At 43.9% G+C, this 57,671-nt stretch carries 49 protein-coding genes (1 of these 49 running past the window's edge); 25 read left to right on the forward strand and 24 right to left on the reverse strand.

Annotated features, from left to right (window positions below):
* Nucleotides 1-4,838 (reverse strand): HYR-like domain-containing protein (locus ABHV44_RS08295; protein ID WP_459074210.1); only part of this gene is annotated, 4,838 nt, incomplete at its 3' end.
* Nucleotides 4,839-5,073: 235 nt separating this feature from the next.
* Between ABHV44_RS08295 and ABHV44_RS08300 the strand changes: the two genes are divergently transcribed.
* Together ABHV44_RS08300 and ABHV44_RS08305 are read left to right on the forward strand one after the other, a co-directional pair.
* Nucleotides 5,074-5,847: a C40 family peptidase gene (locus tag ABHV44_RS08300; RefSeq protein ID WP_459074211.1), complete on the forward strand. Its 774-nt coding sequence runs from the start codon at nucleotides 5,074-5,076 to the stop codon at nucleotides 5,845-5,847.
* 32 nt (nucleotides 5,848-5,879) lie between these two features.
* Nucleotides 5,880-7,685: a sodium:solute symporter family protein gene (locus ABHV44_RS08305; RefSeq protein WP_459074212.1), complete on the forward strand. Its 1,806-nt coding sequence runs from the start codon at nucleotides 5,880-5,882 to the stop codon at nucleotides 7,683-7,685.
* A gap of 331 nt (nucleotides 7,686-8,016) precedes the next feature.
* Here the strand turns inward: ABHV44_RS08305 and ABHV44_RS08310 are convergent, their stop codons facing one another.
* Complete coding sequence (locus ABHV44_RS08310) at nucleotides 8,017-9,171, reverse strand: 3-hydroxyacyl-CoA dehydrogenase NAD-binding domain-containing protein (protein ID WP_459074405.1); 1,155 nt, start codon at nucleotides 9,169-9,171, stop codon at nucleotides 8,017-8,019.
* 172 nt (nucleotides 9,172-9,343) lie between these two features.
* Between ABHV44_RS08310 and ABHV44_RS08315 the strand changes: the two genes are divergently transcribed.
* The 8 genes from ABHV44_RS08315 (at nucleotide 9,344) to ABHV44_RS08350 (ending at nucleotide 16,249) form a co-directional block, all read left to right on the forward strand.
* Complete coding sequence (locus ABHV44_RS08315) at nucleotides 9,344-10,072, forward strand: DUF547 domain-containing protein (RefSeq protein WP_459074213.1); 729 nt, start codon at nucleotides 9,344-9,346, stop codon at nucleotides 10,070-10,072.
* 34 nt (nucleotides 10,073-10,106) lie between these two features.
* Entirely contained in the window at nucleotides 10,107-10,604 is a 498-nt protein-coding gene (locus ABHV44_RS08320) for a rhodanese-like domain-containing protein (protein WP_459074214.1), read from the forward strand.
* On the forward strand, nucleotides 10,597-11,208 hold the full coding sequence (locus ABHV44_RS08325; RefSeq protein ID WP_459074215.1) for a TIGR04282 family arsenosugar biosynthesis glycosyltransferase: 612 nt from the start codon (nucleotides 10,597-10,599) through the stop codon (nucleotides 11,206-11,208). Before ABHV44_RS08320 ends, ABHV44_RS08325 begins: the two co-directional genes overlap by 8 nt.
* 77 nt (nucleotides 11,209-11,285) lie before the next feature.
* Complete coding sequence (locus ABHV44_RS08330) at nucleotides 11,286-12,098, forward strand: purine-nucleoside phosphorylase (protein ID WP_459074406.1); 813 nt, start codon at nucleotides 11,286-11,288, stop codon at nucleotides 12,096-12,098.
* 509 nt (nucleotides 12,099-12,607) lie between these two features.
* Entirely contained in the window at nucleotides 12,608-13,333 is a 726-nt protein-coding gene (locus ABHV44_RS08335) for a glycosyltransferase (RefSeq protein ID WP_459074216.1), read from the forward strand.
* A gap of 60 nt (nucleotides 13,334-13,393) precedes the next feature.
* The gene (locus ABHV44_RS08340) at nucleotides 13,394-14,611 is read left to right on the forward strand and encodes an MFS transporter (RefSeq protein WP_459074217.1); all 1,218 of its coding nucleotides are present in this window, start codon (nucleotides 13,394-13,396) and stop codon (nucleotides 14,609-14,611) included.
* Between the two features lie 99 nt (nucleotides 14,612-14,710).
* Complete coding sequence (locus ABHV44_RS08345; protein WP_459074218.1) at nucleotides 14,711-15,502, forward strand: hypothetical protein; 792 nt, start codon at nucleotides 14,711-14,713, stop codon at nucleotides 15,500-15,502.
* 384 nt (nucleotides 15,503-15,886) lie between these two features.
* A complete protein-coding gene (locus ABHV44_RS08350; protein WP_459074219.1) occupies nucleotides 15,887-16,249 on the forward strand; it encodes a hypothetical protein in 363 nt (120 codons plus the stop codon).
* A gap of 3 nt (nucleotides 16,250-16,252) precedes the next feature.
* Here ABHV44_RS08350 and ABHV44_RS08355 read toward each other — a convergent pair whose 3' ends face one another.
* A complete protein-coding gene (locus ABHV44_RS08355) occupies nucleotides 16,253-17,554 on the reverse strand; it encodes a DEAD/DEAH box helicase (RefSeq protein WP_459074220.1) in 1,302 nt (433 codons plus the stop codon).
* Between the two features lie 120 nt (nucleotides 17,555-17,674).
* Here ABHV44_RS08355 and ABHV44_RS08360 point away from each other — a divergent pair, with 120 nt between their 5' ends.
* Nucleotides 17,675-18,868, forward strand: a complete 1,194-nt coding sequence (locus tag ABHV44_RS08360; protein ID WP_459074221.1) for a 1-acyl-sn-glycerol-3-phosphate acyltransferase — start codon at nucleotides 17,675-17,677, stop codon at nucleotides 18,866-18,868.
* Here ABHV44_RS08360 and ABHV44_RS08365 read toward each other — a convergent pair.
* Nucleotides 18,865-19,617 carry a TrmH family RNA methyltransferase gene (locus tag ABHV44_RS08365; RefSeq protein WP_459074222.1) on the reverse strand — a complete coding sequence of 251 codons (753 nt, stop codon included), beginning with the start codon at nucleotides 19,615-19,617 and terminating at the stop codon, nucleotides 18,865-18,867. The genes ABHV44_RS08360 and ABHV44_RS08365 overlap by 4 nt on opposite strands.
* A 99-nt stretch (nucleotides 19,618-19,716) precedes the next feature.
* Here ABHV44_RS08365 and tamL point away from each other — a divergent pair, with 99 nt between their 5' ends.
* Nucleotides 19,717-22,209 carry a translocation and assembly module lipoprotein TamL gene (gene tamL / locus ABHV44_RS08370; RefSeq protein WP_459074223.1) on the forward strand — a complete coding sequence of 831 codons (2,493 nt, stop codon included), beginning with the start codon at nucleotides 19,717-19,719 and terminating at the stop codon, nucleotides 22,207-22,209.
* On the opposite strand, the gene ABHV44_RS08375 is transcribed toward tamL, so the two are convergent.
* Nucleotides 22,206-23,480: an endonuclease/exonuclease/phosphatase family protein gene (locus tag ABHV44_RS08375; RefSeq protein WP_459074224.1), complete on the reverse strand. Its 1,275-nt coding sequence runs from the start codon at nucleotides 23,478-23,480 to the stop codon at nucleotides 22,206-22,208. The two genes, tamL and ABHV44_RS08375, sit on opposite strands and share 4 nt — an antisense overlap.
* Nucleotides 23,481-23,553: 73 nt before the next feature.
* Complete coding sequence (locus tag ABHV44_RS08380) at nucleotides 23,554-24,798, reverse strand: bifunctional alpha/beta hydrolase/OsmC family protein (RefSeq protein WP_459074225.1); 1,245 nt, start codon at nucleotides 24,796-24,798, stop codon at nucleotides 23,554-23,556.
* Between the two features lie 164 nt (nucleotides 24,799-24,962).
* On the opposite strand from ABHV44_RS08380, the gene ABHV44_RS08385 reads away from it, so the two are divergent.
* The 6 genes from ABHV44_RS08385 (at nucleotide 24,963) to ABHV44_RS08410 (ending at nucleotide 29,995) form a co-directional block, all read left to right on the forward strand.
* Nucleotides 24,963-25,457, forward strand: a complete 495-nt coding sequence (locus ABHV44_RS08385) for a MarR family winged helix-turn-helix transcriptional regulator (protein ID WP_459074226.1) — start codon at nucleotides 24,963-24,965, stop codon at nucleotides 25,455-25,457.
* 250 nt (nucleotides 25,458-25,707) lie between these two features.
* Nucleotides 25,708-26,094 carry a hypothetical protein gene (locus ABHV44_RS08390; RefSeq protein WP_459074227.1) on the forward strand — a complete coding sequence of 129 codons (387 nt, stop codon included), beginning with the start codon at nucleotides 25,708-25,710 and terminating at the stop codon, nucleotides 26,092-26,094.
* 89 nt (nucleotides 26,095-26,183) lie between these two features.
* Nucleotides 26,184-26,633 (forward strand): GNAT family N-acetyltransferase, encoded by a 450-nt coding sequence (locus ABHV44_RS08395; protein ID WP_459074228.1) that lies wholly within the window; start codon nucleotides 26,184-26,186, stop codon nucleotides 26,631-26,633.
* 3 nt (nucleotides 26,634-26,636) lie between these two features.
* Entirely contained in the window at nucleotides 26,637-27,767 is a 1,131-nt protein-coding gene (locus ABHV44_RS08400; protein WP_459074229.1) for an amidohydrolase, read from the forward strand.
* Nucleotides 27,764-28,918, forward strand: coding sequence for an alanine racemase (gene alr / locus ABHV44_RS08405; protein WP_459074230.1), 1,155 nt, complete (start codon nucleotides 27,764-27,766; stop codon nucleotides 28,916-28,918). Before ABHV44_RS08400 ends, alr begins: the two co-directional genes overlap by 4 nt.
* Nucleotides 28,919-28,921: 3 nt before the next feature.
* Nucleotides 28,922-29,995, forward strand: coding sequence for an alanine racemase (locus tag ABHV44_RS08410; RefSeq protein WP_459074231.1), 1,074 nt, complete (start codon nucleotides 28,922-28,924; stop codon nucleotides 29,993-29,995).
* Here the strand turns inward: ABHV44_RS08410 and xerD are convergent.
* The 3 genes from xerD to ABHV44_RS08425 all read right to left on the reverse strand — a co-directional run bounded on the left by xerD (nucleotide 29,985) and on the right by ABHV44_RS08425 (nucleotide 32,618).
* Nucleotides 29,985-30,899, reverse strand: a complete 915-nt coding sequence (gene xerD / locus ABHV44_RS08415; RefSeq protein ID WP_459074232.1) for a site-specific tyrosine recombinase XerD — start codon at nucleotides 30,897-30,899, stop codon at nucleotides 29,985-29,987. The genes ABHV44_RS08410 and xerD overlap by 11 nt on opposite strands.
* A gap of 77 nt (nucleotides 30,900-30,976) precedes the next feature.
* Nucleotides 30,977-32,242, reverse strand: a complete 1,266-nt coding sequence (locus ABHV44_RS08420; protein ID WP_459074233.1) for a hypothetical protein — start codon at nucleotides 32,240-32,242, stop codon at nucleotides 30,977-30,979.
* A 139-nt stretch (nucleotides 32,243-32,381) separates the two neighbouring features.
* Nucleotides 32,382-32,618 (reverse strand): hypothetical protein, encoded by a 237-nt coding sequence (locus tag ABHV44_RS08425; RefSeq protein ID WP_459074234.1) that lies wholly within the window; start codon nucleotides 32,616-32,618, stop codon nucleotides 32,382-32,384.
* Between the two features lie 238 nt (nucleotides 32,619-32,856).
* Here ABHV44_RS08425 and ABHV44_RS08430 point away from each other — a divergent pair, with 238 nt between their 5' ends.
* On the forward strand, nucleotides 32,857-33,132 hold the full coding sequence (locus ABHV44_RS08430; protein ID WP_459074235.1) for a type B 50S ribosomal protein L31: 276 nt from the start codon (nucleotides 32,857-32,859) through the stop codon (nucleotides 33,130-33,132).
* Nucleotides 33,133-33,251: 119 nt separating this feature from the next.
* Here ABHV44_RS08430 and ribB read toward each other — a convergent pair whose 3' ends face one another.
* Entirely contained in the window at nucleotides 33,252-34,418 is a 1,167-nt protein-coding gene (gene ribB, locus ABHV44_RS08435) for a 3,4-dihydroxy-2-butanone-4-phosphate synthase (protein ID WP_459074236.1), read from the reverse strand.
* A 195-nt stretch (nucleotides 34,419-34,613) separates the two neighbouring features.
* On the opposite strand from ribB, the gene def reads away from it, so the two are divergent.
* From def to ABHV44_RS08455, 4 genes are all read left to right on the forward strand, one after another.
* Complete coding sequence (gene def, locus ABHV44_RS08440; protein ID WP_459074237.1) at nucleotides 34,614-35,186, forward strand: peptide deformylase; 573 nt, start codon at nucleotides 34,614-34,616, stop codon at nucleotides 35,184-35,186.
* Nucleotides 35,183-35,767: a tetratricopeptide repeat protein gene (locus ABHV44_RS08445; RefSeq protein WP_459074238.1), complete on the forward strand. Its 585-nt coding sequence runs from the start codon at nucleotides 35,183-35,185 to the stop codon at nucleotides 35,765-35,767. Before def ends, ABHV44_RS08445 begins: the two co-directional genes overlap by 4 nt.
* Nucleotides 35,768-35,875: 108 nt before the next feature.
* Nucleotides 35,876-36,946: a class II fructose-bisphosphate aldolase gene (gene fbaA / locus ABHV44_RS08450; RefSeq protein ID WP_459074239.1), complete on the forward strand. Its 1,071-nt coding sequence runs from the start codon at nucleotides 35,876-35,878 to the stop codon at nucleotides 36,944-36,946.
* A gap of 145 nt (nucleotides 36,947-37,091) precedes the next feature.
* A complete protein-coding gene (locus tag ABHV44_RS08455) occupies nucleotides 37,092-37,451 on the forward strand; it encodes a hypothetical protein (RefSeq protein ID WP_459074240.1) in 360 nt (119 codons plus the stop codon).
* A gap of 41 nt (nucleotides 37,452-37,492) precedes the next feature.
* Here the strand turns inward: ABHV44_RS08455 and ABHV44_RS08460 are convergent, their stop codons facing one another.
* Nucleotides 37,493-40,420: a GEVED domain-containing protein gene (locus ABHV44_RS08460; protein ID WP_459074241.1), complete on the reverse strand. Its 2,928-nt coding sequence runs from the start codon at nucleotides 40,418-40,420 to the stop codon at nucleotides 37,493-37,495.
* A 430-nt stretch (nucleotides 40,421-40,850) separates the two neighbouring features.
* Here ABHV44_RS08460 and ABHV44_RS08465 point away from each other — a divergent pair, with 430 nt between their 5' ends.
* Together ABHV44_RS08465 and ABHV44_RS08470 are read left to right on the forward strand one after the other, a co-directional pair.
* Nucleotides 40,851-44,519 (forward strand): choice-of-anchor J domain-containing protein, encoded by a 3,669-nt coding sequence (locus tag ABHV44_RS08465; RefSeq protein WP_459074242.1) that lies wholly within the window; start codon nucleotides 40,851-40,853, stop codon nucleotides 44,517-44,519.
* Between the two features lie 558 nt (nucleotides 44,520-45,077).
* Nucleotides 45,078-49,910: a fibronectin type III domain-containing protein gene (locus tag ABHV44_RS08470; RefSeq protein WP_459074243.1), complete on the forward strand. Its 4,833-nt coding sequence runs from the start codon at nucleotides 45,078-45,080 to the stop codon at nucleotides 49,908-49,910.
* Nucleotides 49,911-49,987: 77 nt separating this feature from the next.
* On the opposite strand, the gene yecR is transcribed toward ABHV44_RS08470, so the two are convergent.
* From yecR to ABHV44_RS08535, 13 genes are all read right to left on the reverse strand, one after another.
* Nucleotides 49,988-50,995 carry a YecR family lipoprotein gene (yecR, locus tag ABHV44_RS08475; protein ID WP_459074244.1) on the reverse strand — a complete coding sequence of 336 codons (1,008 nt, stop codon included), beginning with the start codon at nucleotides 50,993-50,995 and terminating at the stop codon, nucleotides 49,988-49,990.
* Complete coding sequence (locus tag ABHV44_RS08480) at nucleotides 50,992-51,399, reverse strand: hypothetical protein (RefSeq protein ID WP_459074245.1); 408 nt, start codon at nucleotides 51,397-51,399, stop codon at nucleotides 50,992-50,994. Before ABHV44_RS08480 ends, yecR begins: the two co-directional genes overlap by 4 nt.
* 132 nt (nucleotides 51,400-51,531) lie before the next feature.
* On the reverse strand, nucleotides 51,532-51,972 hold the full coding sequence (locus ABHV44_RS08485; RefSeq protein ID WP_459074246.1) for an HAD family acid phosphatase: 441 nt from the start codon (nucleotides 51,970-51,972) through the stop codon (nucleotides 51,532-51,534).
* 103 nt (nucleotides 51,973-52,075) lie between these two features.
* Complete coding sequence (locus ABHV44_RS08490) at nucleotides 52,076-52,441, reverse strand: nuclear transport factor 2-like protein (RefSeq protein ID WP_459074247.1); 366 nt, start codon at nucleotides 52,439-52,441, stop codon at nucleotides 52,076-52,078.
* Nucleotides 52,442-52,480: 39 nt separating this feature from the next.
* Nucleotides 52,481-52,687 (reverse strand): hypothetical protein, encoded by a 207-nt coding sequence (locus ABHV44_RS08495; protein ID WP_459074248.1) that lies wholly within the window; start codon nucleotides 52,685-52,687, stop codon nucleotides 52,481-52,483.
* A gap of 2 nt (nucleotides 52,688-52,689) precedes the next feature.
* Nucleotides 52,690-53,448, reverse strand: a complete 759-nt coding sequence (locus ABHV44_RS08500; RefSeq protein WP_459074249.1) for a putative signal transducing protein — start codon at nucleotides 53,446-53,448, stop codon at nucleotides 52,690-52,692.
* Between the two features lie 9 nt (nucleotides 53,449-53,457).
* Complete coding sequence (locus ABHV44_RS08505) at nucleotides 53,458-54,531, reverse strand: DNA polymerase beta superfamily protein (RefSeq protein WP_459074250.1); 1,074 nt, start codon at nucleotides 54,529-54,531, stop codon at nucleotides 53,458-53,460.
* Complete coding sequence (locus ABHV44_RS08510; protein ID WP_459074251.1) at nucleotides 54,516-55,277, reverse strand: nucleotidyltransferase domain-containing protein; 762 nt, start codon at nucleotides 55,275-55,277, stop codon at nucleotides 54,516-54,518. The genes ABHV44_RS08505 and ABHV44_RS08510 overlap by 16 nt, the downstream gene beginning before the upstream one ends.
* A 143-nt stretch (nucleotides 55,278-55,420) precedes the next feature.
* A complete protein-coding gene (locus ABHV44_RS08515) occupies nucleotides 55,421-55,825 on the reverse strand; it encodes an RDD family protein (RefSeq protein ID WP_459074252.1) in 405 nt (134 codons plus the stop codon).
* 16 nt (nucleotides 55,826-55,841) lie between these two features.
* The gene (locus ABHV44_RS08520; RefSeq protein ID WP_459074253.1) at nucleotides 55,842-56,192 is read right to left on the reverse strand and encodes a hypothetical protein; all 351 of its coding nucleotides are present in this window, start codon (nucleotides 56,190-56,192) and stop codon (nucleotides 55,842-55,844) included.
* A gap of 15 nt (nucleotides 56,193-56,207) precedes the next feature.
* A complete protein-coding gene (locus ABHV44_RS08525; RefSeq protein WP_459074254.1) occupies nucleotides 56,208-56,729 on the reverse strand; it encodes a hypothetical protein in 522 nt (173 codons plus the stop codon).
* Nucleotides 56,730-56,793: 64 nt separating this feature from the next.
* On the reverse strand, nucleotides 56,794-57,252 hold the full coding sequence (locus ABHV44_RS08530; RefSeq protein ID WP_459074255.1) for a hypothetical protein: 459 nt from the start codon (nucleotides 57,250-57,252) through the stop codon (nucleotides 56,794-56,796).
* 123 nt (nucleotides 57,253-57,375) lie between these two features.
* A protein-coding gene (locus tag ABHV44_RS08535; RefSeq protein WP_459074256.1) for a T9SS type A sorting domain-containing protein crosses the window boundary here: on the reverse strand, nucleotides 57,376-57,671 show its final stretch. Its footprint extends 955 nt past the window's final position; only the last 296 of its 1,251 coding nucleotides appear in the window; its start codon lies beyond the right edge, outside the window; it ends in the stop codon at nucleotides 57,376-57,378.

A 57,671-nucleotide genomic window follows, 5' to 3' on the forward strand; every position in this document is an offset into this window, starting at 1 on the left:
GAATCAACAGTGCTGTTACCGCAAGCATCAGTAGCAGTGAAAGTGCGAACGATAGTGAAGTTTTGCGCGCAGTCACCAGCGATGGTGTCTACAGCAACTTCTAGCGTTACATCAGAGCAGTTGTCAGAGTATTCAGCACCTGCGTAGTTGATGTCCTCATCGCAGCTATAAGCAGCGTCAGCAGGAACAAACAACTCAGGAGCAGTAGTATCGATCACGTTGATGGTTTGCGTTTGGCTAGTAGCGTTAGCGCAAGCATCAGTGATTGTCCATGTGCGTTCGATTGTGTACTCACCAGCGCAGTCACCTTCGATGATAGTTTCACCATCGTAAGAAAGAGTCACGTCAGTGCAGTTATCGTCAAATCCGATTTGAACTCCATCAACAGAAGGAACTTCGCTGCATTCTACAGTGAGGTCTTCTGGGAAAGAAGTGAATACCGGAGCAACTTCATCGATAAGTGTGATGATTTGCTGGAACTCAGATGAGTTACCGCAAGCATCAGTAGCAACGTAGTCACGGATGATACGACCAGCGCATCCACCAGAAACACCTGTCTCGGTGTAAGTGATAGTTACATCGTTACAGTTGTCAGTAGCTTCGATCATGATGCTGTCATCAATATTGTCGCAAGCCATGTCAACTTCAATTTCACCTTCAATTACAGGAGCGGTAGTGTCCACTACAGTGATGATTTGCTGAGCCGTAGCTTCATTTCCGCAGTCATCAACAGCAGTGAAAGTTCTCACGATTACTGTCTCGCAAGTTGATTCGTCAACTGAATCTTCGAAAGAAACAGAAACAGAACCGCAGTTGTCAGTTGCTGTAGCCATATCTGATGGCAGCTCAGCATCGCACTCTACAGTTACGTTTTCTGGAACGAAATCAAATTCTGGAGCAGTTTCATCGTAGATAGAGATTTCCTGGCTAGCAGAAGATTCGTTTCCGCATCCGTCTACAGCAGTGAAAGTTCTAACGATTGTGTAGTTACCTGGGCAGTCACCAGCAAGTGTGTCAGCTTCTACTGAAACAGTAGCACCTGAACAAACGTCAACAGCTTCTGCATCTTCGTAAACTACTTCCTCATCGCAGCTGTAAGAAGCAGCTTCAGGAACGAAAGTGAACTCTGGAGCAGTGTTGTCAACGATAGTCACTGTGAAAGTGTGCACTACGGTGTTTCCACAGTTATCGGTCGCTGTGAAAGTTTTTCCGCACTCAGCAACTACAGGGCACTCAAGACCTTCTGTTACGAGGAATGGCTCGTAAGTGAATTCTACATTCGCAGAATCTGTACAGTTGTCAAGAGCGTAAGGGAATGAAGTATCAATTTCATCGAGGTAAACAAGAATGTCTTCCAAACCTTCGAAATCAACACACTCGATTGTGAAGTCTTCTGGCATGTCGAAGAACTCTGGTGCAGTTTCATCAACAAGTGTGATGATTTGCTCTGCACTTGCTTCGTTACCACACTCGTCAACCGCTACAAAAGTACGGATGATACGACCTGTGCATCCACCAGAAACCGGCTCGTCATTGTAAGAAACTGAAACTTCACCGCAGTTGTCAGAAACTGGGATTTCAGTAGCTACGATGTTATCGCAAGCCATGTCGATTTCGATTTCGTACTCTCCAAATACTGGAGCAGTAGTGTCTTCAACGAAGATGGTGTGTGAGATTGAAGATTCGTTTCCGCAAGCGTCAACAGCAGTGTAAGTTCTTACAAAGCTATAAGCCTGTGGGCACTCTTCGTTCATCACTTCTTCGCTATCAGAGTAAGATACCTCCACGTCAGAGCAGTTGTCTGAAGCAGCAGGAAGTACTACTGGAATATCATCGCTGCACTCGAAAGTTTCGTTTGACAACTCTACTTCGAATACAGGAGCAGTCGTGTCTACTACCTCGATTGTTTGAGTAGCAATTACTTCGTTTCCGCACTCATCAAATCCGCGGAAGATTCTGTTGAGGGTGTATTCGCTTTCGCACTCACCATCAACGATTTCTTCAGTCATTTCGATATTTACTTCACCGCAGTTGTCTTCAGCAGTTGGGTAAACTACTTCTGGTAGTTCATCGCTGCACTCAACAACTTCGTTTTCTGGGAAAGAAGTAAATACTGGAGAAGTAGTGTCTTCAACAACAATAGTTGCAGAAGCTTCACTTACGTTTTCGCAGTAGTCAGTAGCAACCCAGTTCCACACGATAGTGTAGTTCTGTGGGCAGTCACCTTCAATGATTTCTTCTGTAAACTCAAGCTCTACATCGTATCCGCAAGCATCAGTAGCCGTAACTTCTGGAGTTGGGATCTCATCGCACTCTACAGTACCGCTTTCTGGTACACCCACAATTTCTGGGGCAGTAGTGTCGGTAATAGTGATGTACTGAGTTGCAGTTGATGTGTTTCCGCATCCGTCATCGGCAGTGTAGGTACGAACCAATACACCGAGGCATCCACCTGATTGAAGTTGATCTTCGTAAGTGATATCAACATCCTGGCAGTTGTCCTGAGCAGAAACAAAAATTTGATCCGTTTCATCGCATTCAACAAAAAGCTGAACATCGAAAGGATCGAAAACTGGAGCAGTAGTGTCTACTACAGTGATGATTTGAGTTGCAGTAGCTACGTTTTCGCAACCATCGTTCGCGTAGAAAGTACGCTCGATGATAGTTTCGCAAGAATCTCCCGAAACTGCGTCTTCGTAAGTTACTTCAACATCCTGGCAGTTGTCTTCGGCTTCAGCCAAAACAACAGCTACATCTTCATCACATTCGTAAGTAATATCTTCAGGAACGAAAGTGAATTCCGGTGCAGTAGTGTCTACTACAGTGATCACTTGTTCGTGAATTGCGGTGTTTCCGCAAATATCTTCGGCAATCCATGTGCGAGTAAGAGTGTACTCACATCCTTCACCGTTTTGTTCTTCACCAACGTATTCGATAGAAACGTCTCCAACGCAGTTATCTTCCGCTTCAACTCCTTCGAAGAGTTCAACAGGAAGCTCATCGCATTCTACTGTGAAGTCCTCAGGAACTACAGTGAATACTGGAGCAGTTTCATCATTCACAGTGATAGTCTGTGTTTCAACTACCTGGTTACCGCAATCGTCAGATGCGCGGTAGAGGTAAGTGAACTCAGTGTTGTTAGGGCAGTCAGATTCTTGCTGCTCTTCACACTCAGCATCAACGTTCACGTCACCGTGACCTTCTACGTATTGTCCGTCAACAGTTCCTGTGTAAGTAAACCATCCTGAAAGACCGTAGTTGGTGTTTTTGTTGTTGGCAGCTTCACCAATTTGGAAACCGAACGTGTAGTCAGATGGCATGTGGTAGAAGTTCAAAACATCACCAGCAAAGTCACCCAATCCTGTGAGGGTTGAGAAACCGTCAGCCATTTCGTAGTAAGTCCAGTCTTCGTAGTTAGTTCCGGCAATTCCGAGGTCATCTTTGTAAAGACGTCCCATACCTGACCAGGTATCCCAGTCGCTAGCATTTTGGAACCAAAAATCAACATAGAAAGATTCGCTTGGGTTCATGTCATTAACTACTGTACCGTAGAGGTGAGCAGTACCGTCAGCGAACTGATCGAAAGTTCCACCGTTAGCATCCCATACGAAGTGATCGCTGGAAGCGTAAGAGAAATCATCCAACCAAACACTCCAATCGGCACCTGGTCCGAAAGCAGTTGAAAGATCGCAAGTAGAAATAAGCTCTCCGGTGTTAGACTCGAAGGCTTCAACTTCAACAGATTCTTCGCTGCATGCATCAGTAGCAGAAAGCTGCTCTGGAGCTGGCACTTCTTCGAGGCAGCTAACAGTCAGTTCAGCAACAAACTCATCGAGTTCTGGAGCATCGAGGTCGAAAATTTCAATTGTCTGTGTGCAAGACTCAGAAAGGTCTCCAACAGAAACAGTGAAAGTACGCTCGAGGATTGCCGGGCAACCTTCAGTGTACACTTCAGAAACTTCAACAACGGCTTCGCCATCGCAAGAGCTTTCAAAAGAAACGTCTCCTAGAGACTCAACAGAAATGTCGTCACCACACTCTACAACTGCATCCTCTGGGCAAGTCAGAGCGATAGAGCAAGTGTTGGCGCCTTCAGCGGCATATCCAACGAGGTTGTTTACAAAATTCACAGCGTCTGGTTGTGGAGTCCAGCTTCCGAAATAAGGAATTGTTGCACCACCAGCTACTACCAATCCATTGCCATAAGGCATTTCAGCAAAAACAATCTTGGTGTCGTCAGCTGAGTCCTTTGTGATTCCGGTCATACCAGCCGGGCAAATAATTGCGTGGCCAAACCAGCTTCCATCGATCACAGAAGCCACACCATCATAAGCTGGGTGGTTTGTGTCAACAGCTTCACCCATATCAACGAATGATGGATAGTTAAGTGAAATACCAAACCCGAAATCCATACCATCACCTTCATTAGGAGCGGCATTGATTAAAAGGTGGCCTCCACTAGAAACCCAGCTTTCCATAGCAGCCTGATTGGCCTGAATAAAAGCTTCCATTTCATTGGCGCCTGCATCTCCACCTTCCATATAAATGAAGTCGTGGTTGGCAAAAAGGTCGCCAGCGTTTACTGTCTCGAAACGGAGATCATCCCAGTTTCCGCTACCGAAGACAGCGTCCATAGCATTAGAAGAAGCTCCTGAACTGAATCCCCATAGATTTTGCTGGGAACGCAAAAAGGCAGCTTGAGCACTAAGTTCATTAGTGCTTAGTAACACAAAAAGGAAACTTACCAGCATCACAGCCAGGTTTCCTCGAGAAAATTTTCTAACGGGCGTAGTGCAACAATTGTCACTTGCACCGAAAGAAGTTGTAGAATACCTCATACTTTAAGTTTTTGTTAATAAAGTTGATTTTTGAGGTAAGCCCTACAAGAAGAGATGTGTAGATAGATAAGACTGTTTTCAGTAGTCGACTGCAAAGATAAGTCAATTTCGATGAATCTACCAAATCAATAGACGAAAAAAATTAAATAAAGGACCAATACGCTGTTTTAGAAGATTAAAATCTGACCATCAATACGTTGTAAAAAGTGTATTTTCGAGCAGTGAAATGAAAGTTATGAATGGATTCGGAATTGTAGACCTGGCGGTGATTCCAGGCAGAAAGGAACCACGTGATTCTTCAGAAATGGTTACCCAGTTACTCCTTGGTGAAGTGTACTCCATTGAGGACGAAAAAGAAAAGTGGGTCCAGGTGAAGAATAATTTCGATGAATACGTCTGTTGGATCGATAAAAAGCAATTTGTGGAGATTACTCATGCTGAATTCGATGAGTATAGGCTCAATGAATTTCCGAGAGTAACCAGCTTCAGCTCATCAGGCGGCTTCGAAACCGGAGACCTACTATTACCAGTGGGAGCTGTTCTGCCTTTTTATGGAAAAGGTCATTTTAAAATTCGCAACCAGAAATTTCAATCGGATTGTAAAGTTTCACCTATTTCAAAGGAAAAAATCCCTGAAGTGGCGAAAGGCTATTTGAATACACCTTACCTGTGGGGAGGAAAAACGCAGTGGGGCATCGATTGCAGCGGACTTGTGCAGGTTGTTTTTTCACTTGCGGGAATCAATTTGAAGCGCGATGCCTGGCAACAGGCCGAGCAAGGTGAAACTGTGGCGTTTATAGAAGAGGCCGAAACTGGAGATCTCGCTTTTTTTGATAATTCCGAGGGAAGAATCACGCACGTGGGAATTGTTTTAGACGGTGTAAACGGTGGAAAGGAAATAATTCACGCTTCAGGTCGGGTGCGAATTAATCAGCTCGATCATCAGGGTATTTACGATCGGAACAAGAAGCGCTACACGCATCAGCTCAGAATTATTAAACGGTACTAAACAGTCATCCTCAATTCTATCAACGTTAGCTTATGAATCTTACCGCCCTTGACTGGTCGATCGTTGCCGTCTTTTTTGTCATCACTCTGACAATTGGAATTATCACGTCCAGAAAAGCAGGCAAAAGCAGCAAGGAGTTTTTCCTTTCAGGAAGGAACATGCCGTGGTGGTTGCTGGGTGTTTCAATGGTTGCAACAACTTTCTCTGCTGATACGCCCAATCTGGTTACAGACATTGTTCGCCAACAAGGAGTTTCGGGAAACTGGCAGTGGTGGGCTTTTCTCCTGACTGGAATGCTCACGGTTTTTATTTACGCCAAGCTCTGGCGAAGATCGGGCGTACTCACCGACCTCGAGTTTTACGAATTGCGCTACAGCGGAAAAGAAGCTGCCATTCTGCGGGGATTTCGAGCGCTTTACCTTGGAGTGTTTTTTAATGTGGTGATAATGGCGAGCGTCACTCTTGCAGCCATCAAAATTGGCGGTGTGTTGCTCGGCCTCAATCCCTATGAAACTGTTGTGATCGCTTCCATTGTAACTGTTGCCTACTCAGCTCTAGGTGGATTGCGAGGCGTGATTCTAACGGATTTCTTCCAATTCTTCATCGCAATTATTGGAGCCATTTGGGCAGCGAACGTGATTCTAGATTTGCCTCAGATTGGCGGCCTAACAGGGCTTATGGAAAATGAGCTGGTTATTGATCACACTAATTTTCTTCCAGATTTCAACAATCCCAAAGAACTGATACCTCTGTTTATCATTCCACTCGCAGTGCAATGGTGGAGCGTTTGGTATCCGGGAGCAGAGCCTGGCGGTGGAGGCTACATTGCTCAACGTATGCTCTCGGCAAAGAATGAAAGTCACGCCATTGGAGCTACACTATTTTTCAACATTGCTCACTACGCTTTGCGTCCGTGGCCCTGGATTATCATCGCACTTGCTTCGCTGATTGTTTTTCCGATGACCTCGATAGAAGGAGAGGGGTTGGCTTCTCTTCAAAAGGCTTTTCCCGATGTGCCTTTGAATAAGCTTGGTCACGACATGGCTTACCCAGCTATGTTGACGTACCTTCCTGCGGGGTTGCTCGGACTGGTAGTGGCCTCGCTAATCGCAGCTTTTATGAGCACTATTTCTACTCACCTGAACTGGGGAAGTAGTTACGTAGTCAATGATTTTTTCGTGCGATTTGTCAATCCAGACGCTTCAGAAAAAGATCAGGTTTGGGTTGGTCGGATATCGACCGTGGTGTTGATGATGCTTGCAGCTGTGCTGGCACTTTTTTTAGAGTCAGCGATGGATGTTTTTCAAATTATGTTGCAGATCGGAGCGGGCACCGGATTGATTTTTATCCTGCGTTGGTTTTGGTGGAGAATTAATGCGTACAGCGAGATTTCAGGAATGGTGATTTCATTCATCGTAGCCTTGGTTTTGGTCGGAAGCGATACGGGTCTCGAAAGTTGGCAAGAGCTTCTAATTGGTCTCGGAGTTACAACAGTAGGTTGGGTGCTGGCCACGCTACTCACACCACCAACTGACACAGATAAGCTCCTAAGTTTTTACAAGCTCATCAGACCATACGGAAGCGGCTGGAAGAAACTCTTTAGAAACAACAGTGGTCAGCTCGATTCCGATTTGAATATTGAAGATTTGCCGTCAAGTGGCAGCAGTCTACCGGCCGAAATTTTAGGCATGGTCATCGGCTGTGCTACGGTTTATTCTGCCCTTTTTGCCACCGGAAGCTTTCTTTACAGTAACTACCTTCTGGCCTGGATTCTAACAGTAATTGCTGCTACAGGTGCTGTGGGTATTGTTTTGCTTTGGAAGAAGATTAGGGCGTAGCTAGGTAATGGGCAATCGGCAATAAGCAAATTGCAACGGGTAATTTGCATTTATGGACGTGGCGACTTTGTGCGAAATAACTCTTAGACCATAATGTCGTCCCTCTGGGACTTAGCACATAATTCCAACAAACCGATTATCTACCAAAGTGTCGTCCCGCTGGGACTTTAATAGCATAAATTCAAAATGCCCGGTAAACAACTTTATCTCAAACACCACGGGCACTGCACCTCCGAACACGAGCGTCAAGCTGCTGCAATGATCAATTTCTACTTTATCTCCAATAGACCAATGGTTAACCTTAATTAGGGATGATCATTAATTCGTAATTCTAATAGAACGTCTTCCCGTCCTTTTGCATTTTTCTCAACATCGGGCTGCAGCGATAGCGATCTTCGTGGTACTCGTCATACAGGCGATCCATCGTTTCCACGCAGTGATCAATACCTTTTTCATCTGCCCACTTCAGGAGACCTTTAGGATAGTTCACCCCTTTGGTCATGGCCAGGTCGATGTCATCTCTGGAGGCGATATTCATATAAAGCGCATCCGCTGCTTCATTGATAAGCATCACGAGAATTCTCCAAACAATGTTTTCTCCCAGTTCCTTGTCCTTGTTTGGCTCTGCTTCTTTTGCATCGGCAGAATAGTCGTAATAGCCCCTGTTTGTTTTTCTTCCCAGCCAGCCTGCTTCTGCATGGCGCTTTTGAGTGAATGATGGCTTGTAGCGTGGGTCGTTGTAGAAAGCCTGGAAAACTGATTCAGTCACTGCGTAATTCACATCGTTTCCGATGAAATCCATCAGTTCGAACGGGCCCATGCGGAAACCGCCAATTTCTTTCATGGCCCAGTCGATAGTGGCGAAATCGGCAAAACCTTCATCGTAGATTCGAAGTGCTTCTCCGTAAAAAGGACGAGCAACGCGGTTGACGATAAATCCGGGTGTGTCTTTGGCGAGCACTGTTTTCTTCTTCCAGGAATCAATGAGTACACGCGATTTTTTGGTTGTTTCGTCAGAAGTTTGAACAGCTGGAATAATTTCCACAAGAGGCATCAACGGAGCAGGATTGAAAAAGTGAATTCCAATTACTCGCTCCGGCATTTTGCAAGCTGCAGCTATTGAAGCAATGGACAGCGATGAGGTGTTCGATGCCAGCACAGCTTCATCATCAACGATTTCCTCCAGGTTTTCAAAAACCGCTTTCTTCACATCGATTTTTTCTACGATCGCTTCAATTACCAACTGGCACTCCGAAAAGTCAACGAGATTTTCAGTGTAGGAAATGTTGCCTTCAATTTCTTTTTTCCGCTTGTCATCGATTTTACCTTTTTCGACCAGACGGCTCATGATTTTTGAAAGCTTCTCCTGCGATGTTTTCAGTGCATCGGTGTTTTTGTCAGAAAGCACAACCTTGTGACCTGCCTGCGAGGCCACTTGTGCAATTCCACTTCCCATAGCACCTGCACCTAATATTCCTACTTTAATCATTGTTTTCTATTTCGGTTCGCTGCGAAATTCATTGAAAAATGATGAACTTGCAAGGAGCTGGGGTATTTCTCCAGTGAAATTTGGCCTGCAATGTGATGTAGCGTCCTTGATTTCGTGATCGATTCGTGACGAATCTCCACTACTTTTGATCAAACAAAAATTTGATAACATGTTGAAAACCAAAATGATTTTAGCAGCACTTTTCATCAGTGCATTTTCTTTTATGAATTTGGCCAGAGCTGAAGATGACTCCAATCAAATGCATCAGGTTTGGGATGAGCTTCTCCAAAAATATGTGAGCAATGACGGAATGGTGGATTACTCGGGGTTTAAAAATGATCCGCGATTTAGCCGTTACATTACCGTTCTTCAAAAAATGACTCCCCAATCAGACTGGAGTGATGAAGAAAAGATGGCTTATTGGATTAACGCTTACAACGCCTTTGCCATCAAGCTGGTGACAGAGAATCATCCGTTGAAATCAATTATGGACCTCGAAAAGCCTTTCGAGAAGAAGTTCATCAAAATTGGCAGTCGCACTTTTTCATTGAACGAGATAGAGAATGAAATGCTGAGAAAGCCTTTTGGCGATCCGCGAATTCACTTCGGTGTGAACTGCGCCTCCATCTCTTGTCCGAAGTTGAGTAACCGCGCTTTTACAGCAGAGAATATTGATCAGCAACTCGAAAAGCTCACAACAGAATTTGTCAATAATTCTGAGAAAAACAGAATAACTTCCAACGCAGTTGCCGTTTCTAAGATTTTCGAATGGTACAAGGAGGACTTTACTAAAAATGGCAGTTTGATCGACTGGCTCAATAAATACAGCAAAACTGAAATCAGTGCTGATGCTAGCGTGAGCTACAAAGAGTACGACTGGAACTTAAATGGAAAGTGATGATTTTCAAATTTGAAGTGTTACCTTTTCCGCAATGAAAAATCGGATTAAAAACCTGGCTACGGCCGCAATGATATTTGGTTTCTCCGCTATGGGCTGTTCTCAACACGAAACTTTTGATGCGATGGCCTCGAGCATGGCGGACAAAAATGTGCCTACTGTAAAGCCATCTGAGTTTGATGCCGACACCGTTGTTTTTCTCGACTCGAGAGCGAGAGAAGAATACGAGGTGTCTCACATCAAAAATGCCCGATACGTGGGCTACAAAGATTTCGACCTGAGTAGTGTTTCTGATATTCCAAAGGATCAACCAATTGTGATATACTGCTCGGTGGGTTATCGAAGCGGCAAGATTGGAGAGCAACTTCAGAAAGCAGGATATACGAACGTTCAAAATTTGTACGGAGGCATTTTTTACTGGATGAATCAGGAACTGCCGGTTTATCAGGGCGACACGACTACCAACAAAATTCATCCCTACAACGACAAGTGGGGCAAGTGGCTGACTAATGGCGTCAAAACTTATGAGTGAAAGTCGTCAATCCAGAGCCATTCTAATCATGGCGAAACCACCCGAGCTGGGAAAAGTGAAAACACGACTGGCAAAGGCTGTTGGCAATCAAAAGGCGCTCGATCTCTATAAAATTCTTTTGCGAAATACATTTCTCCGAGCCGGTGAAACCGGGGAACGAGTAGTAGTGTTTTACACCGATGACTTTGATATTTCTCTGGCAGATAATTTTGGTTTTGAGGTTCAGTATCAGGCGGGTAAAGATCTGGGCGAGAAAATGATGAATGTGTTCTGGTGGGCTTTTAAAAATGGAATTGATCAAGCCGTACTAATCGGGACAGACTGCTTTGATATCAACTCTCAAATTCTCGACAAAGCTTTTTCATTGCTTCGATTGAACGATCTGGTTTTCGGACCGGCAAACGATGGAGGTTACTACCTGATCGGGATGAACGAACTTCATGAGAGCCTTTTTAAGAACATTCCCTGGAGCACAGAACACGTGTTGAGGTTTAGCCTGAAAGATGCAGACCAACACAACCTCTCTTACGCTCTGGTAGATGAATTGGTAGATGTAGACACCATTGAGGACTTGCAGAAAACCCAATTGAAAGAACATCTCTAGCGGTTTCAAGGGCGGTTCGATTCGATTTGCTATTTTTCCAACTTTTTGACAGTTAAAAAGAAAGAATACTTATGAGCATGATGGTCCAATTGCAACAGACGGTTGAATATTTGAAATCTAAAGGAGTTGACGCTCCCGAAATTGGAATAGTGCTTGGCACTGGGCTTGGCAAGTTAGTAGACAAGATCGATGTAGAGCATGAAATAAGCTACACCAACATTCCGCATTTCGCAATCGCTACGGTCGAGTACCATTTTGGAAAGCTCATTTACGGAACGCTGGGTGGCAAAAAGGTTGTTGCACTTCAGGGCCGCTACCACTACTACGAAGGCTACTCAATGGATCAAATTGTTTTTCCCGTGCGAGTGATGAAAGTATTGGGAGTAAAGTCTATCCTGCTTTCTAACGCTGCAGGAGCAGTTAACCTCGAATATCAAAAAGGTGACTTGATGCTCGTTGACGATCACATCAATCTTCAGCCGGAGAATCCACTTCGAGGTCCAAACCTCGATGACCTCGGGCCGCGTTTCCCAGACATGAGCCAGCCCTATTCAAAAGAACTCAACGAAAAGCTGAAAAAGCACGCCAAAGGTTGTGGAATCAATCTGCGCGAAGGTGTTTACGTCTCAGTGCAGGGACCCAACCTTGAAACCAGAGCAGAGTATCGCTGGCTGCGAAATATTGGGGCTGATGCTGTAGGCATGAGCACAGTTCCTGAAGTGATTGCCTGCAACCACATGGGCGTTCCCTGCGCTTGCATTTCAGTAATCACAGACATCGGAGACCCCGACAACCTGGAGCCGGTGAATGTCGAAGAAATCATTGCCGTGGCCAGCAAGGCAGAGGTGAAGCTGACGGAGTTGTTGACAGAGTTGGTTACCGCCCTGTAACCTGAGTCAAACCAAGTATTTCGGCCTGCAATTGTACTTGTCGTATCGTGTAGTCTTGGGAAATGTCTATTTTCGATTTTAATAAATTGACATTTCACTAGCGATTATTTTCTATGGATGCCTCCGGATGTATACACATCTATTTTTTCTCGAGCTTCAATCCCACAAGTGTAAGCGCTCGTTGTCGTGGGCTCTATCCGCTTGAGTTTCTAAAACAGAATCGAGGCATAACATTCGATTTCGTTTATCCAGGATATCGGATCAATGAACTGAGCTACTTTCTCCTAGTGTTTTTCAAGGTGCTCCTTTTCCGGAAGAAAAGATCTGTAGTTGTATTCCATAAATTACACAACAACGGTCTGTATACCAGACTTCTGAAACTGTTACTGCGATTTAGGAGTACGAACACGCTTTACGATACAGATGATGCGGATTACATCAGATACGAAGGGAAGAATATTTATCACTTTGCCTCTAAATGCACGGCCTGCACTGTCGGGAGTGACTTTTTGAAAAATCATTTTCACCAGTTTAACAGCAATATTTTTAAACTCACATCACCAGTTCTCGACCATAGAAAAAGAACAATCGAAAAAAGCTCTTCAGTTCTGCATCTTGGATGGGTCGGTGATTTTGGTGTGAATAAAGGACCGTTGTCCGCCTATTGTCATAAAAGGAGCTTTACAGAATTACTTCTTCCTGCTCTTAAGGCTTCAAGCTATCCATTAAAACTGACCATTTTGGGGATCAGAAACCCAATGGATGCCGAAGAAATCAGGTCGGCTTTGAAAGATCGTGAAAATATTGAATTGGAGTTTCCAGGTAATATTGACTGGATAAACGAGGATGAAGTTTATGAGCGAATTTCGGCTTTAGATGTTGGTCTTTCTCCATTGTTAAATCACGATTTCAACAAAGCTAAGTCTGCTTTTAAAGTGAAGCAGTATTTATCCTGCGGGGTGCCTGTGCTGGCAAGTCCTGTTGGTGAAAATTGCTTGTTTGTAACGCCATGTGAAAACGGATTCTTTTGCAATAATTCCAATGATTTTTGTGAAGGTATTGAGAGGTTTCATACAATGGATAGTGAATTGTATGGTAAGTATTCGATGAATGCCCTAAGAACGAAGGAAGAATATTCAGTAAAACAATTTGGCCAAGGGCTGAATGATATCCTCGATCAACTATTATTGAAAAAGTTAAGTGATGAGGAATGTGGTGTTCCTGTCAATTCGTAACACTCGTAACTGCTCCACAGAATGATTAATCTTAATTTTGCCTCCTCTAAACAGTAAATAGTGTCGAAGGAAGTAAATCTCGGTCTAAAGGAGAATTGGCTCCAATTTACTCTTCTGGTCATCGTCAACGCATTCGTAGGTGGCATGGTGGGGATGGAGAGGACGATCATTCCTCAGTTTGCCGAGATGGAATTTGGAGTGGCATCCAAAACTGCAATCCTTTCATTTATCATCGCCTTCGGAATAGCAAAGGCACTCGCCAATTACTACACTGGTAAGCTCGCCAACCGTTATGGCCGAAAAACGATGTTGGTCATCGGTTGGGTTGTTGCTCTGCCAATACCTTTCATTTTGATTTATGCTCCGAGCTGGAACTGGGTGATTTTCGCGAACGTGCTTCTGGGAGTCAGTCAGGGTTTTGCCTGGAGCAGCACAGTAGTGATGAAAATCGATTTGGTGGGAGAAAAGAACAGAGGCCTGGCCATGGGACTCAACGAATTTTCAGGATATCTAGCCGTGGGGATTGTAGCTTTTTTCACGGGATGGATTGCCGATCGTTATGGTGTTACACCGTATCCCTTTTACCTTGGGATTGTACTTTCTGTAGTCGGCTTGTTGCTTTCTATAATATGGGTGCGAGACACCCGAAAGTTTGTGGAAAAGGAAAGCTCCAGTAATAAAACCGTTGATCTCAAAAGTGTTTTTTGGGACACTACCTTAAAGGATAAGACGCTCAGTTCGATTACTCAGGCCGGACTGGTGAATAACCTGAATGACGGAATGATTTGGGGACTGCTTCCAATCCTTCTCGTGTCTTTGAGTTTCGACAACGAAAGCGTGGGAATCATCACAGCTATTTACCCTGCCGTTTGGGGAATTGGGCAGCTTTTCACAGGAAGAATGTCTGACGTATACTCCAAAAAGAAAATGCTCTTCTGGGGAATGCTCGCGCAGGGAATTGCGATTTTTTTCATTCCTCTCAGCAGTCAGTTTTATGTGCTTGCAGGCCTGTGCGTGATTCTCGGTCTTGGCACTGCAATGGTCTATCCCACGTTTTTATCGGCAATTGCACAGGCTACGAGTCCCAATCAAAGAGCTGAGAGCATCGGTACTTTTCGCCTCTGGCGCGATTTGGGTTACGCGTTTGGAGCCATTATTTCTGGAATTACGGCAGATGCTTTTGGAGTGGAATATGCGATTTACCTGATTGCAGGTCTTACTATCACTTCCTCCATAATCATCAGGTTCAGAATGCGAGAAGAGGTGAAGAGCAGGTAGTTTTTTCGCTTTGAAAAGTGTCCAAAGCTTAGTCCTGGTGGGCTAGGTGGCCAGAGGCATAATCATTGATGTTTTTGGGTACACCAAAAAAAGAATACTATGCTTCGCATTCTACTATTACTTCTATTTCCGGTTGTTACACTTTCGAGTTGCACTAATTATCAGTACGTCTCCCTGACAAGCGATGTACCCGCTGAAGAAGGAACCGACCATTATCTGATTCAGGAGAATGATGTCAAGGTGACCATTGAAATTGGTGGGCGAGATATGCTGGTGACTACGAGAATCTACAACCAGTCAAGTCAAGATTTATTTGTCGACCTGTCGTCATCCGTTTTTACCCAAAACAATAAGGTTAAAGGTAACTTACATGGAGATGCAAAAATCGATCTGGTAACAAACTCTTCTTCAATAGATTTTGACGACTTTGAGTCTTCAACTGGTCGGGCTAGAGGCAGGATCACACGGGATCCATCGATAGCTTACATACCACCAGGTGCGTATCTGGAGGTACGAAGACGACCATTCACAGTTTGGTTTCGGTCAGAGAAGTTCACCTACCATGGGAAAAGAAGAGTTTGGGGTGAAGGAGGCGTGATGTACAATGCCGTAGTAGAGCCGCTTGGTTATGAAGCGATGACATTCGGAGTGCATCTGAGAATTGCCAGAAGTCAGGACTTTTCAGATGTATGGGGTATTGAAGCAAATTTTAAAGAATATGAGCTTTACAGTTCTGTTAGCGCATTGCCTTACTTACCAGAAGAATCTCCAGGCTCTTATGTGACTATTGAGAAAACGGGAAAGGGCTTGCCGGCTGTACTGTTACTTACAGGTTTGACAGTTTTGATTATTTCGGCAGACGGAGATGATGACTCAGATGACGGCCAATAAAAAAAGGAGGTAATCCTTTGCGGTTTACCTCCTTGCTAGGTTAGACAGGACAAGCCTGATTTTTTCCAGGACTTCCCTTAAGGGTGGTTTCAAACGTCTTTATATCTTGATTTTCTGATTGTCTTCTAAAAAAAAGAAACCCCTGTGGCACGTTTGACACAGGGGTTCCACATACTTAACACCTTAACCAAAAATACTAACTATGAAAACATTACTCTGAACGTTATCTCTGAGGATAACTCGCTTTGTTTCCGTGGATTGGTTAAATCCAGTACAAATATAGAGTGACACTTTTCCCTATTTTTATGTACTTTACTGAAATTGAAAAAATAGGTGATTCCCTTAGACTGGGATTAGCCTATGCCTGAACAAAATTGGCCCACCATGGAAACAGCTACTTGCCTGCATTGCGGTGAACCTTTGAAAGGAAGATCCGACAAAAAGTTTTGTGACGATCACTGCCGGAATACCTACCACTACGAGAATAACAGAGAGCTTTCAAACTTTACCAGAAAAGTGAATCTTCGATTGAGAAAAAACAGGAATATACTCGCCCGGCTTAATAAGCATGAAAAGACAAAAGTTCATCGAGAGCAGATGCTCGAAGCTGGTTTCAAGTTCAATTACCTGACTAACACTTTCACATCACGCAGAGGATCCACTTATTTCTTCTGCTACGACCAGGGCTACATGGAGCTCGGTAATGATTTCTACATGCTCGTGGTGAAGAAAAAATACGTTGATTAGCTGTTAGCGCTTTTTTCTCGAACGAGGTGGGCGCTTGCCTTTTCGTTTGTTTTCGCGAGCGGCAATCTTGCCTTTCTTTTCGTGGAATGCCCCTTTAAAAGTAGGGTCTTCGCGTCTTTTCAGGTGATCGATTTCACGGAGCTGATCCTGTCTTTCGCCAGTAGGCGTTCGTATTAATTCTACTTCAGCAGGTACTTCAAGTCGCTCAATTTGTTGTTTGATGAGATCCTCGATTTTTTCGATGTGCCACAGCTCGGCCATGTCAGCAAAAGTGATGGCCGTGCCAGCCTGAAGTGCTCTTCCAGTGCGACCAATCCGGTGAATATAATCCTGATAATCTCTCGGAACGCTGAAGTTGATCACGTGACTGACGTTTTGAACGTCTATTCCACGTGCAGAAACATCGGTCGAAACCAAGACTCTGACGTCTCCCTTTCGAAAGTCGTTCAGTGCATTGATTCGGGAATTTTGAGCCTTGTTGGAATGAATAATTCTCGTCCCACCTTCAATTTTCCTTTCCAAAAACTTGCCGGTGTTCTGCGCCATTTCTTTGGTGCGTGTAAAAATCAAAACTCTCGAAAATTCCTTTTCATCTAGCAAGAGGTGAAGCAGCAAGTTTAGCTTCGACTTGATATTGGGAACTTCGTAAAGCTGTTGTTTGACCGTTTCCACCGGAGTAGATGGAGGTGATACTTCGATCCGATCGGGGAAGTCCAGAAACTCCTCTGCAAAGCGCTCTACTTTTTCTGGGAAAGTAGCCGAAAAAAGCAAGTTTTGACGTTTGCTCGGAATCACTTCCTGAATTTTGCGGACCTGTGGCATAAAGCCCATGTCGAGCATGCGATCGGCTTCATCGAGCACTACGAAACGAATTTTTTTGGTGACCAGTCCACCTTTAAGATAAATGTCCATCAATCGGCCAGGCGTAGCCACTACGATGTCGGTTCCCTTTTCCAGCTCTTCGATTTGACTCTTTGGGCCAACGCCACCGTAAAGTGCTACAGACCTGATGTCGGTGTAAGTCGTGAGCATTTTTATGTGGTCGTTAACCTGAAGAACGAGCTCTTTGGTTGGTACCAAAATCAGGCATCTCGGTTCGGTGCCCTGGGCAAACTTCACTTCCTGAAGTAGAGGTAGGAGGTATGCAGCAGTTTTTCCCGTTCCTGTTTGAGCAATACCAATCAAGTCGCGGCCTGAGCGAACTCTTGGAATCGCTTTTTTCTGCACCGGAGTGGGGTCACCAAAACCGGCATCATCGAGCGCGTTCAAAAACTCACGCGTAACTTTGAGGTCTTTAAAATCCATTTCGCTGCAAATGTAGTGACTTAAACTACTTGGAGGCCGGAATAAATCTGCTCTGGAAACGAACGTGAATTGTGGTTTTCGAATTTGTGTAATTTAGCTCCAATTTCAGAAAGATTTGTGATGATTGATGTAAACGATTTCAGCGACATTCGCCCATACACTGATGAAGAGGTTCCTGAGGTAGTCGAGAGGTTGCTCAAAGAACCACTGCTCTACAAGGTGATGGATTGGTTGTATCCCGACCTGAGCGAAGAGGACACGCGGCAGATGCTCAGCGAGGTGAAAAGTGTAGACGACTTCCAGGAAAATATTTCCGGTCCTGCATTTAAGGTGATCACCAGAATGACAACCAGTGGACTCACCTTCACAAACATGGACAACCTCAAGAAAGATGAATCTTATCTCTTTCTTTCGAATCATCGTGACATTATTTTGGACAGTGCACTTTTGAATGTCAGCCTGCTCGAAAAAGGATACAAAACCACTCAAATCGCCATTGGTGACAATCTTCTTCAAAACCCGTTGATTTACGATGTGGTTCGGCTCAACAAGAATTTTATCGTCAATAGAAACGTGAATCCGAAGGAGATGCTTCTTCACTCTAAGCGACTTTCCGCTTACATCCGCAAAACCATAGTCGAAGAAAATACATCGATCTGGATTGCGCACAAAGAAGGGCGCTCGAAGGACAACGATGATCGCACAGCCAGTGGATTGCTCAAAATGCTGACGATGTCTGGCGAAGGAACGATTGAAGACAAACTTCACTCATTGAATATTTTGCCTACGGTAGTGAGCTATGAGTACGATCCGTGCGATTTGTTTAAGGTTCACGAATTGCTCTCGATAAAGCAAACAGGCGAGTACAAGAAGCAAGAGGGAGAAGATTTCAAGAGCATGATGAAGGGACTCACTGGACACAAAGGTGGAGTCAACATCGCGGTAGGTACTGTCTTGAAACGCAGAATCGAAGCGCTAAAAGACATCGACAACAAAAACGACAAGATAAAATCTCTGGCTGCTGCAATCGATCGTCAAATGCACGATATCTACAAGCTTTGGCCATCGAACTACATAGCTTACGATGTACTTCATGGCACTCGCAAGTACAAGGAGCACTACACCAATTTGCAGCGCATTGCCTTCAGAAACTACATCCGAAGCAAGGTGATTCAGATGTCGATTTTCCAGAAAAAGCTTCCAATTCGTGAAGGTTTTAACAAAATGGTGAAAGAGCTTTTGCTCCAGATGTACGCCAACCCCGTTATCAACAAGCTTGAGTCTTCAAAAGACGAACCAGTAAAGCTGAGCTAGGCGTTTCCTTTTTTTCGAAACCATTCAGAGCAAACGATTCCTGCAGCCATGGCCGCGTTGAGAGATTCGGCTCCAATTGCTCCGGGGATGGCAATCATTTCGTCTGCAGCTTGCATGGTTTGCTCACTCATGCCGTGAGATTCGCTACCGATAACTACTGCCGTTCTCTCTGAAAAATCTGTTTCGTAAAGGCTTTGGCCGTGCATGGTCGTGCCATAGCATTTACCGCCAGACTTGCGAAAGCTTTGAATGAACTCCGGCAGGCTTGTGTAGAAAACCTCGGTACGAAAGATCGATCCCATGGTGCTTTGAACCGTTTTTGGATTGTAGAGGTCCACTGTTTCTTCAGAACAAACGATGTGACGAATTCCAAACCACTCTGCTGTCCGGATGATGGTACCAAAATTTCCAGGGTCTTTAATGCCGTCTAAAACTATGCAGTTGTTTTCCAAAAATGAACCTGCCTGTGTTTCTTTTTTCTTCACCACAACAATCATTTCTGGGGCTGTTTTCATCCCGCTCATGCGTTCCATATCTTTCTTCGAAGCAGTCAGAAATTGAATGTCCTCAAGCCAATCATGAACCGGATAATCTTCTCTTACAATGATTTCTTCGGCTTGCCAGTCAAATTCATTCTTAAGAAGTTCCTCAACCATTTTCACACCCTCCACCACGAAGAGTCCCATTTCTTTGCGAAATTTCTTCTGCTGGAGAGATTTTATTTTTTTTATGAGACTTTTAGAGATCACCTGGTTCGAAGCTTGTGTAGTAAATCGCGAATTTAGCCGTTCACGTAAGATTGACGAATTCTTAGCTTTGCGAAATTAACAAATTCAAGTCCCTGCCCTTTGCGGAAACAAGGCCTTTACATATTTCTGATTTTCTCTCTGGCAGTATTTTGCGCTTGTAATCCAACTCGCAGACTTGCCGATGATCAGATTTTTCTAAAGAAACAGGATATCAAAGTGAGCCAATCTGAAGGTGAATTTGATGTTTCTAAAGATGAGATGGAGCCTGTTTTGAAAACCAGGCCAAATCGCAGGATTCTTCTTTTTTTCAAGTTTCACTTGTGGGCCTACAATCTTTTTAGTGAGGACTTTGTAGAGCGCAAGCACCAAAAGAAAGCCGAGCGTAGAGAGCGCAGAAATGAAAGACGCGAACGTAAAGGCAAGGAGCCACTAGACAGCGATTTTACAACCGGGTGGGGCAGATTTAAGTACGATGTGGGCGAACCTCCCGCGGTGTTCGATACAGCAAAAGCTGAAAAATCGATTGAACAACTGAATATTTTTCTCACCAAAGAGGGATACTTTAACAACGAAGTTGACTACAGCTTAAAATATTCTAAAGACAGCTCCAGGGCTGAACTGACTTACCGTGTTGTCCCAAAGCGACCTTATCGACTTCGCAATCTGGAGTACGTCATTAAAGACGAAAATATTCAGCGTGTTGAAGACCTGATCGTACGACAGTCGATTCTTGATAGCAACGAGATTTTTAAGGTGAGTCGATTTGACGATGAACGCGAGCGAATCGCGAACTACCTTAACAATCGCGGTTATTATCGATTCTCGAAGGATTACATTATTTATCAGGCCGACAGTGCTGTGGGCGATCATCAGGTGGATGTGGAGTTGATTTTGAGGACTCCACAAGTGCGCGATGTTGCCGATAGTCTTTCCGCCCAGGAACATAAACGATATTACATTGGAAAGGTCTTCGTCCACACCGATTACAATCCGATTGATCCAGGTTACGGTGCAACGGACACCACTGAGCACCGTGGGGTGAAATTTCTGTACAACAAAACGCTTGGAATAAAGCCCGAGCAGCTTTACTACAACATCTTCATTTTTGAGGGTGACATGTATCAAAAGGATGATGTGTCTGCCACTTACAGAAGGCTCAATCAACTCGGGGTTTTTCGCTCTGTTAACATTCAGTTCGAAGTGGTGGATGAATTTGCCGACAGACAGATTTTGGAAAGTCATATTTATCTGAGTCCTGCCGAGAAGCAAACCTTGAGCGTGGAAACTCGGGGAACCAACCGCGAAGGAATTCTGGGAATTCAGGCCAATTTAGGATATCAACACAGAAATATTTTTCGAGGTGGTGAGGAATTGAGCATTCGCCTGAACACGGGTTTTGAGGCTCAGCAACTGCTCACGGAAACGGATGACGAGCAAGAGCTGAACACGTCTTCTGTACAAGACAACCTGAGTCTGAATACTTTTGAGATCGGTCCAGAGGTTTCTCTAAAGGTGAATCGACTTTTTCCGTTGAGTCTGCGGCAAATCTCGAGAACGAATAACCCGACAACCACTTTTTCTACTGAATTTAATTATCAGACACGCCCCGACTACGAGCGCACTGTATCGCAGTTTCGTATGAGTTACAAGTTCACCGAAAGTGAAGGTTCAAACATTTTTATTGATCCGTTGAGTTTGAGTGTCATTAAAATTCAAAAGAGCGACCTTTTCCAGCAGCGACTCGAAGAAATTAACGACCAGTTTTTGCTCACTAGTTATCAGGATCACCTGATTGCAAGCTCCGGAATTAGTTGGGTGAACAACACCCAGCGAAGAGCTAACCAACGAACTTATTCGTACAACAAGATCAGTGGAGAATTTGCCGGAAATACGTTAAGAGGAATTCTCAGTGCTAGTGATGTGCAGCCAGATGAGGCCGGGTCTTATCGCTTACTAAACATTCAGTTTGCACAGTACTGGAAGTTGGAAAACGACTTCAGATACTACAAAAACTACAACGAGAAAAACACCGTGGTTTATAGGATAGCAGGTGGTTATGGCCAGCCACTGGCAAACCTCGGTCGATTGCCATTCGAGAAAGCATTTTTTGCCGGAGGTGCCAATGGGATTAGAGCGTGGCAAGCCCGAACTTTGGGGCCAGGATCATTTCGTGACTCTACTGCGCTCACGACTTACAACAACATTGGAGAAATTAAGATTTCTGCTAACGTTGAGTATCGTTTTGGCCTCACTAACACCATCGAAGGAGCTCTTTTTGTAGATGCCGGAAATATTTGGCTCATTGAGGAGGAAGAGCTTCGTCCGGGTAGTGGTTTCTCTGAAGATTTCCTCGGAGAAATTGCGATTGGAACAGGCCTCGGAATTCGGCTCGATTTCGACTTTTTCCTGATTCGATTCGACTTTGGTGTTCAACTGAAGGACCCAGCCAAGGTGCCTGGTGAACGATGGGCCTGGGAGCCAAAAACTGAGTACAACGATTACAAAAGAACCATCGCGGAGATGAACGACAATGAGTTCACACCTTATCGCCCGCGAGTCAATCTAAACCTCGGAATTGGTTACCCGTTCTAGCGGACAATTCTTTTGGTCGCATGCATTCCGCTGCCCGAAATCCTGACAATGTAAAACCCAGAATCGCTGTTTTTCAATTTCACGCTCTGCGATTTACCCTTTGGAATGAAATCTATCTCGCGACTTTCTATCAGCCGCCCGCTCAGATCGTAAACATGAAGACTTGGCTGTTTGATGTTTTCGCTGCTTTGGATGGTGAGTGAATTCAGTTCGCGGTTAAAGTTGAGGTCGATTGACTGCCCGGCCTGCAGTTGCTCTTCAATTCCAATAGTTACTTCAGTAGTTAACTCAAGAACTACGGGCAAATGGTCGCTCATGTAATAAAGTGCGCGAATCACAGATTCAGGAACTTCATTGCCGCTCATGCAATCGAGCAAGTCACTGTTATAACACTCTCCGTTGTTGCCCAGCGCGAGGTAAGTTCCCGCGGAGTAGTGAAGACTTGAGGATGGATTCATCAGCGACTCTGAGAGCAAAACAAAATCGAATCTGTCATCCATTCCACCTCCGGCACCATCACCATAAATTTGACTGGATCGAGTTGACTGTGTGAGAATATCCTTGTTAGGGTAAGCACTGCTGTGCCAATTTCCAGGGCTGTCAATGGGGTCTTCCAACACAATATTGTTGCTTTCATCAAGCAAAATTTGATAAGCTTCTTCGGTACTTGTGTAGAGGTTGAAATCTCCACCCAAAAGAACGTGCGTATTGGATGGGAGCTCGTTGAGGTGGTCTACAAAATACTGAGCCATCGAAGCACGAGCTTCTTCGTTTTCATTTCCCTGACTACTTTTTAGGTGAGCCACATAAACGTTGATAAAAGTAGTGTCGGCTCCGTTTTCGAGCTCTTCATCGTTTAGGTAAAGCACAAACTCATTGATGTCTCTTACAAATGTTTGTATGAAATCCTGGCTCTTTAGAGTGAACATCTCTGAGTTGTAAACAAGGTTTTGCTGCAAAGGCCATGAAGTCCCGGGATTTGACTGCTGAGGCAAAAACTCACCTTGAAGGTAGTTCGCATCGAGCATTTCGTTGCAGGCTAGAGTTGCTTGATCGAGGCCACTTTCGGCTTTTAATTCTTGTACCAAAAGCAAGTCTGGTTCGTAGTAATCAACAATTTTTTTGAGCGTGTCTACCCGGTTAGGCATGTCTCCCTGGGGAAAGTTGAGCAGATTGTAGCTCATCACTTTGATGTCAGTTTGAGCTAGCGAAATGCTCGATGAGAGAACCATCGCTCCAAGTAGGAGAGCAAAAGAGTTGAATAATTTCATGCTGGATTATTTTGCGGGCCCAAAGGTAGGGAAGGAGTTGTTTTGGCTTACATCTTATTCGTGAGTGATTCACCTATTTTTCTTCTTCGCTGTTCAGTTTCATCACAGTGTCCACAAAATTTTCGGTCTCAAGAGTTTTGTGTACCGGACATTTGTTAGCGATTTCCAAAATTCGAGAGCATTGCTCATCGGTGAGGTCACCATCAACCTCGATCGTCCGCATAAAGTGATCAATCCTGGCTTCTTTTTTCTCGCAGCTTTCGCAATCCGCTTTATGCGATTTTTTATGGTCGACATGCACATTTACCTGTTCAAGAGGCCATTCTTTTCTGTCGGCATACATTTTAATGGTCATGGCAGTGCAGGTGGCCAATGCTGAGGCGAGTAGATCGTAAGGATTCGGACCCAGGTCATCACCGCCAACCGATTCTGGTTCGTCTGCCAAGAAGCTGTGGTTTCTTGCTTTTACCGTTGTAGTGTATTTGTTTTCACTGGTCAATTGGGCAACCACGAGGTGGTCTGTATTCAGTGCTTCGTCTTCTTCTTTCTCAAATCTCACATATCGCGAGCTCCAACTGGCGATTACCTGGCCCACGTAGAGCGAGTCCTTCTTTTTGCTGAGCAAATGGTTTGCACCGTTCAGGGAGACAAAGCTTTTTGGGTGCCAGGCCATGTCGTACAATTCAGCTGCGTTTTTAACCTCTACAATTTCATCCTGAGGTGAATGCATGATCAGGATTGGCTTTCGAAAATCAGACATCACCTGCTTCAGGTTCTTGCTTTTGATGTCTTCCAAAAATTGCTTTTTGATCGTGAACTTCCTACCGCTGATTTTCACGTCAGCTTCTCCTTCGTCCTCAATTTCATCAACTTTTCCCTCGATCAGATGGGTTACGTGGTCCACACTCGAAGGCGCGCCAACAGTTGCCACCGCGCGGATGCTGTCGAGCTTGCTGGCTGCATAGATTACAGCAGCTCCTCCCAGAGAGTGGCCGATGATAATTTGAGGAGCTTCGAATTCCTTCTCCAGAAACTCCGCGGCTGAAATTAAGTCGGACACATTCGATGAAAAGTTGGAATCCTCGAAATTTCCTTTGCTCTCCCCAAGGCCTGTAAAGTCAAATCGCAGAACGGCAATGCCTTCTTGAGCCATGGACCGCGTTACATTTTTTGCCGCAAGCAGGTTTTTGCTACAGGTAAAACAGTGTGCAAAAATGGCAAATGCAGCTGGTTTGCTGTCTGCCGGAAATTCCAGGTGAGCAGAAAGCTCAATCCCGTTTTTGTTGGTGAATGTGATGTCGCGCGATTTCTGGTGCATATCCTTTGTTTATCTGGCGTATTCAACTTTTCTACAAGTGATTCAAGTGAGAAATGTTTCAAATGTAGAATAATCGTATTTGAGAAAATTCACGGCAAAATTGCAATTAGACCGACAAGCTAAATGAATTCTTCAGTAATTTTGTTTCTGCAGAAACAAAAAAAATGGAATACACAGAAATTCTCATCAACATCAGGAAGATCGTAAGGTCTATAAACCTTGAAAGCAAACGTATCGAAAAGGAGTATGGTATTAGCATTCCTCAGCTCTTGTGTTTGAATTATCTCAACGACAAGGAAGACTATCGATCCACTTCTACGGAAATAAAAAAGTTTCTGAACCTAAATGCGAGCACGGTCACTGGAATAATTTCCAGGCTCGAAGCAAAGAACCTCGTTGCAAGACTGCCCAACCGAAAAGACAAACGAATGTCTTTTATTACAATAACTTCAAAGGGCGTTGATTGTGTGAATAATGTCCCGCCATTGATGCATGAGAAGCTTTCTGCCAAATTGCAAAGTTTGCCTGGAAACAAACTTGACGAGCTCAAAGACGCCATTCTACTGCTTTTGGAGTATATGGATATTTCAGAGGTGGATGCGGCTCCTCTAATTGCGCCCGAACTGTCGGAAAAACAATCACATAGGTCGATTGAATGACTGCAGGTTCAGAGAACTCCTACAAAACGTGTTTTTATTTAAGGTTAGAATTGTTTAAGTTTGTTTCGACAGAAATTAATTTTCTTAAAATAACAACATGAATCCTTTAAAATCTGGAAAAGCCTTAGCTGGCGGGCCAAAAGCTAGCAAGCAAACATCAAAATCTAACAAATCGACCAAGTGGAGTAGATACTCCAATTTGAAAGAGCAAAAGCTCTGGTCACTCACTCAATCAGGCATTATTTAAAATATGACAACAGCCAATGCTCCTTTTAATAAACAACAACAGCTTAAATCCGTCATCAACTTCCTCAAAGAACAGGGCTTTAATGTTCTAAATTCTTTGGCTGGAGGCTATGAGGATCCTAAGAAGATTGTTTTTAAAGGTTCAGAGCTAGGCTTTACTCCCGATGTCATTGCCGAAACAAAAGGATGCCACTACATCTTTTCCCTGGAAGAATACGCTGATGATCTCAGCACTGATGAAACGCATAAAAAATGGCTTCTGTTTGATGCATACGCCAAGCAAAAAAAGGGCTTGCATTATCTTGTTGTGCCTGACAAGAATGTAAAAGAGTTCAAGAAACTCATTGCCGATTGGAATCTCGATTCGCGCATACTGGCCCTGGAATGGTAGAAATTTGTCACTGTTCTTTTCGGTGGTGACTTTGGGAATTTTTAAATTTACTTGAATATCAACATTCTTAAATCTTCAAAGCCCTTCAAATGGAATTGAACATTGAATTTTTATCGGCTATCGACACAGTTACCACGCTGGAAAAACAAAAGATCGTGGATTTCCTCTATGAACATCTCGATAAATACGGAGATAGCAAAGAGGATATAATGAAGGCTTTGGAGTACGCCCTGAGCGACAGACCTGGAAGAGGTGGCCTGGTGCTGGTTGGAAAAGATGACGACAAAATTGTAACTTGTGTGGTGATCAACAAAACCGGAATGAGTGGATACATTCCCGAAAATATTCTCGTCTACATTGCTACACATTCTGATTATCGCGGTAAGGGAATCGGCAAGAAAATCATGAAAGAAACCATAGAGCGCACCAAAGGGGATATTGCGCTACATGTAGAAGCTGACAATCCCGCAAAGTTTCTCTACGAAAAAGTTGGTTTCACGAATCCATATCTCGAGATGAGATTGAAGAAAAACCAGTGAGGAATGGAGGAAGAGTTGACGCGCATCAGACGCGAATTTCATGCTCACCCCGAACTTTCTGAAAATGAATTCGAAACTCAGAAACGAATTTTAAAGTTTCTGAAAGACTTTGGTGTTGATGATGTTCAAAATGTTGCAAACACTGGAGTCCTGGCCCATTTTAACTTTAAGGAAGAGGGCCCGCATGTTTTGATCAGGGCCGATATCGATGCCCTGCCCATTGAAGAAAACATGGATATCGAGCACGGCTCCAAAAACTCTGGTGTCGCTCATAAATGTGGCCACGATGGTCATCTCACAATTTTATTGGGTCTGGCAAAAAAGCTCAACGAATTTCCGCTGGATAGAGGAAGAGTTTCGCTTGTGTTTCAGCCCGCAGAAGAAACGGGTATCGGGGCTAGAAAGGTCATTGAAGATCCTGATTTTAAATCGCTTCAGCCCGACCTTGTTTTTGCTCTGCACAATTTGCCTGGCTACGATAAAGGACAGATAATGGTGAGAGAAGGATCCTTCACCGCTGCTGCCACCAGTATGATTTTTAAGCTGAAAGGCAGAACGTCCCACGCTGCAGAACCAGAGAAGGGTGTGAATCCGGCAATGGCTATAGCTCACATCATCGTAAAGGCAGATGAACTCTCCAACAACCATGTCGATTCTAAAGATTTTTCTCTGGTAACTCCGGTGTATGCGACTCTTGGAGAAAAAGCCTATGGAACTTCAGCGGGTTATGGCGAGGTTCACCTCACGCTCCGCGCATGGAACAACCAGAAAATGGAAGAGCTGAAGGACAAGGTGAATAAAATTGTAGATGATTGCTGCGCTGGAATGGATCTGCAAATTGATCGTGATTGTGTTGAAACTTTTTACGCCAATCGAAATGTTCCAGAGGCTGTTGAGATCATAAAAAATGCAGCAAAGGATAATAATCTTAAATTAGAGGAAACCAGGTATCCGTTCAAATGGGGAGAAGATTTTGGATTGTTTACTGAAAAATTTCCGGGAGCTATGTTCGGTCTGGGAGCAGGTGAAGACTGTCCCTCGCTTCATCACCCGGAGTACGACTTTCCAGACAATGTGCTGATGGATGGAGTTAATATGTTCTACTCAATTGTTCAACTAGCCTCGGCCAAATGACAATTCACTCTTCAGAAATCTTGCTCGACAAGAGTGCCTTGCAAAACAATATTATGTTTTTGCGTGAATTCCTGAATGAAGGCGTGATCTTTTCATCGGTAGTAAAAGGAAACGCCTATGGTCATGGAATCGAGTCCTTTATTCCGCTGGCTGAAGAATGCGGAGTGAATCACTTTTCTGTATACAGTGCAGATGAAGCCGTCCGGGTAAAAATGGTCGCCAGTACTCCCACTACTGTTTTGGTGATGGGTTACGTAGATCCACATCAACTGCGCTGGTGCATAGAAAACAAAGTTGAATTCTTTGTTTTTGATTTTGAAAGGCTTCACAAGGCCCTAGAGGTGGCCCGTGAAATCGACAAAAAAGCCATCCTCCATATCGAGCTTGAAACGGGTATGAATCGCACCGGTTTTGAACGTGAAGACCTGGAAGAAGTAGCGCGTATTTTGAACGAAAACCGGGATCACCTGTTTTTTAAAGGTCTGTGCACGCATTATGCCGGAGCAGAGAGCATCGCCAACTATGTGCGCTATACCAGACAAAAGGAAATTTATCTCGAGATGCTCAGCTTTTTTGAGTCAAATGGTTTGACGCCCGAACAACGTCATACATGTTGTTCTGCAGCAGCCATCAGAATGCCCGAGATGCAGATGGATATGGTGAGAATTGGAATTTTGCAATACGGTTTTTGGCCTTCGAGAGAAGTCTTTATAGAATACATAAAGGATAAGTTCGAGAAAGGTGGGCCACTGAAGAGAATCATTACCTGGAAGAGCAAGGTAATGAGCTTGAAAAATGTGTCTCATGGTGAGTTTATTGGTTACGGAACAACCTTTTTGGCCCAAAGCGACATGACCATAGCCTTGCTTCCAATAGGATATGCCCACGGTTTCACGCGTGGGTTGAGCAACACCGGACGAGCTTTAATCAACGGAAAACGCGTACCTGTAGTGGGTATGGTCAACATGAATTGCATTGCTATTAACGTTACGGATGTCGACAATGTGAAACCTGGAGATGAGGTAATACTCATTGGAAAACAAAAGAATGTTGAAATAAGTGTCTCTGCATTTGGAGAGTTAAGTACTCAACTGAATTATGAATTATTGACAAGACTTCCACACGACATCCCCAGGAATATTAAAATTTAGCCCATGGCTTTTATAAAACTTTACAAAGAGAAACTACAACATAACTACAATTTTCTTGATGATCTTTTCAAGCAATACGGCATTCAGTGGGCTATTGTGTCCAAGATGCTTTGCGGAAATCGCAATTACATTAAGTTGTTGATTGAATTGGGAATTAATGAAATCTGTGATGCGCGGATTAGTAATCTGAAGCTCGTGAAAGAGCTAGCGCCCGACAACATTGACACCGTTTACATAAAGCCACCAGCAAAGAGAAGTATTCCTGATGTGGTGAAATATGCAGATGCGAGTTTCAATACGGAATTTCAGACCATCAAATGGTTGAGTGAAGAAGCCGTGAGACAAGATAAATTGCACAAGGTCATTATTATGATTGAGATGGGCGATTTGCGTGAAGGTGTTCTCGGAGATAATCTGATCGATTTTTACGGTTCGATTTTCAAGCTTCCCAACATTAAGGTTACAGGAATTGGAACCAACCTGAATTGCATGCATGGAGTTATGCCTTCACCTGATAAACTCGTACAGCTGAGCCTTTATAAACAATTGATTGAGGCCAAATTCGATCGAAAAATCCCTTGGGTAACCGGAGGTACTTCAGTTGTGATTCCGTTGCTTTACAGAAAGCAAGTGCCTAAAGGGATTAATCACTTTCGCGTAGGAGAGACCCTTTATTTTGGAAATAATCTTTTTGAGAATGAGCCAATTGAAGGAATGAAACAAGATGTGTTTAGGCTTTACGCAGAGATTATTGAAATCACTAAAAAGCCGGTGGTTCCTGTTGGTGAGTTGGAAGCCAACCCAAGCGGTGAATTTTATGAAGTGGATGAAGCTGATTACGGGAAGACCTCTTATCGCGCAATTCTCGATATTGGTCTCCTGGATATTTCTACAGACTACCTCATGCCTGATGACGATCGGATTACAATCACCGGAGCCAGCTCGGATATGTTGATCATCGATCTGGGAGATAGCAGTAGGAATTACAAGGTTGGTGACCTTGTAACTTTCAGACTTAAATATATGGGGGCTCTCCGCTTGTTAAACTCTGATTACATCGACAAGATTATCGATTAAGAGCAAGACTTCTAGGGTGATGGGATAGGATTTCAGACTTGAGATAATCTCTATCCAGGTGCGTGTAAATTTCTGTTGTAGTTATTGAACTATGCCCGAGCATTTCCTGAACTGCTCTAAGGTCTGCACCACCTTGCACCATGTGCGTTGCAAAGGAGTGTCTTAAGGTGTGCGGGCTAATATTCTTGTCGATTCCTGCAGCCGCTGCCAGGTTTTTCAAAATTGTGAAGATCATTACCCGGGTTAGTTTGCTTCCTCGTCTGTTCAAAAAAAGGAAATCTTCATGGCCGTCTTTTGGCTCTATGTGGTTGCGGTCTTGTTCGAAGTAATGGTTGATATACTTAATGGCCGACTGACCGATGGGCACGAGCCTTTCCTTGTCCCCTTTTCCAGTAACTCGTATGAAACCATCGTCAAAATAAAGGTTCGAAATTTCGAGATTTACAAGTTCCGAAACTCGCAGCCCACAGCTATAAAGAGTTTCGATTATTGCTTTATTCCTGGTTCCTTGTGGGTGAGATAAGTCTAACGCAGAAATCAGTTCTTCAACTTCTTCAAATTCTAGCGTGTCGGGCAGTTTTCTCCCAATCTTTGGAGATTCCAGCAGCTCAACCGGACTTTTCGAGATCAAATCCTCCAGAAGCAAGTATTTAAAAAAGGCTCTCAAACCAGATAGCATTCTGGCCTGGGTAGAAGCGCTAAGGCCAATTTCGTAGAGTGATTTCAGAAACTTTTTGATATCACTCATTTCAACCTTGAGCGGACTGGGAGAGTGGGGCAGCGTGTCTGAAAACTCCTGAAAGGTTTTTACATCGCGGATGTAAGCCTCGATGGAGTTTTTGGACAGCGATTTTTCAAGACGCAAATAACTTTTAAATCCGTTTGAAGCCGAGGTCCAGTCCATCACTTAGAGTATTGTAATGTTTATGCGATAGAAACGAAGAGAAACAGAGAGTCGTCTGTTGGCGATTGAGTTCTCTTTTACTTGTACCACCTTTGATTGGTAATCATGAGGGCTTCCTGAACCGTAATGCGCACACCATCGTTGTAGGCGGTAACGAACGGTCCGCGAAAGTTATAGCGCGCTTTGATTCTTTCCCGATCGTCCCTGCATTGTTTGTAGACAGGCCAGGAGCCGGTTGTGTACTTGTAAAGGCTCCCGTACTGCTCGATATTGAAAGGCTCTGTGAAGTTATGTGCTTTTTTGAAATGGACTTTCCCCACTTCATTGGGTCCGGCTGCTATCTGAACCCGGTAGGCGATGCCCTCTTCAGGTTCCGGTATTTCATAAGGCTTGTCGGTTGGTTTCTGATCGGTGTCTTTCGTGTCCGTGTCTTTTTGGCCCTTGTCACCATCTGCAGCTGTTTTATCTTTCCCAGAGTCATTAGCAGTCAGGTCGCCATCTTCATCATCAGATTCATCGTCTGTGTCGTCAGCTAAAGGCTCTACAACTTCACCTTGCACGCCAATTGGAATTTCTTTCGGGATGTTATTCTCCACATAAGCCATAGTGCCGTTGATCTTAATTGGATCGGCAAGAGTGCTGGTTTTGTTCACCATGTACGAAACAGAAAAACTCTCTGATGAAGGAGCTTCAAACCAAACAAATTTGATCGATCGGTTGTCAATCGTTACCGAAGCCCCGTTATTTTTATCCTGATCAATTCTGTATCCGGTAGGCAGTTCCTCAAGGATTTTCGTGAATCCTTTGAGGTTAGAGTTAGAAACCTGAATAGTGACAAGATACTGGTCATCCGAAATCTGATTGATTTCTCTGGTTGCGGTTAATTTTCCCGAATCGCTAACACCCTGATTTTCGCCTTCACCGACAGTCACAATTTTGCTTTGCATGTCGTAGTCCTGGCGTTGGTTATCCTTTATGTAGGAGAAAACACCGGTTATTACCTTGTTTCCGGATGCGTTATTCTTTGCGGTAAGTGTATAGGTAACGCTGAACTCCTGTTCTTTGGGGAGCGACATCCAAATGAATTTTGCCTTCTGATTGCTAAAAGTGAACGAGGCACCCCTGGTTTCTACAGCTTCCGCTGTAAGTCCTACAGGTAAGTCGAGTTGTAATTTTGCGAAACCCGTTACCTGGCCTTTGTTGATGGTGATAGTTACGTCTTTAGATTCTCCCGGTGCAAGACGAGCAGGTGTATTGTCTTCAATTACCAGTCCGTCTGCCATAAAAAAATTGATCAGCAGCGATCCTGCGAGGAAGAGTAGCATTACCGGGTATTTGATCATTTGGTTTTGTTTTTCAATGCCGTAGTTAAAGCATCAAAACAAAACTAATTGTATCCCTTTGTAACATGGAAGAACTAAAAACTACTTTCAAACAAAATTCTGTGGAAAAGGACTAACAAAGGACCAATTTATCATCGAATCACTGTTCGAAGTAATAGTCGATGAGGTCGTCAATGACCTCGTCAGAAAGCCTGGTGTCCCCAGTAAAGAATCTTTCGATGGCGCGATCCACCTCATAGGTCTGAATCACATTATCATTGTTGATGTCTACGGTTTTGAACTTTCCCGGTAGCGTTTTTTCCTCCTTGTCGAGTTCGCTCGAAGGAACCACAGAAAATGGAAGGTAAAGAATCAAAATGTAAAGTATGTTATGCATGTCTGGCCATTTTTCGGGCAGAGAATCTCTCTCTACCGCTCAGATTGGTCGAGATCATACGCACATTCATAACTTTGGTTTTGTCTTTTTGAATTGAATTCAGTTGAAGGTGTTACAAAACAACTACTTTTACCAAAAAGATCAAATACTTAAAATCGAAAAAAAGAAATCTTGACGGTTTTCATTTTCAATGAGAAGTACTATCTTTGCCGTCCATTTTGAGAAAAGCAAGAGAAAAATGAGAAAAGGAATACATCCAGACAGTTACAGAAAGGTAGTTTTCAAAGACATGTCAAACGATTACATGTTCATTAGCAGATCTACCGCTGAGACAAAAGAGACTATCGAATTTGAAGGGGAAGAATATCCGCTGATCAAACTGGATATTTCTCATAAGTCTCACCCTTACTTCACCGGTAAACTTCAGTACGTAGATACTGCCGGTAGAATTGACAAATTCAAGAACAAGTACGCCAAGTGGTCGAAGAAAGATAAGAAAGACGGAGACAAGTAAGGCTTGTTATCGGCTTTTCGAAGCTCTTAAAATATTAAAGCCATTTTCCTCGATGAGGGAAATGGCTTTTTTCGTTGGAGTTTTTTATGTCTGACTTCATTCATCCGCAATGACGGTTATCAAACGGTCGATTTTTTCTCGGTGTTTTCTTTAAGAGGTATTGGAATGTTTTCCACGATCTCTAACCCGTAGCCGACAATTCCGGTTCGCTTTATAGGGTGATTTGTCATCAGCTTCATCTTTCTGACTCCCAGGTGACGCAAGATTTGCGCTCCTACACCGTAGTCTTTGGTGTCCATTTTAGATTTGTTTCTGAGCTCTGGGTTTTTGTTGAGCATCTCATTTCGCTCCCGGTAGGCCTCGAGTTCGTCAATCAACCCCCGATCTTTGCGAAGCTGGTTGATGTAAACTACCACTCCACGACCTTCCTCGTTGATCATCTCCATGGCACGGTGAAGTTGTTCTCCTTTCCCGTAATAAGCCGAGCTAAAGATGTCCCCAATCATTGAGCTTGAATGGACACGTATCAGTACCGGTTCGTCTTCTTTCCATTCTCCTTTTACCAGAGCAAGATGCTCATTGCCGTTCGTGGTTTGCCTAAATGCGTGTAATTCAAAATCACCGTATTTGGTAGGGAGGTTTACCTTGGTCACGTGCTTCACAAGCGTTTCGTTCTCCAGGCGGTAGGCAATCAGATCTTCGATGCTCACCAGTTTGAGATCGAACTTTTCAGCAATTTCCTTCAATTGTGGCAAGCGAGCCATTGAACCATCCTCGTTCATGATTTCCACTATTACCCCCGCTGGTTCGAATCCGGCCAGGCGCGCAAAATCAATGGCCGCCTCGGTATGACCAGCTCTCCTCAGTACTCCTCCTGTGCGAGCTCTAAGTGGAAAAATATGTCCAGGTTTTCCGAGTTCATCAGGATGCGTAGAAGGATCGATGAGAGCCTTCACAGTTTTTGCCCGATCGCTCGCGGAAATTCCTGTAGTGCATCCATGACCAATAAGGTCTACCGAAACTGTAAAAGGTGTTTCGTAGGCTGCATTGTTCGATTGAACCATTAGGTCGAGATTGAGCTCATCGCAGCGCTCTTCTATCAGAGGAGCACAAATGAGCCCACGACCATGGGTAGCCATAAAGTTGATTATTTCGGGAGTAACGTTTCTGGCAGCAGTGAGAAAATCACCTTCATTTTCACGATCTTCATCGTCAACCACAATGATTACTTCTCCATTATTTATGGCCTTTATGGCATCTTCAATTTTGTCGAGCTGTTCCTTCATAACCTAATTATTCAATGCAAAGGTATTTCAATTCAATTACCTCACACAGCCATTTTGATTGAATTACATCAGGCTCGCCTCATTGTTTAGGTAAATTGGCTTTTGAGTTGTAATGAAAGAGTAGAAATCGGTAGGGTATGACACGTTCTAATCACCTTATTCCTGCTATTTTTGCGAACGCAATAATTGACATTTATGATTTTACCGATTGTCGCTTACGGAGATCCAGTGCTTAAGAAAAAGGCACAGGAAATTGATGAAGATTATCCGAACCTCGATGAGTTGATTGATAATATGTTTGAAACCATGTACAATGCCAGTGGTGTTGGCTTGGCGGCTCCACAAATAGGCAAGTCGATCAGACTTTTTGTGGTAGATGCTTCACCTTTTGCCGAAGGTGAAGATGGCGATCCCAACTGCGAGGGCTTTAAAAGAGTTTTCATCAACCCGATAATTTTTGAAGAAACTGGTGAAAAATGGCCTTTTGAAGAAGGCTGCCTGAGTATTCCTCAAATTCGTGAAGAAGTATCCAGAGAGGAGATCATCAAAATTGAATACTACGATGAGAACTGGGATCTTTTTGAGGAGGAGCTTTCAGGATTTGCTGCCAGAGTGGTGCAACATGAGTACGATCATATTGAGGGGATTTTATTCACAGATCACCTAAAGCCACTTCGCAGAACTCTCTTGAAAAGCAAGTTGGCCGACATCAGTAAAGGTAAAGTGAAGGTCGATTACAGAATGAATTTTCCAGTAAAAAAGAAATGATGAAAAGTAAATTGACATTTATCGCATTGGTCCTGGTGGCGATTTTCACCTGGACTTGTTCTTCTTCTGATAGCGACAGTGCCAGCGGAGAGAAGAAGGAAGGCTTTGAAAAAAAGTACACGAAAACAGAGCGATTGAAAATCATTGATGATTTGGAGGCCAAGGCATTTGGTAATGACACGGTGATGCCAAAGCGAGCTCTTGCCAATGATTTGATGCGCAACTACTTTGAATACAAGAACCTGTATCCTAAAGACAGCGTTTCACCTGAGTTTCTTTTTAAAGGAGGTCAGGTTGCTATGTCAATCGGGAAGTACCACAAGGCCATCGAGGTCTTCAATGTGATTTATGAGGGTTATCCAGACTTTAACAAAAGAGTGGAGGCTCTGAACCTTGTAGCATTTAACTACGACTATAATCTCAACGATAGAAATCAGGCCAGAAAGGTCTACGAATTCATAGTTCAAAATTTCCCTGAGCATCATCTGGCAGAAGATGCAGCAGCCAGACTGACTACGCTAAACATGAGTGATCAGGAATTAATAGAGCACTTTGAAAAACAGAACAGCTCTGCTCAGTAAGTTCTTTTAAGCAGAAAGTTTTAATTGGGTAATCAACAGCCTTTTGTTTGGCCAGCCGAGAGCCAAATGGTTATTTTTGAACGATTTTAAAAAATAAAGCACGACAAAATGAGTCAACGATTCAAACCAGGAGTACTTCATGGAGAGGCAGTTCAAGATCTGCTTAAGCACGCAAACGAAAATGACTATGCCCTGCCGGCAGTAAATGTTATCGGAACCAACTCAATCAATGCGGTTTTGGAAACGGCTCGCGATGTAAACTCTCCGGTGATGATTCAGTTCTCCAATGGAGGAGCTTCCTTCTTTGCAGGAAAAGGGCTAAACAACGATAATCAGGAAGCGAGCATTCTCGGTGCGGTAAGTGGTGCCATGCATGTTCATCAGGTTGCAGAAGCCTACGGAGTGCCTGTGATTTTGCACACTGACCACGCGGCCAAAAAGTTGTTGCCCTGGATTGATGGATTGATGAAGCACAACGCCATTCACTACGAGATGTATGGCAAGCCTCTATTCAGTTCTCACATGCTCGATTTGAGTGAAGAGCCTCTCGAAGAAAATATTGAGATCAGTGCCGGCTACCTCAAGCGACTTCACAAAATGGGAATGACCCTCGAGATTGAGCTCGGAGTTACCGGAGGTGAAGAAGATGGAGTGGACAACACTGGAATCGACAGCTCGCGACTGTACACGCAGCCGGAGGAGGTCGCTTACGCCTACGAAAAACTCTCTGCCATTAGCAAGCGTTTTACTGTAGCGGCTGCTTTTGGAAATGTGCACGGTGTTTACAAGCCGGGAAATGTAGAGCTGCGTCCGGATATCCTGAAAAACTCTCAGGAATACGTTCAGGAAAAATTCAACACGGGTCACAATCCGATCAATTTTGTATTCCACGGTGGAAGTGGATCTTCACAGGAGCAAATTCGCGAAGCTATCGGATACGGTGCCATTAAAATGAATATCGATACTGATATGCAGTGGGCTTTCCTTTGTGGTGTGAGAGATTACATTCACGAAAACGGAGATTACCTGAAAACTCAGGTTGGAAATCCAGAAGGAGATGACAAGCCGAACAAAAAATACTACGATCCCCGCAAGTGGCTTCGCGAAGGTGAAGCTACCTTTAGAGAAAGGTTGAAGCAAGCTTTTGATGACTTGAATTGCATGAACAGAAATGCGTAGGCAGCTCAAAGGATAATATATAAAGCCCGGCTTTTTAGTCGGGCTTTTTTGTGCCTGAATTCAAAATTCTAAAAAAAGGCTCGCAAGTTGCTATCTTTCTGGCGCAGGTAAAGGACTAACTTGTAATCAGAAAATTAAAAATCAAATGAATAGAATAAGATCTTACACAATGCTCGCAATGGTCATTGCATTTGCAGTGGCTTGCGCCAACAACAAGAATCAAAAAACAGATGAAACTTCAACTATGGCTAACGAAGAGAAAATGATGCAAGATGGTTACACAAAAGCGCGAGTCGTTTTTGATGAAGAAGCGGATCAGCCCTGTGATTACCTGTTGGTTTCAGCCTCGGGTGATCAGGTTATGGAGCCTCTCGAATTTCCTACAGACTTTAAGGAAGCCGATTTGAACGTTTGGATTAAATATGTGCCGCAGCGCAGGCAGGGTAGGTGCGGAGATGTTTTGCCAATCGAGCTTACTGAAATAAAAAAGAGGACGAAAAATTAATTTCGCCCTCTTCCAAAAATTTATCTCTTTCGTTGGAAGTGCTACTCCACAACGATTCTGGTAACTTTTCCTCCTTTTTCGTTTCCGAGTCGGATAAGGTATGCGCCAGCAGCAGCGTAGCTCATGTCGAGCGTGTAAGTGTATTCATTACCGTTTTTCTCTACCCAGTTTTGAACCACTTGCTGTCCCATCACATTGTGCACTGAGATTTGCAAAGGCTCATCCACTTTTTCGGTAGTGAATACTACTGTGTATTGGTCATTGCCATTCGTTTCAACAACTAATTTACCTTCTCCCATGAAAGCTTCACTAATACTGGTTTCCTCGATTACGTTTGCCGTGTAATCTTCGGTTTCACCGTATTCTGAATCGGCACAGGCATCAAAAGGTACTATTTCATCCCATGCAGTCTTAATTCTCATTAGATGCTCCCCAAGGTTAGCGTCTTGTGGAATTTCAATTTGAACAGTCTCAGTGAAACTGCCACCGGCCTGACCTTGCGCAATGGTATAATCAGGTAACACTACTTCATCAAATTCAAAGACAAAGTTATCGTTGAAGTCGATCCATGCACGAACGTGCTGATCGCCATAATTCGTTGTGATTGTCATGTCATGGAACTGATTTCTTTCCAGGTCAGTCGATTGACTGGTGTAGTCAGCGTATCCACCGTCAGAGCATCCAGTGGTGTTGCTAATGTCTCCTACTTCAATGAGGTAGAGACCATCACCAAATGTGCAATCTTGTTCTGGTTGACAAAGCGTTTTGGTGATTGTTGTTTCGGCCACGTCATTGGAGTTATCAACGTCACCATCGAGGTTTGTTCCAGCCTCAATCGTGTAATCTCCGAGTGCGCTGAAATCACCTTGTGTGTCGAAAGTAAATTCTAGAGAAGAAAGAGTTTCAATTGTCTCTGTTACGGTTTCGGTTACCTGCGGTCCATCGTTGATAGTGTAATAAACTTCAAAACCGGACTGAGGAGCTCCACCGTAGTTGTTGATTTCTACGATAATGCTTTCCGACTCTGAAAGCTCAGGGCTGGAAACAGGTGCTACAATTGTCTCAACTCCCACATCATTCGGAGAAATGTGCTCCACAGTTTTCACAAATTCATCGTTCGTTGAATTCTCATCGTTTTCCAGACTGGTGAACGCTGTGATTGTGTAAGTTTCTCCGAGTGTTGAGAAATCACCTGTTGCTGTAAATGTGTAGTTGACGTTTTCCGACCCCTCAATAGGTCCGGGAACAACTTCATTTACTACTGCTCCACCGTCAATTTGAAAGCTCACAGGAATGTCCGACTGTGTCTGAATTCCGTAGTTTCTGACAGTCACTGTAATTTCTTCGCTTGCGGTAAGTGTTCCGTCTTCTGGTGAAGTGATATCCAGAATCCCCACATCGTTGTTGAGGTCTGGCGCAAGTTTGAAAACTCCCACACGGCTTGCTCTTTGGTTTCCGTTAGGAAAGTACTCACCAATGTGCCAAAAAGTCTTGTCATCAAGTGGGTCTATGGTCATCTGAGCGTAGTCTCCATATCTAAAGAATGGGTCGTTGGTTCCGTTATCTACAAAAGTTCCTTCTGGAACAGTCATTTCCCCAAGAGGGTCTCCTGCGAAACGTCCAGTGAATCGAATGCCCGGGAACTCCTCTTCACTAACCACGGTATATCCAAGTCCGATATTTCCATCCACGTCCATGCAGATTCCACCGCTAAAGGCGCTAAGTCCATCGGGTTGGGTATAAGTTCCCTCCTGATAAATTTCCCATGGTTCGCCATCGGCATCCTGACGGAGCTCTACCCAGCGAATACCTGCGAGTTCATCGCTGTTGGTGAGGTCGACCACCCAGTTCATTACACAGGCATTGTAGCCTGCAAATCTGCGATATTGAGCCATGTACATTATTGTCGCCTGTAGCGCATCGATATCTGTTCCATCTGGTTGTGTGAGGTTTGCGAACGAACCACCGTCAAAAACCCCATCAAAGGCAGTTGTTGGAATTTCTTGTGGGGAGCTGATTTCAGAATTGCCTAGGTTGTCCCAATCCATGTTGATATTCCAAATCTTCAGGTGGTCATTATTTACGCCTGCCCACGAGTCGTCCTGCATATAGACGATTGGTGCATCTCCAGCCGGTGGAGCTTCTGCACCATTGGCATTGAACCCGGCCGGACTATAAAATCCACTTGTGGTAATTCCGGGAAGTGGAAAACCCACAAATGCAGCATCTTCGATTCCATTTAGCATGGCCTCTCTGTCGAGAGCATAAACCACTTCGCTAGTTCCGGCTGAGCCAGAGTTTTTGTTGGCTGTGATGTAGTAACCATCAGACCACACGGAAATTTTTTCGTAATCAGGAAAAGATCCAGTTTCGAAGCGGTAGGTATACCAGCCATCATTCACTGGGTCTGGACCCTGGCAGACAGCAACCAGAATACTATTTGGCGTATCGCTAAATTGAATAATAACGAATCTGTCGGCATATCGGTCGTAAACAACACAAGGGTCACCGAGCGTCTCACCCGGAAAAATGGTACCTAGTGAAGCTGCCGGTGTCAATGGATTTCCATCACGATCGTGAATTCTAAATCCAGAGTTCCATGCATTCACAAAATGATTTGGTCCGATTGCTCCGGTAGGGTCCTGAAGGCTACCGCTGACATTTGCATTAAAAGTAAGAATTGGCTCTACGCTTGCCCCACGCTGCGCAGATTGCTGAAGGTCGGCAAGTGGATCAGCTCCGTGCGGAAGACCTTTACCAGGAACTACTTTGTTCGCTCCTCGCCTTTTCATTTCACCAGCTTCTTCACCACTTGGTGGTTGAACAGATTCCATGCTCGCAATCGCTGGAATTTCTGTCATGCTGGAAGCGTTCGAAATCAATGTCGGGCCCGCTGGTTCTCCACTCTGGGAAAAGCCTGTGAGTAAAAGACCCGTGAATAAAAACAACAGGGTATACTTTTTCATCATAAAAATTTGAGTTAGTACGATTTTAAAACGATCTGAAGAGATACGAGGTTCTTGCGTTTCTCTTTCCTTGCATTCCAAAAGTAACATTTTAAACTCTTTGTTCCTTTATAATCAAAGGCAAAATGAACTCTATCTCGGATTCCCGATACACGGAATTATTTCATTTCATTAGTCTGTCGAAGAAAAGAGCAAAGTGCTGAATTGGGTGTCGAGATATCAAGAAAAGCGATATTTCGAGAAAACCCAAAATGCAATATTTCCGTAAGTTTGTAGGACTGTCGCGCAATGATTCGAATGCCTTTAAAATCAGGTGTTTCAAGTCGCTGAAGCACAGTTTTATGCATGTGAAGTTCAGATTTGATCAATATTTGATCTCTACTGAAAAAAGCTTTAGTGTAAACCTATTCTACGGTGAAAAACTGACCGTTCAATGAAAAGATTAACCAATTTGAATGCAGTATTGGCTGCGATATTACTTCTGGCATTTTCAGGCTCTGGGCTTGCAAATGAAACAGTAGGTGCCAATCTTACATCAGAAGACAGAGACAACCCGGCTGTGCTGGTTTGTGAGCCACCAACTGGTATTGAAGCTCAGGCTACAGGGCCCGAGTCAATTTATGCAGCCTGGCAACCCGCTGGAGATGAGGTCTCCTGGGAGCTTCAGTATGGCGCTGTGGGTTTTGATCATCTTGCAGAAGAAGGAACTATTGTTTCAGCTGGTGGAAGTCCTGAAGTTTCTGTTTCGTCTCTTACACCTGAAAGCACCTATGAAATTTATGTGCGTTCAGTTTGTGAATCACCGACTGAATTTTCTGATTGGGTAGGCCCGATAGAGGTTACCACTGCTTGTCAGTCAGTCTCCCTGGATTACTTACAATCCTTCGATAGTGTTTTACCACTTTGCTGGGCTGAGGCCGGAGATGGCAACCCGACTGATGGCCCACAACTTTTGGGCGAGTCAGATTGGATTGCAGATGATTTTATGGACAATAATGCTTCGGACGCTATCCGACTACACTTACATTCCAATTCAGATAATGAATGGCTGTTTTCACCTTTTGTTTCGCTAACTACAGAAGAACTCTGTGAAGTGTCTCTCGACATTGGAGTAAAGGAGTTTTTGGGCTCGGCTTCATCGATGGGTTCTGACGATCAAATTCAACTCCTCATTCGCCTCGAAGGAGAGTCGAACTGGACAAATATTGAAACCTGGGACTCCAGCTTTGAGTCACCGGTTAATGGACAAAACTTTAGCTTCGACATTACGAGCTACGCTAACGAGACAGTTCAATTTGCCATTTGGGTAACTGACGGTGCCATCGATGATCCGGAGAACAATAAAGTTTTCATCGACAATTTTCAAGTTAAGGAAGTAGCCACCTGTCCGGCAGTGACTGATATTTCTACTACAGCTATCGACCCTTACTCAGCTTCTTTAACCTGGCAACCTCAGGGCATCGAAGAGTTGTGGAATGTAGCTCTCGGAACAACCGGATTCGAACCGCTCCTGGGAGAGGGAGAAGTTTTTACTGTTTCAGGTACACCGGAAATTTTATTCGAAGATTTTGCTCCTGGCGCTACCTACCAGGTTTACGTGCAGGCAGTCTGCATCGAAGGAGAAGATTCTTCCGACTGGACTGGACCATTCACTTTCACTACACCATGTGGCGTGGAATTCCCCGAGTATGTTCAGGACTTTACTTTTTTTGTTCCCAACTGCTGGGTCAAAGCTGGCAATGGTAGTCCTTCTCTAGGGCCGTCTCAATTTGGCGCAGGTGGATGGGTTTCCGATTTCTACATGGAAAATACCAATACTGATGCTGCTCGCTTGATGCTCAATTCAAATACTTCTCAGGAATGGCTCATCTCACCAGAGATCGAGCTAACTGCGGGTACAGAGTATCAACTCGATTTCGATTTCGGGATATTGTTTGCCGATGATGAGACTGCGGGAAACCTGGGGACAGATGACGAGTTTCGAGTATTGATTTCATTGGATGATGGCGATTCGTGGACTACTCTCGCCACAGTGGATAATTCCTACTCTTCGGAAGAAGGTGGTGAAATGCTGGATTTCAACCTGGCTACCTACGAAGGAGAAACAGTGAGGTTTGCGCTCTGGGGCACCGATGGTAGTGTTCTCGACACGCCAGCGAGAACAATTTACATCGATAATTTTCGAGTGAGAGAAGTTCCTTCCTGTCCTGAGCCTGCGGATCTGGCTTATTACAACGTGAGCATCACCACAGCAAACCTATCCTGGGAAGTTACTGGAGACGAAGATCAATGGACTGTCTCCTACGGACCTCCCGGATACGATCCAAATGGAAGTGAGGGGACTGAAGTTACAGCCAGCACCAATTTCAATTATCAGCTGACCGATCTAACTACTTCCACTCCATATGATGTTTATGTGAGAGCTGAATGCATTCCAGGTGAAGATGTGTCGCTTTGGGACGGGCCTGTTTCATTCGAAACGCTTTGCCAGACTTCTCCGATTACAGAATATCCTTACTACGAAGATTTTGATGAGGAGCTTCCTCCGGCAATTCCTTGTGGATGGTGGGAAGAGAACACAAATGGCGATTTATTTTCCTGGGAAACTAGCGACATCTACGGCTACTCAGAGCCGAATGCCCTATTTATTAGGTATAACGATGTGCAATTTGTTGCAATGGATGACTGGGTGTTTTCGCCAGAAATGGTGATGAGCACCAGCCAGACGTACACGCTGACTTTTAGATATAAGACTGGAGGAGAGAACTTTTCAGAAAATCTCGGGATATTCCTATGTGAGACAGACGATAGCGAGAGCGTTATTTCTGAGCTCATCGCTCTCGAGGGGATTTCTAATCTCCAATACGAAACCGCGCAAGTTAGTTTTGAAGTGGATGCTGATGCATCTTATCACATTGGTTTCCATGGGTACAGCGGTAATGGAGAGTTCTACATCGCTGTAGATGATGTTAGAGTTTGCGATGTGCCATCCGCTGATGTGGAGACTGACGCGATATCTGTTGAGTCGCTTCCATCGACCATCGAGGGCGAACTCAATGCATGTTTCTCGAACAGCTTTGGGCCTGATGATCCCGACAAATTTTACACATTCACCGCTCCCGAATGCACGGACTCAATTGATGTGAGTCTTTGCAACTCCGATTTTGACACTCGACTGAGCCTGGTGGACAGTGAAGGTAACGTACTTGATGTTAGTGATAATGCAGAGGGTTGTGGTCTACAATCAGCGTGCTACGGGGTTGAGGTAATCCCGGGAAATGATTATACGATTGTGATAGAGGGAGTTAACGGAGCCACAGGAAATTACGAATTGGCAATAGACCTCTATCAAACTTTCGAAAATCCTGCTTTCAGTTTTGAAGCTGGAGAATTTTGTATAAATGAAATACTCGCTGTGCCCGAAGTAATGGGTACTGAGGGAGGAACCTTCTCTGGGGCAACTGGTTTGGTAATCGATCCGATCACCGGGGAAGTTGATTTGGAGGCGACCGGTCCTGGAGTTTTTGCTGTCACCTACACCACGAGCGATGGTCCTTGCGGTGCCAGTGAGACCAAAGAGATTGAAATTCTGCCGATGCCTTCAGCAGAGTTTTCGCTTGCGGATGACACATTGTGCGTTTACTTCGACCCTGTATTTCCAGATCTAACTGGAGATCCAGGAGGGGAGTTCTCCTCAGGTACTGGTCTTGCAATCGACCCTTCAACAGGTGAGATTGATCCTGCTGAAAGTGAAATAGGGTCTTACGTTGTCAGCTATGAGGTAACCATTGATGGATGCACTTCAACCAGTCAGCAGCAAGTTGTGATTGATCTGTGTACGAATGTCGGTGAACGGGTCGAGGTCGATTTCTCTGTTTACCCAAACCCGACTGATCGAGAGATCTCAATTACTCTGAGAGGCGTTAAAGGTGATTTCTTCATGGAGATTTACGATCTCACCGGCAAGGTCTTGTTTGCTAAAGAATTAACTGGTAAGAATAGCCAGGTAATAACTCTTCCTCATCTTTCCGAAGGGATTTACATGCTAAAAATCGAAGGAAATAAAACGAGTAATATTAAAAAATTGTTAATTGACAGATGATAAATAGAGTGAAAAGTGGCAATTGTTTTAAAATCAGAGTTTTCTGACCAACGATGATTGTCATTTAGGTGAAGTTAAGAGTAGAATGAAAATATCCCAAATGGAATAGGTTTCCAACCGATTCGAAGTTTGTAAAGCTTGGAACTAATTGTATCACACCACAAAATGAATTTGTTTCAGGTTGCATTGTCGCGACAACAATTATTGAACTAAATGATTCATTTCGTTTGCACTCCAGGTTGGTGAGTGATATATTTTATCATTAAAAATAAGATTCCAAGAGTCGTCAAGATCGTTCAACGTCTTTTTTTAGCAAAAAGCTTCGTCTAGTGATTCTAGACTCTTAACTTTGCTTGGAAGCATCAGGCGATGCTTTCAAAGAACCTTCTAAGAATTCCCTCTAAAGCCTTCTAGCTAATACTAAGTGATTCTCGTGTTCAACGGGATGCATTTCGCACGTGCATTTCAATTGATCGTGAGATTATTGGTATTTGCGGATTGCTCTTTGGAATTAGATAAAGTACAGATTTATAAACCATTAATTTTTAACGGATAAGTATGAAAAATCAAAATTTTACCTTTTTAAAAGGGTTGATGCTAATCTTGATTCTCGGAGCCTGGCAGGCGCGGGATGCACAAGCGCAGTTTGGTTGCGACCAGGGCGTTGTCATCTCTGACGGCTACACAGCGATGGGGATCACTACACCTGGAACAGGTGGAGTTGAAGATTGGAACGAGAACCCAACAGATACCGAGGAGAACGGCTCCTACTGGGATGACGATGTGTATTTGTTTGAGTACACAGCAGGTCCTGCCCAGGAACAAATTTCAATGACGATCTTCACCAGAAACGGATGGTGCGGAATTGGAATTTTTGAAAACTGTGACGGAACCATTTTTTCAAGTCCGCTCTCAGAAGACGGACAATCTGGTTCGGATTCAGAGCGCAATGTTTCTGCAGTTATCGATGCCAACCAGACAGTTTATATCGCAGTTGGTCAGTGGGGTACGCCTAACGACCTGGACTTCGATGTGACCGATTTTTCGGTATCTTCTTGCTTCGATCCTGCAGATGTGGTCGTGACTCCATCACAAACAACTGCTGGTATCAGCTGGACCGTTGGCGGTTCAGAAACAAGCTGGAACGTGCAGTTCGGTGAGCCTGGCTTCGATGCTGAAGCTGGTGAAGGAACTACTGAAGTTGCGGATACAAATACAGATTTTGAAATCAGCGGACTTTCAGCATCTACAACTTATGAAGTTTATGTGCAGGCTGATTGCGGAGGTGAAACATCAGCTTGGGTTGGCCCGGTTGAGTTCACAACACTTTGTGCGGTAGCTGAAACTCCATATCTGGAACAATTCACTGAGTTTTTGCCTAACTGCTGGCAAGAGGCTAGCAACGGTCACCTCACTGAAGGCCCAACAGATTTTGGTAGCGGTTCATGGTTTTCAGATGAATTCCTCAATGAAGGTGATAACAATGCCGCAGCAATCAATATTTATTTGGACAGTAAACAAGACTGGCTGATTTCACCAGAAATCAACCTAGAAGCAGCTGTAGATTATCAAGTTGAATTTGACTTTGCAATTGTGGAGTATTTCAGTTCAACTCCCGAAGCTCTCGGTTCAGACGACAGCGTTTCTGTTGTGATCTCTGTAGATGGTGGAGGATCCTGGGTAGAACTACAAACCTGGGACACGAATTACACTCCAGTTGAAGGTGGAGAGCACATTGTTATTCCACTTGCAGGCTATGAAGACAATATCGTTCGTATTGCGTTCTGGGGGTCAGAAGGAACTGTAAATGACGAGCCAGACGTGGATGCAATGGTCGACAACTTCCTCGTTAGAGAAGTTCCAACATGCCCTGAGCCTATGGCGCTTACTACTGGAACGGTAGAAGCCACTTCGGTTCTCCTTTCATGGGAAGCTGGAGGTTCTGAAACAATGTGGAACATTCAATACGGTGAACCTGGATTTGATCCTGCCGCTGGCGAAGGAACCGTGGTCTCTGCTGATACAAACACTGACTTTGAATTGACGGGCCTCGATCCAGAAACGGAATACGAAGTGTACGTTTCAGCAGTGTGCGAGGCTGGAGTTGACGAGTCACTTTACCTATCAAGTACATCATTTACCACATTGCCAACCTGTCCGGATCCATCTGAATTGACATTGGATCAGGAGTTGGTAAACACAGCGACAATTTCTTGGCTAATCGGAAATGAGGAAACAGCGTGGAATGTTCAGTACGGTGCCGATGGATTCGATCCTGATGCAAACGAAGGAACCATTTTGGACGCTACCACCAACACAGAGTTTGAAATCCCTGGATTGGATGCAGCTACAGAATACGATGTATATGTGCAGGCAGAATGCGTTGAAGGTACAGACCTCTCAAACTGGGTAGGTCCGTTGAGCTTCACTACGCTTTGCGCACCTTACACACCTGAATACATTCAGGACTTCTCTGACTGGTTGCCAATTTGCTGGCAAGAAGGTGAAGGCGGAGCACTCACTGAAGGACCGGAAGAACTCGGTGGAGGAGGATGGACCAGCGATGGTTTCCTAAATGTTGGATTCTCAGGCGCGGCCAAAAAGAACCTTTACCTTTCAGGCGACATCGACTGGTTGATTTCTCCAGAAATTGATCTGGCTGCAGCCACTGAATACCAGGTTGAATTTGATCTTTCCGTTGTTGATTTTGGATCAGACGATCCGATCAACATGGGATCTGATGACAGCCTTAGCCTTGTGATCTCCGGTGATGGAGGTGCCACGTGGGAAGAGCTTCAAACATGGGATACAAATTACCTCATGCCTGAAGGTGGAGATTACGTGGTAATTTCTCTAGCTGGGTACGAAGATGATATTGTAAGACTTGCGTTCAGAGCATCTGAAGGTGAAGTGAGTGATGCGGCTGATGTAGATGTTCACATCGACAACTTCCGCGTTCGCGAAACTCCTAACTGTCCAGAGCCGACAACAGTAACTACTGAAGTTGTAGACTTCGAGACTGCTTTGGTTTCATGGACGTCTAACGGTGAAGAAACAGCGTGGAATGTTCAGTACGGGGCGCCTGGATTCGATCCAGCAGCAGGTGAAGGAACTACAGTTGTGGCCGACACGAATACAGATTTCGAAATTACTGGACTCGATGCCGAAACGGAGTACGAAGTATACGTTCAGGCAGTTTGTGAAGAAGGTGTTTCAGAATCTGTTTTGTCGACATCTGCGTCTTTCACAACGTTGCCAACTTGCCCACAGCCAATCGATTTGGTAGTGAACTACTACAGCAACGTAGAAGCTTCGCTCAGCTGGACTTCAACTGGAGATGAAACTTCATGGAACGTTCAGTTTGGAGAGCCTGGATTTGATCCAGTTGCAGGTGATGGAACTACAGTAGTAGCTTCATCTTCTGATAATTTTGTGATTCCAGGTCTGGATCCAAACACCGAGTACGATTTCTACGTGCAGGCTGAGTGTGTTGAAGACACAGATCTATCTGACTGGACTGGTGCCCTAACCATAACAACAGACTGCGATCCGTTCACACCGGTTTACCTCGAAGAATTTGAAGGTAACTTTGTGCCAGGATGCTGGGCGGATGCCGGAAATGGCGATCCTGCAACAGGTCCTTCTGAATATGGAGACAGCGACTGGAATGACGATGAGTTTGCTAACCTCGCTAATGGTACACTTTCAGCCAACCTAAACCTGTATTCCAATACAGATCAGGAATGGATGATCTCTCCACTTATTGATTTGACAACAGGTGGACCGTACCAAGTTGACATGGATTTTGCCATCACCGAATGGATTGCTGAAACTCCAGGAGTTCTCGGCTCTGACGATGAAGTACAGCTTCTCGTAAGTTCAGACTACGGAGCATCATGGGACACGCTAGCTGTGTTCGATTCGTCTTACGTTTCTCCTCAGGGAGGTGAGATGATCGTTCGCGATCTTACCGACTACTCAGGAGAGATCGTGAAGTTTGCAATCTGGGGGTCTGACGGATCCGTAAACGATGATAACGACAATGACATCTTCTTTGACAACTTCCGCGTTCGCGAAATTCCATCTTGCCCTGAGCCACTTGCTCTAACCATAGATGCGACAACGGCAAACAGCGTTGAGATCTCTTGGCAAGCAGGAAGTGATGAAACACAATGGAACGTGATTTATGGAGCACCTGGGTTTGATGTAGAAGGCGGTGAAGGAACCGTTCTTTCTGCTGATAACAATGAGGGCTTCCCAATTGACGGATTGGATCCAGCGACAGATTATGAAATCTACGTTCAGGCTGTATGTGTTGTTGAAACTGATCTATCTGAGTTTGCAGGACCTGTTTCTGTAACCACAGATTGCAGCTTCTACACGCCAACTTATGAGCAGGACTTCACTGAATACCTTCCAGTTTGCTGGCAAGAAGCCGACAATGGTGATGCTTCTACCGGACCAGAAGAATTCGGAGAGTCAGATTGGTCTGATGGAGATGGAGCGGCAGTTATCAATTTGTACTTTAATGATGATAAAGAGTGGTTGATTTCACCAGAACTCGACCTTGCCGGAAGTGCCAACTACCAGTTGGAATTTGATTTCGCTGTTTACGAATGGCTTTCGACTACACCAAGTCAGCTCGGCTCTGATGATGAGGTTCAGGTTTTGATCTCAACTGGTGATGACACCAGCTGGGATGTGCTCGGTACTTTTGATTCAACCTATGTTACTCCCGCTGGAGGTGAGACTTTTGTTTACAGCCTTGCAGACTATGAAGGTGACGTAGTGAGAATCGCGTTCTACGCAACTGACGGAGAAGTTAATGATACCGAAGACAATGATGTAGTCGTTGACAACTTCCGTGTTCGCGAGTGTCTTGCCGATGCTTCATTCTCTTACTCAACAGATACCATTTGTACTTACAACTCATCTATAATTCCAGATATTACTGGACTTCCAGGTGGTACGTTCTCAGCTGGTGATGGACTAGATATCGATCCTGAAACAGGTGAGATTGACCCTGCCACGAGCGATGTAGGTTCTTATGAGGTATTCTACGAAACGATGGAAGACAGCCTTTGCACAGATATGCAAATGACAACTATCGTGGTTGACCCTTGCACCGGTGTTGATGAGTTCGATAACCTTACCTCAGTGGGCGTTTATCCAAACCCTGCGAGCAGTGTATTAAACCTCGACTTCACTGGAATTGATGAGAAAGTGAACATCGAAGTGATGGACATGACAGGTAAAGTTGTGATGTCTGAAACGTTTGCTAACCCATCAAACGAGGAGATCAACGTTTCTGGTTTCGAAAGCGGACTCTACATGATCCGACTTTCAACTGAGACCAGCACTGTTACCAAACGCGTAGTAGTGAACAAGTAAGTAAAGAGCTTTCAGCTCTCTTAAATATCAAAGCCCCCTTCAACGAAAGTTGGACGGGGCTTTTTTTAATCTTTTGACTAATAAACCCTTTCAATCATAAAGGTGAAGTTCCGCAGAGCTTCCACTTGTTCGGAGCGTGTCATTGAAGAGAGGTCTGGCGTTTTTGATGATCTTTTGACCTGCGGCAATAGATCAGCCAATGTTTTCAGATAACTCGATTTGGTGGCGTGGCAATACCTTTCATAAAAGGTAAACTGAGTGCTGGTCAACCCGACTAATTCACCTTTGCTGTTGAAAACCGGTCCTCCGCTAAAATGTGCCTGAAAGGGCAACGAAGTTTGATACAGTCTCACCTCTCCATTGGCTCCGGTTTGTGCGTTTACAACTCCTTCATTCATACGCATGTCGCGAGAAAATGATTTAAAACCTGGGTATCCCAGAGCGAAAACCTCAGTTCCAACCTTTTGTAAATCGGTTGCAAATTGATAGGGGATTTCGCTTCCAAAACCATCGAAGTCTTCGTCTGTAATTTTCAGAATGGCGATATCGTTTTCCTCGTCTGCAAATTCCAGCTGTGCTTCGTAGGAGCGGACAAAGGAACCGTTGATTCCCTTAACCCGGAAAGACTTGGCGCTATCTGCCACAAAAAATGATGTGGCTACGTATCCGCCATCTGCAACTGCCACACCAGATCCCAAATTGAATTTGGTTACGTTTTTGGCGAAGTTGACATCGAGAGTGTCGTCAACACATTCGCAGCGATGAATGACGCGCCATCTTACACAATTACCTTTCTTGTCTTTTTTCATGCACTCGCGCTCACCCTGTTTGTCGAAGAGCATTCCCGGATAGCCCCAGGCCTTGCACTTGTTCAAGACCGTTTGATGAGCGAGTTTCCAATCGATATTCGGGTTTTCATAAATGGAATATTCATAGCGGACATAAACAAACCCCATATCCTTACTCTGTTGGATGTCTACCGGAGTGTCCCAAACAGGATTTGCAATGTGCTTTTCGTTGGATGATGAAATAAAAAGAATGGCAAAAAAGGATAGAGCCAGTGCGGATAGCAGGTGCTTAATCATGACGGTATAGGATTTTGAGTTCTTGAATGTTGAATGATTTTTTTGTCAATGAAAATGGAAATCAGAAAGCCCAGCGCGTAGGCCAAAAGATCCAACCAGTCGAATGTTCCGGGCAGGCGGCCGGACATTTGTGCCAGTTCGAGAGAGATGCTCAATGAAAATGCTGCTAAAAGCCAAAAGGTTTGGTTTGATTGGTCTTTCCAAATGGCCAGAAAAATGAAGCTGAAGGAGTATGCCCAGAGAAAGTCGGGAAGTTGAAACCGAATCCAGTCGGGGACCATTTGTGGATTGAGAAGGGGAGAAGAGAGGTCAACAAAGCTGAAGTAAGGCAAATTCCGGAACAGCAGGTAGATTGCTGCTCCTGTGATAAGTGGAATAGTAATGTTTGAAATGTAGTATTTCATGGATGGTTTCAGAATGTCGCCTCATCTCGCCCGCTCGGGACGGAATTAAACAACAATCAAACCATCTCCCACAGCTCTTTGCTGTAGCGGTTTGTGGAAGTTTGTGAAATTTGAAAAAATAGGTCAGCCGGGTTAATCACTTTGTGGCTCGTCAAAAACAAGAATCTTTTTCTCTTTTTCAACGAGTCTGGAAAATTTGCCCAGGTAAGTCACTGCTCTAACTTTTTTGTTGTCTACCCAGCAGTATTCCTGATTGTCTTTTATCCGCGGTTTATTCATCACCAGCGAATGGTATTCGAATCCGTGCCTGGCCAGCCATTCTTCGGTGACCTCGCGGTGTTCTTCTCTTCGAGCTGTGAAAAAGTGAATTTGATGTCCTGCGTCTTTCCATTCTTGCAAGATGTGCTGCGCATCGGGATAGGGTTTAGCAGTGGCAAAAAGCTCGGGCTGTTCGTTGGGGATGTCGTCACAAACAGTGCCGTCAATGTCCACCAAGAAGACTTTTTCCTTATCGGCAGATTGATGTTCCCACTTCTTTTCTTCGGTGTCCTTGTCGGAATACTTTAAACTCATACTTCACTGATTTTGGTACTAGTGAATTTAGAATTTCTAAACTCGTTCAACGACAGGAAGAGGTGGTAGTTATTCACGAGTTTTCAAAGCTGAAAAATGGGCTTCAACTTTTCTCCTGAACGGAGTAGTATATCGTTTGAACCTTAATTTTTCCATTCTCGATGAGAAAAGAATCGGCTCCATCGGGAATTGACACTGTTTCAGATTCGGCCGTCCAGGTGAGGAAGCACATCTTGTCTTCACATTGAATTAGCTTGTAGTTATAGGAGCCTCCATTGAGTTGATCATCCAGCAATTTTGCAGCTTCTCGAACTCCGCTGTGACCGCGAAAAGTACCCCAGTTGGTAAGCAGCACAATGTCTTCTGCGCAGTTTCTTTTGATGTCTTCTTCAACTTTTCCTTCATTGGCCAGCTTCAGGTGATCTTCAAAAACTTGCTGAGGTGTTCTGTTAGCGAGATTCTTTGACATGGTTTTTCACAAACACAGCAGAGACGACATAGTTTGGTCTTAATTGTCGGCTTCCTCTTGTTTTGGCTGACCAGAGCGATCCACTTTAAAATCTAGTCCACACTCGAAGCAATGTCGTTCTTTGCTCAAAAATGGAAGTGGAAAACCCAACAGTAAGAAAGAAATGGCAAAAGCTTTTCTCGAGTAGCTCGGCTTTGAGACGTTGTCAGAACCGCAGTTAGGGCAGGTTGGGGTCTGATGCGTCATAATTAATAGGCTATATAACAATGAATGGTTGTCTTTTCAGACTTTAATTGCATTTTATGATCACCTCGAGTTACCTCGAAATTACCTTCATATACATAATGGAAAGTGTCGATATTGCTGATGTGTAATTTCTCATTTTCGAAAGTCCATTGGCCAATAGCCAAATCAGACTCGAAGCCTGGTAGAGCTATTGTTCCATCTTCTAAAAAGCGTAACTCCTCTTCACACGATCCATAAACTTGAATGAAGGCCGGCATGTTGGATGTTGTAAATGGCTTATAATGCTTATCCTCAAATGTCACCTTGCTTACGCACCACCGTCCAAGGTTGGTATTCAAAAGGTATTCTTTAGTTGGGACATACGGCTTCTCTTCCGCAGTTAGAATTGCATAGATCGGGTAGGAGAAAGGGATAATTAAAAGCACAATTGCGATGACAATAAGGAATCTTACCTCAAGTCCGAATTTTTTGATCCACGGAATTGTTCGGGTCATTTTATCAACTCCCTTCCAAAATCCCGAAAGCTCATGTTTTTCTTCTTTGATGTACCCGGCCTGGATGAGAAGCCTTTTGGCTCTCTCTGCATCGGCTTCTTTCACCTGCAGTTTCACACCTCCAATGGCCTGCGAGTAAAAGTTGTGCACCTGAGCAGTTAGTTCGTCTCTCACAAAACACTCAATGCCCTCCGTTTCGAGCAGTGCTCTGGCAGAGTGCATATCGGATGGGAAATTGAAAGTGGCTACGGTGATGAAGGTTGGCATGATTGGCCTTTAACTTTTATAGAAGTTCTTTCTAAGATGGAAAAGTAATTCATTGATTTGAATTTGGTCAGGTTCTTCCGGTAGAGATGACAATTCAAAAGCTCTTTCCATTTCTAATTTCCTCTCTTCGGCCATGTCTAGTAACTCTTCATATTCAAAACTTCCCGATTTTATACTTAGCAAAAAATCTCGGTTTGGGCGTCTCACGTTTATTTCACCAGTAATGGCAATTTCCGTAGCCATTTCCAACAGACGAAAAACGTGCATCATGTTTTTGGAATCATAATTCTTGCCATGACTCTTAGTAGTTTCGAAACGGGCATCATTTCGTTCTTTTACCCATTGCCAATATTCGCGGTACTTTTTGCAGTAACTGGAATAACCATCTTTGTTGAAGTAAAGTAAACATTCTTGATTTGCAGATTTCGAAATGGAGCTTAAGCTTACTTCATTAGATTTCTCAGATGAAATTATGCCCTTATAGTTTTCCTTTGGATCGTGGTAGAGTCCAAAGATATTTTTCATGTTTGGAATATTTACTAATCCACAATCACTCTGGTCCCAATTCTTCATTTCCAGGAAACTGCTAAGTGGAAGGGATCCATTCAAATAGTCAACATAACAGAACTCCAAAATAGATTTTCGTTCCTTGTCGACAGGGTTTACAATTTTTTTGTTCAGCCCACGTGCCTTTTTAATCTGAGACAAGGCGAATTTCCCGAACGTATCCTTGCAAAGTTTAGATAGAAATGTCTTGGGATTGAGACTCGTCAGAAGAGGGTGTTTTAATAGAATTGAATCTTTTGGAGTGTTCAGCAGTTCCAATATATTAGGATTATTGACTGCCAGGAGCTCAAAAAATCTGCCCAGTTCATAGTACGTGATATCGTTAGTGGAATTGCTGACCTGGCGGATGCTATTCAATCCATAAAACTCTTTCTCTGGCAGTATGAAAACTCCTTTGATATCGGTGTCAGATTGAGGTGTGTCCAAACCGTATGCTCTACTTCCGCTTATACACTGCAATACAATCAGGTCCTTCTTCTTCAGATCATCGATAGTCATCTTTATTTTTTTAGCCATTTTCTGAAAAAGTGGTCCAGGTCTTTCATGTCCCCTTGGGATGCAGAAAGATCTTTTCTTTTCTGATCTGCTCGATCAATAGTTTCTTTCATCAGGGTTAGAATGTCCTTCTCACCAGAGTGGAAGTAGCTTTCGTTCCTTGTGGACTTAAGCTGTATGAGATCTTCGATCTTTTTTTTGAGGTTTGATTCTAACTGAATACCATCGAGAATTTTCTGAAATTCTATCGGTGGAATTTCGGATTTCTCCAAAATCCATTGGCATGCCAACGCAGTTCTCAAACCATAAAAGAATGTTTTGAGTTTATAGGTGTCATTTTCAGCCACAGCCTCATAGCTCTTTTTTGCAATGTTCAAGTAGTGGTGAAGAGTCGCAATTGGAGAATAGAATTCATCAGCAAGCGAGTTTACCTCTTTCGAAAACTGTTTATCATACTTATAAAGTATCGGAGACTGAATTCTTTCCAGAAATGGTGGGTTGGATTTCCAGAGAAGTCGAAGTGATTTTCGAAGATCCCACCCTGATATGTCCAGGTTGTTGTCATCGAGCATCATTTCAATTGTGTCCTTTCTCTCGTTCAAAGATAAGTACCACTCAGGTTCATGGACATAAACCATTCTGATGTCGTAGTCGCTGTCGGGTGACGGAAAGCCCCATGCCCTGGAACCTGTCTCGCAAGCGAGAAGGATTTTTATGTTCCTATCAGATTCTATTTGATTGAGGCATTCTATTATTCTTTCTTTCACAGTGCTATGTCTCTTTAGGTGTTTTGTGCAAGGTATTATTTATCTCCTGTCAAGGTTCCAAGCACAATGGAATAGATTTTTAATCACTTCTCCAGCAATTGCTCGCGCAGAGGCTTCGCGTTTAACTCACATTTCATCAGGTGTCACTCCTTATAAACCACTACAGAGCCTGAAGCCATGTCGTGAATAGCTCTTGCTTTCTTATTTCCCGACACGGTTAAGAGTGAAACAATTCCTAAAAGTGTTTTGACGAGAAATCGAATCAGGGCAAGAGGGAAGATGATGTTTTTGTTTTGATTGTTGAGTCGCTTGACACGGATTTTCATGGTCATGTGGCCGATCGTGCCTCCAAAGAGCGAAGTGAAGATCGGATCATACAAGAAGAAAATGAAGACTAATGCGTAGATTCTTGGTTTAACAGTCTCAATTTCAAAAGCCTCAAATAAAAGAGTAGTTGCGATTATCATAAGAACTACCATAAAGCTATCAGTGAATACAGCTTTCACTCTGTCAGATACCCCGGGGTAGAATGTTTCAGTGCTTTCCATATGGTTTAGTGTAAAATCATTTAGTTTCGATTTTCCTGAAAATCCAGGTTTGAGTGCTCCAGTATTCACCACCTGCACTTTGTTCACTTAACAGTTCATACCCGTCAGAAAAGAACGGGTCTAATGTTTCATGGATTTTTTTGGTGTTTGAATGGAAGTTCTTGATGGCTTCTCTATCCAGTTCCACAACTTCATTCTCACCATTAGGAAAGGAGATAACGATTTCTGAATCAATTCTCTGAAAAGTACCTGCACTCACTGCTCTCCATGTTTCCACAACCCTCACCATCACTGTATTGTTAGAAACCTGACTAAAGCATATCAGAGCCAGAAAGCTAAAGGCAATAGTGGTAATTATTTTTTTCATTGGGCTTATTTTTGGTTATTGAATTTCCGCTAATTTCTCTTTCATCTGATTGCGAAAAACAAAGTACATGAAGAAATACAAAGGAAGTCCAAGGAGTAAATATACGATTGCGCCTTCTGAGCCATAGTTTTGTCCCAGCTCCTTGTAAAAATCACTTTGGTTGATAAATGCTCGAATCAGGAAAATGACAAAAGCAATAAAAAGAGCCACTGTAGCCAATGTTACAATCAAGTAACTACCCAATGTCCCTGTTGTTGCAATTGGCGGAAGAACAAGGAATAAGAAAAAGAGCAGGTAGCAGACAAATGCTTTTTTTGAGTTTTGTTTGAAAGATTCGAAGTGAAACTCAGCATCATCGTATGTTCGATTTTCAAGCTTTCCTGTAATTTCAAGTTCTGACTGTGGAATACCGCGCTCTTCCAATAGTTTGAGAGCTGCCATTCGTAAATCTTCATCGTATCCATATTGACGGTAGTTTCTCACAACATCGACAAGTCTGGAATTGTCTAATCTCTGGAGCTTCTCAATTTGAGTCATGAAAGAGAGTGGTAGTTAAGGGTTTGAGTATAAAGATAAGAGTTTACTCAAATAATGCTGTGTTTTAAGCTTCTTGCCACTTCTTTCTTATGGATTTCATTTTGATGAAGTAAGGGATAAGGGCGACTAACTCGAGTCTTATATTAAAACTTAAACCATTGTTCAGTAAAAATGGATAAACCAGCATCATAAATCCACAGAATAAAATTCCGACAGCGCCATCAATCAGAGCCAGGTTCACAGCCCAGTCTTTTTTTGTAATCAGTCCCAATGCTACAAAAGCTTTGAAGCTCATCAAGGCCATGATCATCAATCCATCTAAAGAGAAGGGTGATATTGTTTCAAGTCCATAAATGGAGAGGCTAAAAGAATAACCGAGAATGCCGAAAACTACTGCTACCGGCACAAATGCACCAAGTACGAGAAAAATCCAACTGAAAACTTTAATCCAAATAGGAAGTAATTCTTTTCTGTTAGCGGTTTCATTTGCCGATTGCTGCTGATCTAAAATTTGTTCTTCCACGATGATAGTGAGGTTAAGTTTCCGACAAAGAAAATGAAAATTTAAAGGACCAGATGTAGACAAAAAGAAACGCCCCTCCGACTCTCACCAAAAGGGCTCTAAAAAGAAGTGGGCTACGACTTTCTATTTCTGAACGATCACTTTCTGAGTCGAAAGTCTTTCTCCGGCTTTTACACGAAGAATGTAGGTTCCGTTTGGGAGTTCAGATAGCTCGATAGTTTCAGATTCATTTTTCACTCGGCCACTAGAGATGGTTCTTCCAGTAAGGTCAATTAACTCGTATTTTCCTTTTTCTGTAGATTCGAATTCAATCGTGAGTGTGATGCTTGCCGGATTCGGATAAACAGTTAATTGTAGTTCTTCAAACTGGATTTCATTGACATTGATTCCGAAATCGGCATTTGTTACTACAAGTCCGC

The sequence above is a fragment of the Halocola ammonii genome (assembly GCF_049334165.1).
Lineage (GTDB): Bacteria > Bacteroidota > Bacteroidia > Flavobacteriales_D > Sanyastnellaceae > JBEGHD01.

Excerpts from the sequence above, each read along its gene's own strand:
- ABHV44_RS08485 (WP_459074246.1), bottom strand. The coding sequence starts at position 51,972 with ATGAGTTTAAAGTATTCCGACAAGGACACCGAAGAAAAGAAGTGGGAA.
- ABHV44_RS08470 (WP_459074243.1), top strand. The coding sequence starts at position 45,078 with ATGAAAAATCAAAATTTTACCTTTTTAAAAGGGTTGATGCTAATCTTG.
- ABHV44_RS08380 (WP_459074225.1), bottom strand. The coding sequence starts at position 24,798 with ATGCACCAGAAATCGCGCGACATCACATTCACCAACAAAAACGGGATT.
- ABHV44_RS08330 (WP_459074406.1), top strand. The coding sequence starts at position 11,286 with ATGATGGTCCAATTGCAACAGACGGTTGAATATTTGAAATCTAAAGGA.
- ABHV44_RS08525 (WP_459074254.1), bottom strand. The coding sequence starts at position 56,729 with ATGACTCAAATTGAGAAGCTCCAGAGATTAGACAATTCCAGACTTGTC.
- ABHV44_RS08375 (WP_459074224.1), bottom strand. The coding sequence starts at position 23,480 with ATGAAATTATTCAACTCTTTTGCTCTCCTACTTGGAGCGATGGTTCTC.
- ABHV44_RS08455 (WP_459074240.1), top strand. The coding sequence starts at position 37,092 with ATGAATAGAATAAGATCTTACACAATGCTCGCAATGGTCATTGCATTT.
- ABHV44_RS08390 (WP_459074227.1), top strand. The coding sequence starts at position 25,708 with ATGACAACAGCCAATGCTCCTTTTAATAAACAACAACAGCTTAAATCC.
- ABHV44_RS08505 (WP_459074250.1), bottom strand. The coding sequence starts at position 54,531 with ATGGCTAAAAAAATAAAGATGACTATCGATGATCTGAAGAAGAAGGAC.
- ABHV44_RS08305 (WP_459074212.1), top strand. The coding sequence starts at position 5,880 with ATGAATCTTACCGCCCTTGACTGGTCGATCGTTGCCGTCTTTTTTGTC.
- def (WP_459074237.1), top strand. The coding sequence starts at position 34,614 with ATGATTTTACCGATTGTCGCTTACGGAGATCCAGTGCTTAAGAAAAAG.
- xerD (WP_459074232.1), bottom strand. The coding sequence starts at position 30,899 with ATGGACTGGACCTCGGCTTCAAACGGATTTAAAAGTTATTTGCGTCTT.
- ABHV44_RS08400 (WP_459074229.1), top strand. The coding sequence starts at position 26,637 with ATGGAGGAAGAGTTGACGCGCATCAGACGCGAATTTCATGCTCACCCC.
- ABHV44_RS08515 (WP_459074252.1), bottom strand. The coding sequence starts at position 55,825 with ATGGAAAGCACTGAAACATTCTACCCCGGGGTATCTGACAGAGTGAAA.
- ABHV44_RS08355 (WP_459074220.1), bottom strand. The coding sequence starts at position 17,554 with ATGGATTTTAAAGACCTCAAAGTTACGCGTGAGTTTTTGAACGCGCTC.
- ABHV44_RS08325 (WP_459074215.1), top strand. The coding sequence starts at position 10,597 with ATGAGTGAAAGTCGTCAATCCAGAGCCATTCTAATCATGGCGAAACCA.
- ABHV44_RS08490 (WP_459074247.1), bottom strand. The coding sequence starts at position 52,441 with ATGTCAAAGAATCTCGCTAACAGAACACCTCAGCAAGTTTTTGAAGAT.
- fbaA (WP_459074239.1), top strand. The coding sequence starts at position 35,876 with ATGAGTCAACGATTCAAACCAGGAGTACTTCATGGAGAGGCAGTTCAA.
- ABHV44_RS08430 (WP_459074235.1), top strand. The coding sequence starts at position 32,857 with ATGAGAAAAGGAATACATCCAGACAGTTACAGAAAGGTAGTTTTCAAA.
- yecR (WP_459074244.1), bottom strand. The coding sequence starts at position 50,995 with ATGATTAAGCACCTGCTATCCGCACTGGCTCTATCCTTTTTTGCCATT.
- ABHV44_RS08445 (WP_459074238.1), top strand. The coding sequence starts at position 35,183 with ATGATGAAAAGTAAATTGACATTTATCGCATTGGTCCTGGTGGCGATT.
- ABHV44_RS08350 (WP_459074219.1), top strand. The coding sequence starts at position 15,887 with ATGGAAACAGCTACTTGCCTGCATTGCGGTGAACCTTTGAAAGGAAGA.
- ABHV44_RS08425 (WP_459074234.1), bottom strand. The coding sequence starts at position 32,618 with ATGCATAACATACTTTACATTTTGATTCTTTACCTTCCATTTTCTGTG.
- ABHV44_RS08320 (WP_459074214.1), top strand. The coding sequence starts at position 10,107 with ATGAAAAATCGGATTAAAAACCTGGCTACGGCCGCAATGATATTTGGT.
- ABHV44_RS08410 (WP_459074231.1), top strand. The coding sequence starts at position 28,922 with ATGGCTTTTATAAAACTTTACAAAGAGAAACTACAACATAACTACAAT.
- ABHV44_RS08360 (WP_459074221.1), top strand. The coding sequence starts at position 17,675 with ATGATTGATGTAAACGATTTCAGCGACATTCGCCCATACACTGATGAA.
- ABHV44_RS08520 (WP_459074253.1), bottom strand. The coding sequence starts at position 56,192 with ATGAAAAAAATAATTACCACTATTGCCTTTAGCTTTCTGGCTCTGATA.
- ribB (WP_459074236.1), bottom strand. The coding sequence starts at position 34,418 with ATGAAGGAACAGCTCGACAAAATTGAAGATGCCATAAAGGCCATAAAT.
- ABHV44_RS08395 (WP_459074228.1), top strand. The coding sequence starts at position 26,184 with ATGGAATTGAACATTGAATTTTTATCGGCTATCGACACAGTTACCACG.
- ABHV44_RS08385 (WP_459074226.1), top strand. The coding sequence starts at position 24,963 with ATGGAATACACAGAAATTCTCATCAACATCAGGAAGATCGTAAGGTCT.
- ABHV44_RS08465 (WP_459074242.1), top strand. The coding sequence starts at position 40,851 with ATGAAAAGATTAACCAATTTGAATGCAGTATTGGCTGCGATATTACTT.
- ABHV44_RS08300 (WP_459074211.1), top strand. The coding sequence starts at position 5,074 with ATGAATGGATTCGGAATTGTAGACCTGGCGGTGATTCCAGGCAGAAAG.
- ABHV44_RS08420 (WP_459074233.1), bottom strand. The coding sequence starts at position 32,242 with ATGATCAAATACCCGGTAATGCTACTCTTCCTCGCAGGATCGCTGCTG.
- ABHV44_RS08315 (WP_459074213.1), top strand. The coding sequence starts at position 9,344 with ATGTTGAAAACCAAAATGATTTTAGCAGCACTTTTCATCAGTGCATTT.
- ABHV44_RS08495 (WP_459074248.1), bottom strand. The coding sequence starts at position 52,687 with ATGACGCATCAGACCCCAACCTGCCCTAACTGCGGTTCTGACAACGTC.
- ABHV44_RS08480 (WP_459074245.1), bottom strand. The coding sequence starts at position 51,399 with ATGAAATACTACATTTCAAACATTACTATTCCACTTATCACAGGAGCA.
- ABHV44_RS08460 (WP_459074241.1), bottom strand. The coding sequence starts at position 40,420 with ATGATGAAAAAGTATACCCTGTTGTTTTTATTCACGGGTCTTTTACTC.
- alr (WP_459074230.1), top strand. The coding sequence starts at position 27,764 with ATGACAATTCACTCTTCAGAAATCTTGCTCGACAAGAGTGCCTTGCAA.
- ABHV44_RS08345 (WP_459074218.1), top strand. The coding sequence starts at position 14,711 with ATGCTTCGCATTCTACTATTACTTCTATTTCCGGTTGTTACACTTTCG.
- ABHV44_RS08500 (WP_459074249.1), bottom strand. The coding sequence starts at position 53,448 with ATGCCAACCTTCATCACCGTAGCCACTTTCAATTTCCCATCCGATATG.